Below are 57,671 nucleotides of genomic sequence, written 5' to 3'. Positions count from 1 at the left end.
TCTTGATGGAAAATTTTTACAATTAAAGATTTTACTTTCCCGATTCCCGATTCCCGATTCCCGATTCCCGATTCCCGATTCCCGATTCCCGATTCCCGATTCCCGATTCCCGATTCCCGATTCCCCATCACCTATTACCTATTACCTATTACCTATTACCCATTCCCCTGATGTTAAAAATTGCTTACACCATTAAAATTGGTAGCGTTGTCTGTAACGCTGGGCAACAAACGCAGCTCATTGAGTTGCGATCGCATAGTTCTTTAACTATTCCGGTTAATACCTGCTGTCTTGTTCTCGGATTGCCACAGGGTTTAACTATTAGCCCAGAAGAGTCGGTAGCGGTGGAATTGGGCTATGAGAATAAGCAAACGTTAGTCTTTACCGGTAAGGTTAGTAGGGTAGACTGGAGCATTGACCGTGTCAGGATTGAGGCTGCCAGCACTTTTGGGAGTTTGACCGCAGCTCGGTTAAATCGGGTTTACGAAAAACCAAATGCTGGAGATATTGTCAAAGATATTCTCAAGTTGGGCAAGGTGAAGGTGGGGCAAGTGGAGAATGGTCTGAAATTTTCGGTCTATGGGGTGGGAGAGTTGAGGTCAGCCTATGACGAGCTCGAGACCTTAGCACAACAATGTGGCTTTGATTTCTATGCCAACACCCAAGACAAAGCTGTATTTGCCAAATATAACCCTGCCAGTACCCATCAATTCAAATATGGGGAAGACATTCTGGCCTTGGAATTGGAGCAACCCCATCCTGGGGTTGAGCAGGTAGAAATTTACGGGGAAAGTCCCAGCAGTCAAGGACAAGGAGAACAGGCTTACTCTCAATACGGTTCGGTTAAGCTCTAAGCAGTATTGATTACATAGAATGTTCGTGTTTCACTTTTGGCTCCAATTCCTTTATGTATTGGTTTCTTGGAAGGAAATTTAGCTCTAGTTTTTTTAACTTTGATATAATTTTGGTAGCATTTTCAATTGATAGGTCGTATTGACAATTTATGACCTATCTTTTTTTACCATAATTTGGTCAATTTAAGATATATCAAGGGTTACAGGGCGCTTGTCGCCCCCCCAGGCTGATGTCCCCAACTAAAACCAAGATATCGCCAGATATCTTTGATTGATTGCAATTTTGATAACACGGTTTAACCCTGATTAAATTTCCAGTAATACGGGAGCCTCAAAGCATCCAAAAGTAACTGCTTCTTGGGGTGTTTGCTGGCAAGCCAGAACCGAGCCATCGATTGAGCCTGCGATTTGTAAGGCTTGGGTTACCAGTTCCGAACAAAATATTCTTTGTATGTTCTGGCTATCAGAAGGAACCAAATATCGGTTAACTTTCAGCCAAGCTCCGATGGACTTCCAGCAGCTATACCTGACTTGGCGCTCATGAAGATTCCACAGCCAATTTTGCATTTTATCGATCCCTTCCGAACTTAATGGTTTTGCCAAAGGAACCCACCAAGCTTGTCCGTAGTTTCGATAAGCATTGAGCCAATTCTCCAGGTAGTGAATTTGTACTCCTGGTTTACATTTTTGGTTTCTAAAATCGGGCAAACTTGTGTAACTTGTGGACTCAGCGATCGCCACCTTTGCGTTCCCGTTCGCTTCCAGATCGGAATCCAGGACAATCGCCGTATGACTGTAATCGCTTCCAGTGAAGTATCGAATCAGAGCAGCATCGATCTTCAGTCCAGAAAAAGTAATCAGATCTCCTGGTTTAAATGGATAGAGAGACTCAATCAAATTTTGGGGTGGGCTAGGGCGAGGGCTTGTCAATCTAATTGAATCTAACATCGACTTATTCAACTCAATGACAGTAAATATGAACTCGAGAGTCAACCTCAGTTTCGATCTCGATTCATTTTTTTTTTACAGAGTAATTCTAGCCTATAGTGGAATTTTTGGGAATAATTCTTGTGATTATTTCCCGAATAACCTGCTGTTGGATCGGATGTGACACTCACCCCTCAACCGACCTAAAGATCACAAAATTCCCGAACTGCTGCCCAAATTAACTCCATCACATCCCGCAAACCATGTTCGCTCTCCAATTCAACCAATTGCACCCAAGGGCGGGTACTGGCATAATCACGACTCGCGATCATAGGAATCACCTCATCGTAGCACCCATGTAGAATCAGAGTAGGTACTTGTCGCCCTAGCTCCAAACCCTCATACTGACGGGCATCTTCTACAAACTGGTAGTGCAAGGGAAGCGTTCGCTTTTCTCGGTAATGATAAATATCTAGATATCCTTGGGAGCGCCACTGATTGAGCTGTTCTGCTCCTAATTTCGGCAACCAATGGCCAAGAAACCCAAATGCTGGTGCTAGTAGAACCAGTCTCTTGATTTGTGGATTGTTTTGTGCTACGTGTGCAGCGCTCAAAGCACCCAAACTAGAGCCGATTAACGTGACTGGTGTTCCATCTAAGGGCAGTAATGCTCCCACTTGACTAAGCTGGCGACTTATTGTTAAATGGTTAAAGTCATCTTGATTAAGGTCAGGAATTACTAGAGAGACATTTAGGCCAGCAAAAGCTTGCTGTAGATACACCGCCTTGGCTGACTCAGGGCTAGATGCGAAACCGTGTAGATAGATAAATCTCAAAATCCTTGTCCTTTGTGGTTCTACTTAATCCGATAAAGGATTTTGGTTGCTGCGCTGTCTCATGAATTGAGCAAACTGGATACGTTGTTCAGGAGTCATCACCTCTCGCATCTGCAACATACTCTCAAAGTGTAACTCTCCTAGCTGCCGGTTCAATAGTTGAACCTGTTGGTATTGAGTGCGGATAGTTTCTCTGTCAGCTGTACCCACCATCAACTCACTTAATGTCTGCTTCGCTTGACTCACTTCCTGACGAAGATCTATAATGGATTCTTCATACTCCAGCTTAATGGTTTTTAGCTGCTGCCTTTGCACCTGGTTGAGCTTGAGTTGCCTCATTAACCTATGCTTACTCGATTTTCGGTGTTGTTGACCCTCACGGCTGGGAATCAATTGAGAGGTTATAGGCTTGGTATTAGCTACAGCAGTGCAGCCAGTCAGGGTAACCAAGAGAATTGACAAAACATAACCTGGACGTAACAGCATGGAAGTTACCTATAAATGTCTTTAATTTAAAGTTTGTAAGAAATATTTAAGGTTTAAAATTCAACTTGAAGGTTGAAGTTTGAAGGTTGAAGGTTGAAGGTTGAAGGTTGAAAGTTGAAGGTTGAAGGTTGAAGGTTGAAGGTTGACAACCCACTTTTACCTTGCCATAGCCGTTGGCTAGAGCCAACCTTTTAACAGGTCAAACCTTATCCTCTATAGGTGATCCTGAGGTGATCGTTCCTACTATGGGTTTTTATTGTCCAGTATTGGCTAAGATCATCCAATCAGCTGGTGGAGTATGAATGACATTGCTCACCGATGTCTCTCCCACAACTCCATGCCAATTTTTCTCTAAGAAAGCTTCTAGAGTGGTTAAATTGTGAGTGCGGTAACCACTCCAAGCCATCAGTAAACCAACAGCGATGGCTGATGGAACTAACCAAAGCTGTGGTTTACGACTAGGCGGTTGGGATTTAGCGATCGCATTGATAACTCGTTCCTCCAACTCAAATGCTGCTGGTGGAGGAGTAGGTCGATGTTGGCGCAGAAATGCTTGCCATTGTTCGTCATCAGGTTGAAACTGAGTCATGGCATGTCTCCTTGTTGTTGGATGATATATTTCCGTAGGGAAGTTCGAGCGTGGAAAAGACGAGACTTAACCGTTCCGAGAGCTATGCCCAAAATTTTAGCAACTTCCTTTTGTGGCAAATCCTCTAAATCATGTAGCACCAGCACAGCACGATGGTTCAAGCTCAGCTGCTGGATTCCTTTTTGAATCATGTCCTGATAGTGCAACTGCATCAGATCAGGAGTATGGGAGGATTTGGCATTTTTTAGGGGTAGATCAGCTGTGTCCTCTGGAAGTTGAAGGTTTAAAGCACGTTGCCGTTGCAAATTGCGCCGCTGATCCGATGCCACATTCCAGCAGATGCGGTAAAGCCAGGTGGAGAACTGTGAGGGTTGCCGCAGTTTTGGTAAGCCTTTCCAAACTCGTAGGAACACCTCTTGTACTAAATCATCAAGAGCATAAGCACCACATAGCTGATAGATAGTTGACCTGACGCGCTGCTGATAGCGTCGGTATAGTTGGCGAAAACTCTGCTGGTTCCCCTGTTGGCACTGCAATACCAACTCTGTGTCTGTGCTGGTTGTTTTTGCAGCAGCAGAATCTTCTTTGGAAGCCTGGGCTGATCTGACTGACAACTGTGGGTTCTTCCTCACCGCTTTGTTTTCCTATGTTATTTAGACTCACTGGCCAACAGAATGGTTCAATTTGGTAAAAGTTTAGCCAGAAATGGAGCCAGCGGGGGTAGGGTGACCGTAAGCATTCAGCTATCAGCACCTCAAGTATCAGCTCATGGGCACGCTACACCGAACAGCCAAAGGCCTGTGGCCACGCTACACGGAACAGTTTATGCCCATAGCGCACGCTGTCAGCCATGCAAAGCGCGAGTGGGGGAAACCACGGCAGTCGCTCATGGGGGAAACCCCCAAGACCGCGCTGCCTCCCCGTGAGGCCACTGCATCGCTACTGTTCGCGCAGCCTGCGCGTAGCGCAATCGGTGTTTTTGAATAAAATAAGCTGACGGCTGATGGCTGACGGCTGATGACTGACGGCTGACCGGGTTTGGGTTAGGTCAGAAGATAGAAGAGTCAACAGCTCTAGGGATTCCTGGTCTTACTGACACAACAATCGGTGGCCAAACCGTACCCCCGTTGCTCCTATAGCCGACACCCGGTCAGCCCCTTGAGCGTATTATGGTCACAAGAAGCACGGAAAATTTGCAGATCTTTACTAAGTCTTTAATGTCGAGTTACTTTTGATATGATTAACTTTTATTATTATTATTTCCATATATAGGTTGCATCTGACGGATGGCAGGTTTGGTAGCTAATCTGCACCAATACCAAAAATTATTTGATTGTGCAATCTACCGAGGGGGAGTCCCTTAAGAACTTATGGAGTCTAGAAGTTCTATAGATCTCGATATTAGCCAATACTTACTACTATTGAAACGTCGTTGGCTGCCAGCGGTTGCTATTTTCCTATTTACAGTTATCTCAGCAGCCTGGTCTACCTTGTTTCTCAAGCCTTCCTATGAAGCTGAAGGAAAACTACTGTTTAAGATAGACCGAACCGCTTTCTTGACTGGGTTGGGGGAGGAAATTGACCAGTTACGCCCTCTGGTTGATGCCCAGAACCCTCTGAGTACTGAAGTTGAGGTGATTTACTCCCACCCGCTTCTGCAACAGATCATTGATCAACTAAACCTTACTGATAACGAAGGTCTACCTTTGGAACCGGAAGCCCTCAAAAGAAGGCTCACTATCAAAATTGTGGGTGGTACCGATGTGGTTAGGCTTTCCTACAAGGGTAACAACTCAGACAAAGGGGCGGCGGTGATCAATCAATTAATGAGGCTTTATATAGAGAATCAGATCCTATCCAAAAAGTCGGAAGCAGCAAAAGCCCGTGAGTTTATTACTAACCAACTTCCTCAAAGTGAAGCCAATGTCAGGCAAGCAGAAGCTGCTCTACGCCAATTTAAAGAACGCAATCAGGTTGTATCCCTCACAGAAGAAGCCAGGTCTTTGGTAGCGGTGATGGCTGACTTAGACAGCCAAATTACTACAGTTCAAGCTCAACTTGAAGAAGCCAATGCCCAAGCTGCTGGCTTGAGAAACCAGGTGGGTCTTAATCCCCAGCAGGCAATTGCTATCAGTGCCCTGAGTCAGTCTACTTCAGTACAGGGCGTACTCCAAGAACTGCAAGAGGTTGAGCGGCAATTAGCCGTTGGGAGAAATCGTTACGGTAAAAATCACCCGGTCATGATTCGGCTGACCAAGCAGCAACGCTCCCTCAGAGGTCATTTACAACAGCAGATTGATCAAATACTAGGCTCACAGAGTCTGGCTGGTACTCAGATACAAATTACTGAAGGGCTTTTAGAAGTTGACGAGCTCAAACAAAAACTGATTAGCGATTTTATTGAATCAGAAGTCAAACGTCGAAGTTTAGCAGAAGGATTAGCAACTCTTGCTAAGGCTAGAATTGCCTATGAACAACGGGTAAATGTTCTTCCTCGGTTGGAGCAAACTCAGCAGCAGCTTGAACAACGACTCCAAGCTGCCCGCTTCACCTATGAAACCCTGTTGAAAAATCTCAATGAATTAAAGGTCGCAGAAAACCAAGATACCGCTAATGCTCGCATCATTGAGCCAGCAATAGTCCCTAAAAAGCCCCTAGGTGATAAGAAATTAAAGGTGTTGGCTCTAGGGGTGATGTTGGGGGTCACACTAGCCACGACTGCTGTCTTGCTCTTGGAAATGAGAGACCGCTCTATCAAAACTCTCAAAGAAGTCAAGCAGTTATTAAGATATCCTGTGCTAGGGGTGATTCCAGTTTTCAAGCACAAGAAGCTCTCCCGTCGTCGGGATGACCTATTCTTCGGAGGGGAATTGCCCGTAACAGAGCAGCCTCATTCCATGGTCAGTGAAGTCTACCGGATGATTCAAGCGAATCTGAAATTTCTCAGGTCTGATCACCCACTTAAAGTTATTGTAGTCACTAGCTCCGTTTCCAAGGAAGGCAAATCTACGGTATCAGCAAACTTGGCCGCTGCTATGGCTCAACTGGGGCGTCGGGTCTTGCTGATTGATTCCGATATGCGTCACCCCAGTCAGCATTATATTTGGCAAGTAATGAATGTGGCTGGTTTGAGCCAGGTACTGATTGGTGAAGTGCCTCTAGAGCTTGCTATCTGTAAAGCCATGGAAAATCTTGATATTCTCACCGCTGGGGTAATGCCTCCTAATCCTTTGGCACTCCTGGATTCAAAGCAAATGGCTTCCCTGATTCAGGAATTTTCAACCCAATATGACTTTGTGATTATTGATGCCCCACCCTTACTTCTGACTGCTGATGCCCTTTGCTTAAGTCCAATGACTGATGGCATGTTGTTGGTGGCTCGACCAGGTGTGCTGGATTTTGCTAATGCTAATGTGGCTAAACAAATGTTAGATAGTTCCGGTCAGACGGTTTTGGGTTTGGTGGCTAATGGTGTCATTCAAAAAGATGAATCTATTGGTTACTTTTACCAGTCACAGGAATACTTCCATTATGGCTCAGTCAGAAGATTGGCACAGCGTCAAGCTCAGACTAAAAAAACCTCGAATGTTTCCCGGAGATGATTTAAAACTATGACTTATGACTACTCGCTATTCCCTAGAAGCAAACAGGATAAATTAAGGAGTTAATACCCTGGAATAATCCAGGGTATAAATAGAATAAAACCCTATTGTTTGATTAGTTACCTATTTTTTTATTAGTTAACGCCCTTAGTAAAGAACTACTGAAATTATTAGTGATAATTGAAACATTATATCAAATCCGGTTAATCACTTTCCAACCCAAATAATCCCTGGATGGGAATGGGAAATTACTAATCGGTAATCGTCAACTATAATTACTAATTACCAATTACTAATTACCAAATACCCGCTCCATAAGATGATGATTATTCAACCAGAAATGCTCTTATGGATTAGCTTTACTTATATATAAAATCTAGAATATTACCATGAAAACCCCTGTAATTGCTATTGGACTGGATGCAGCTGACCCACTATTGTTGGAGAAGTGGATGTCCCAAGGACATCTGAAGACCCTCAACAAAATACGGCAACAAGGAATCTATGGTCGCCTGAACAATACCGTTAACTACAACAATAAAACAGTTGAATTTTCATCCACTGAACCCTTGTGGGTGATGTTTTCTACCGGTTGTTTACCAGATAAAACCGGTTTTTGGGATACCATAAAATTTTATCCAGAAACTTATAAAGTAGTCTGCGACAAAATTTATAGTGGATACGATTATAAAGAATATAATCCCTTTTATGCCTTAGGGAATGACTACCGGGTTGCTGCCTTTGATGTACCAGTATCAGCACTGTCAGATCAAATTAATGGCTTACAAATTTTGGGTTGGGGGGGACATTATCCCTTTGTGCCAAGCCATTCCCAACCGCCGGAATTATTGCCCAATATTATTTCCCAATACGGCAAAAACCCAGTGCTCCATAAAGATAATGGTCGCTGGTGGGATCCAGTTTATTTTAAATGGATTCAGGAAGCTCTAAAAACAAGTATCTCCACCCGCTCAGAGATTTGTCGGGATTTACTTCAGCGTGAACCGTGGGACTTGTTCGTGACCGCTTTTGGTGAAACTCACAGTGCTGGTCATGACCTGTGGGACCGCAGCCAACCAGATCACCAGCTCTACCCTTACCAGAGCAAAAAGAATGGTAAGGCTGGAGACCCCATGCTGAAAATCTTTGAAGCGGTGGATGATGCGATCGCAAAAATTATCGCTGCTGCCCCTAAAGATGCCTATATCTTGTGTTTCGCAGTTCATGGCATGGCTGCCAATGTTACCGATTTGATGAGCATGATGTTCCTGCCAGAATTGCTCTATCGGTATAACTTCCCTGGCAAATATGCCATTACTCCCAGCAAAATCGGAGTCACTCCCCCACCACCAGTTACTCGTCCAATCCGCAACTCTTGGCCAGGGGAAGTATGGCGACAGATTTATGAACCCAATCCCATTAAGCAGTTGTTCAACACCTGGACCCATAAAGCCTTTTTACAATCTGGCCAGCACGGTTTACTCTCTCCTTATCCCCTCATGAAGCACAGAGTGCAATTGGGTTGGATGCCAGCTACTCTATATACTCCCCTGTGGCCCAAGATGAAAGCCTTTGCTTTACCCGCCTTTGCTGATGGACATATTCGCATCAACCTCAAAGGACGGGAACGAGATGGTATTGTTGAGCCTTCCGAGTATGATGCTCTGTGCGATAACCTAACAGACTTCCTTTATCGCCTTACCGATGGCAGGACAGGAGAACCATTAGTTAAACAAGTAGTGCGCACCCATAACGTAGCCACAGATGATAACCCCAAACTGCCAGATGCTGACCTAGTAGTCGTATGGCACGAATGTCCTACAGATGTAGTGGATAGTCCTGATGTGGGACGCATTGGTCCAATTACCTATAATCGTCCTGGTGGTCACCGAGCCAGAGGCTTTTTGATGGCAAGCGGACCAGGAATTACCCCAGGTTCTAGTTTGCCAGAGGCTCATCCTGTAGATATAGCCCCAACCATCTTGACCTTGATGGGAGCACCGATTCCCGACTACTTTGATGGCAAATCTCTACTTAGTCCGACTTTATCCATCTCAGCCTGACATATAAATCAACCCTAGGGATAGGGTTTAATTTCCCTATCTGGGTAATTCCTGAGCCTCTTAGATTCAGCAGGTTTAAGGGTGTAGATTCACTCTTACCTGGCCAGATGCTACTAACTTGAAACAATGTCATCCATTGCCTTAGTTCGCAACTATAGGATTGACCGATTTAAATCAGACAATTGCAGATTTAGATCAGGTTTTGTCTACAGGTTATCTGTTCACTAACACAATTTATGCCTAAAGTAAGCTCCTGTAGAACAGGAGCACTGCTTAATATCAAGTTCAAGAGTATGTTCAGGAGTATTAGTACTCTTAGGTCAGGGTTTACCCAAAACCTGTGAAATCCAGCAATATTAGGGTGTTGAAATGCCAGAATTGCGCCGCACCTTGCCTATTCCTTCACCAGCAAGCTTGCTACAGTTATATTGCCACTTTAACTATACCAAAAAGAATGCTCAAAATATGATATAAGTTCTGAAATAGTAATTTTTTGCATATAACATTATAACTACAATATTAAACCTATAATTTTTCACTATAAACCAGGGTTCATGAGAAAACTGTTGGCATTTTTTGAACCAATTTTCACTACTGTTTCCTTGGTGCTCTATTCAGGAGGAGTACTCACTGTAATTTTATCAGGAGGCAGAAGTGAGGGGGATGTCATACAAGAATTTGATTCCTCCCTCAGTAGATTGCTGTTCGTATTAATTTATCTTGTTACCTTTTTCCTCCTAGCACTAAGGTGGAAAAAGGTACTTTATGTCCTCAGTAAAGATAGGTGGCTCAGTCTGTTGGTGGGGATAGCAGTAGTATCTGTTTTATGGTCTTCTGAACCAACAACGACCATCAACCGTGCTGTTGCCCTAATTGGCACAACGTTGTTTGGTGTTTACCTCGCCAGCCGCTACACCATGAAAGAACAGCTAGAAATGCTGGCTTGGGCATTCGGAGTAGCAATATTGCTCAGTTTTATGTTTATTGTGGCTCTGCCGAAATACGGGATTATGGGGGGAGTTCATGCTGGAACTTGGCGAGGAATATACGTCCATAAAAATGTTCTTGGCAAAGTCATGGTGCCCAGTGCAGTTGTATTTTTGCTCCTGGCTATTCGGGGCAAAAAAAATAATTTACTGTTCTGGTGTGGGTTTGGCTTTTCCGTAATTCTTTTACTATTTACAACTTCAAAAACTGCACTGGTTAGTCTTATAATTATGTTACTCTCTCTATATCTATACCGGATGTTACGGTGGCGATATGACCTACTGATTCCGACTATATTTGCCATGACAACATTCGGAGGTAGCGTCTTAATCTGGTTGTTAGATAATGCAGACGCTTTGCTAGGTGCAATCGGTAAGGATGCTACCTTGACCGGTCGTACAGAGCTATGGCCCTTCGTGTTGGACATGATTGAGAAACAGCCGTGGCTCGGTTATGGCTATGGTTCATTCTGGAATGGCTTTAATGGTGAATCTGCCTATGTCTGGCGTGCAGTATTGTGGCCAGCTCCCAACGCCCACAACGGCTTGCTCGACCTATGGCTAGCTTTAGGAATCTTGGGAGTATCAATCTACCTAATTGGATTTAGTTTTAGTTTACTAAGAGCTATTGCTTGGCTTCGTGTAAGTAAAACATCAGAGAATCTCTGGCCATTATTGTTCTTAACCTATACCGTTTTAGCCAATATCACTGAGACATCAGTGATGATACAAAACAATATCTTTTGGGTACTCTACACATCTGTAGCTCTTTCGGTCCTTATTCCATTAGAGCGACAACAAAACCTATTGAAATGAATGAAAATTGTCAGTTATTAGTCAGCATTGTCATCAACAACTACAATTACGGTCAGTTTCTACCTCAAGCAATTGACAGTAGCCTGAGTCAGACTTATCCAAATACCGAAGTCATTGTGGTGGATGATGAGTCCACTGACAACTCTCAGGAGATTATCACTAGCTACGGTGATAAAATTATTCCTATCCTCAAGAAAAATGGTGGGCAAGCATCGGCACTCAATGCCGGTTTTTATGTCAGCCGTGGGGAGATTGTAATTTTTTTAGATGCTGATGATTACTTATTCCCTAATGCGGTGTCCGAAGTGGTAGCCGTTTGGAAACCAGGGGTAGTCCAGGTGCAATATCGTTTAGAGTTGGTCAATGCCCTTAGTGAATTCATTGGTATCCATCCAGCTCCAGACATAAAATTTGATAGTGGCACCGTTTGGCCAATTTTGTTGGAGAAGGGAAAGTACAGCAGTACTGTAACCAGTGGCAATAGTTTTGCACGGTCAGCACTAGCTCAAATTTTTCCTATACCTGAATCTGAATTTACCATAGCTGCTGACGGCTATCTAGTCACCCTGAACCCATTTTATGGGCAAGTGGTATCGATTGAAAAACCCCTTGGGGCATACCGACAACATGGGAATAATTTGTGGGCTTTTTCTAAGGGAACCATTCCCATTGAACGGTTCCGTCGGTCTATCAACCATGATTTCATCAAGTATAACTATTTAGTACGCAAGGCGACTGAGTTAGGCTATCACGTATGCCCGGATTTGAACTTTCGTGACCCCAATCATTTGATTCACCGTATCGCTTCTTTACGACTAGATCCTCACCATCATCCTTTTGCTTCTGATTCCCCTTTAGTTTTAGCTTACAAAGGATATTGCTCAATCTGGAAATATTCTAAATTTAATTGGAAAAAGAAGCTACTCTGGAGTCATTGGTTCCTGTGGGTAGGACTAATGCCCTATAGTCTTGTAAAACCAGTAATTTATTGGCCCCTTAGTTCAGCATCTCGTCCTAAAATTATTCTATGGCTAGTGAAACTAATCCGCCAAGTGATACGCATATTGACGTATAAACAATCGATCTATTAACTCATGTTAAATAGAGCTTAAATCCTTGGTATTATCTGGTTATTAATAATATTATTAGCTAATTATTTCAGCAGCTCGTGCTCAAATTATGCTCTGGCTAGGGAAAAAAATCCGTATTAATCCCTAGATTTGCGTAGTGCTTATCAGCAAAATTACTTAGGATAATCAGCAATATAGTCAATTGTTTTGTCGATTTTTATATAGGTAGAATTAATGGCGAAATAGCAGTGCCATATGACGAGAGAGTTGTTAGTGACTTTACCGAACTTTTTAATCATTGGAGCCCAAAAGGCTGGAACTACCTGGTTAGCCCATAATCTCAGGGAACATCCTGAGGTATTTATACCTGGCGATGAGATTCATTACTTTAATAAGACCTATAATCTCAACCAAGGTATTGAATGGTATAAACAACACTTTGCTGATGTTAATGGGGAAAAAGCAATTGGAGAAAAAACTCCTAATTACTTATGGATCGACCCATTACCTGATGCCCAGGGTAAAGTCTACTATGACCTTCTCGAAGAAATTCCCTATTCCCATCGGCTGATCTATGAGACATTGCCTGAAGCCAAACTTATTATAGTCCTAAGAAATCCAGTTGAACGAGCCATTGCTGCTGTGAATCACTTTATCAAAAATGGAGTTATATTTGTCAATGATGACCTTGATGAGCTATTAGTTGGTGATCAACAATCCCTAGTTGAGCGCTATGGCATCATTGATATGGGACGATATTATCGCCAACTGCAAGCCTACTATGACTACTTTGATCCTAAGCAAATGCTAATTCTAGTCTTTGAAGAAGACATTGCTCAAAACTCTGACGATTCTCTGAAAAAGGTTTGTGAATTCCTTGACATAGATTCTTCCTTTGATTTTAGTAAAAAGTATAAGAAAGTCCATCAAAGCACTAGTTCACCAATTGCTCGTTATCTGGGAACCCGTTTTCCATTGATGCGTGGCTTGATCAATCGTGTTGATCAACGCTTACCCTTACAACACCAAAAGCTTCGGCCCAGTCCATCAGCGATTCAAAAACTCTACACCATCTATGCCAATGACAATCAAAAGCTCTTCAAATTATTGGGGCGGGAGATATCGGCATGGTATAGCAAAGAATTAGTGGGACTAAGCAGCTAGTCAGCCTAAGGGTGAGCATAATGAAAAATTAGCCATATAAGCAGGGATAAATCAGATAATACATAAGTTGCCTTCAGAGGTATTATGATGCTAACTTTTAGAGTAATATCTTTGATTGCAACTTGGTATAAGTCATACCAATTCCCTGATTGTCTTCTTAGTCTGGGTAATCAGAGATAATTTTCGATCAGTTACCAACTTGGCAGATAATCCTGGCAGCGAAAAGGTATGATATAAACTACTTGATATGAATTTTCAATCCCTCAAATCCAGGCTCATTGGCATATTTCATAAATCCCTAGTACGTAACACGTTGTGGATGCTATTGGCTAAATTTCTGAAGATGATTGTCCAAGCGGCCTACTTCGTGATAATTGCTCGTACCCTCGGTGCTAAACAGTATGGTTTGTTTGCTAGTTTGACCGCTTTAGCGGCGATTATATCGCCTTTTGCTACCTGGGGTAGTGGAGATGTTTTAATTAAAAATGTCTCTAGAAACCGAGCCTTATTCAAGGAATACTGGGGCAATGCGCTGTTGATGATTTTTACCTCTAGTTTGGTGCTAATTGTCTTAGTGATGCTTATATATCCAGCTATTTTACCTGAAGAAACCTCGCCCCTGCTAATATTTTTCGTATTTTTGTCTGACTTACTCTTTTTGAAAATTTTAGCCACCGCTGGTCAGGCATTTATCGCAGTCAGTCAGCTTAAGCACACCGCTCAGATTCATTTTTTACTTAGTCTAAAAAATTTAGTGGCAACACTTTGTTTTGTCAGCTTCTTTCAGACATCAGATATTGTAGTTTGGGGAGCTTTATATATGGCTAGTACAGCAATAACAGCTGGGATTGGATTTCTGATGGTACATCGGATGTTAGGCACTCCTAAATTGGCCATATCAAAGCTCAAGCCAGAGATGCTTCAGGGATTCTACTTTTCTGTCAACCTTTGTGCTGAAACGGTTAACAACAATGTAGATAAAACCATGCTAGCGCGTCTTTCTACATTACAAGCTACAGGTATATATGCTGCTGCATACCGTTTAATTGATGTGGCATTTGTCCCTGTACAATCTCTGTTAGCGGCTTCCTATGCCAAGTTTTTTCAGAAGGGAGCCACTGGCATCGGAGGAAGTCTCAATCTGGCCAAGCGTCTATCACCAATTGCTGGTATGTACGGAATAGCTGCTGGTATCGGGTTGTTTATCTCGGCTCCAATGGTACCCTACATCATAGGTGAAGACTATACTGAGGTAGTCCATGCCTTACGTTGGTTAGCACCGATACCGTTTTTCAAAGCCATGCAGTTTTTTGCGGCGGACACCCTGACTGGTGCTGGATTTCAAGGTTTGCGTAGTAGCATACAAGTAACGGCAGCTCTGTTGAACTTTTCGTTAAACCTTTGGTTAATTCCTCTGTATTCATGGAAGGGAGCTGCCTGGTCAAGTTTAACCTCAGATTCCTTGAGGATGCTCAGCTTATGGCTATTAGTGTTTGTCTTATATCGACAAGAGGTGACCAGAAGCAAGCGCCTTCAAGAATCGGAACATTAATCTTTATCCCCTTTCTCTAAGAGGGATGCAACATAACATTCTTGGGTAATTGCTCATAGCTAATTGCTCATAGGTAATTGCTCATCGGTAATCGGTAATCGGATCACCATTACCCATGAGCTTGGCTGATTTTTACAAAAAATTTGCTGTTACTTAGGATGAAATTTCACTTTCTTTAATAAAGCTTTACATAATTTTTACGGATATTCTCTTAGAATCAACTAGAGCTAGCAATAAGTCTCTGGCAAAGCCAATCAGCACGTTGGCTTGCTTTTAATTCCTACCTCGGACTTTTAACTAAAGTCTGGGTAAAATGCTATTTCTCGTGCTTTTGAAAAACCTCCTAAGCAATCAAGGATAGCCAGTGATCAACTAGACCCCTCTACTATGGCAGGTAGGAGTTAGGTAAATACTGAGTCTACAAGACTTTGCCTACTTCTGTTCATCAAGTAGTTCGTCCAGTGACTCTACAAGTATTTATAGTCTATGACTAGCATCACCAAAATTTATCAATTCTTGATGCAGTCGCTCATGGTTTTGGGTCTGTGTGCGGAACTTGTTTCCGCACCTGTCTTGATGCAGTCGCTCATGGGGGAAACCCCCAAGACCGCGCTGCATCGCTGTAAACCCCGTGGAAACCACGGCAGTCGATCATGGGGGAGACCACGGCAGTCGCTCATGGGGGGAACCCCCAAGACCGCGCTGCCTCCCCAAGACCGCGCTGCCTCCCCAAGACCGCGCTGCATCGCTTTCAAGCCCTGACTCCTATATTGCTCCCATTAATACCAAGGGTTATATTGCTGACGGTTTTCCGATTTATCTCTTTTAAAAAGATGAACTAATCAAAGGGTTGGATATAGGTTAAAAACTCCAGCTATATTTAACTCGTTATTTAGATAAAAGTTATCAGTATCAAGTGGTAAAGTTACATAACTATTACTTATATATTGAAATAATATATTTAAACTATGCTTAATTGATGGAACATCTAGGTTATTGAACAATGATCAGTACTGATAATTATCATGACTAATTCTATAGCAGCAAACAACTGAGAGGAAGAGTAGCGGTATTTATGAAAATTACATTAGTATGCCATGATATTCCCTATCCGCCCATCCATGGGGCGCGATTAGACATGTGGCGAAGGATAAAAGCTTTCTCTAGTTTAGGGATTGATATACAAGTTATCTGCTGGTGTAGCCATACTCCAAAACCAGAGGAAGTCCTGGAAATTAGAAAGTATGCCAAGCAAGTTTTTTTTATAAAGTTTCCAAAGACACTCGGCTCTTTTATTCGGCGGATAATTGACTTACTCAAGTATCCTTTGGAAGTGACATCTAGAATTGTTAGAGGTAAAGAACTCAAGCTATTACTCTCTGATGTGGCTGCGTTTAATCCTGATGTCATCTTCCTACATGGTATTCACGGTGGAGAAGTAGCAAGTCAGTTAAGTCAACACTTGAATAGGCTGCTAGTTATTCGCTCTCACAATATCGAGCATTTGTACTATAACCGAAAACTTGCGTCTGCCAAAGGGTTAAACAAGCTCAAACGATATTTATCACTGTCTAACTTAGAAAAGTATGAAACAAATTTACTAAAAAAGAGTACTTTATTTTACGATATATCCCTAGATGACCTAAATTTTTGGATAAGTCAAGGATTGACAAATGGTCGCTACTTACCACCTCTGATTGAGTTTCCTGAAGAGAATAGGGAAGGAATATCCAGAGATAAACGAAGGACTAATCCTGTCTATGATATCGTTTTTTTGGGTAACCTCTTTTCGGACAACAATGTAGCGGGAATAATCTGGTTTATTACCCAAGTTATGCCTATAATACGTTTGGCATTACCAACATTTACTGTTTTAATAGCGGGTTCAAATCCTGTCCAGCACGTTAGGCAGCTATGTGAGGAAACTGCAGAAGTTGATCTGAAAATAAATCCAGTGTCTTCTACAGAAGTATACAAGTCGGGGCGCGTTCTCATTAATCCAGTTTCAGCTGGGAGTGGCGTTAGTATAAAGTCCCTAGAAATGCTAGTTTCTGGTAGACCGATTGTTTCTACACCACAGGGAATAGCAGGTCTACCAGAAGAGGTTCATCACTACTTTGAAATTGCTGTAGATAAGTCATCCTTTGCCGAAGCAATTATCAGATTTTTGTCCGATCCTTTCAGAGATAATGTTAATCCAGGTGTACTTGAGGAATTGTTTGGTTATAAAGCAATAGCAGGGGTTATTTCGGAACTAGATTCTATTGTTTCACTTTCCAAGTCTAACCAGTTAGCTCGATCTAAATCTTGATATACCAGTTATTAATTGGGTGAGGGTCTACGCCCTTGGAGTTAATGGGAGTAGGGATTAGAGGTTGAAAAAAATGACTTGACCTCATAACTAGGAAAAACGCGATCTCGCTCCATCTAAATATTGATAGTTTTTATACTATTTTAGAGTTTAGTGGTGATTAAATTTTAGTTAGCATTTTAGTTATCATGGTTGATCATAATTTAGATGTTTATTTTAATAAAATACCACTAAAAATTGATTAAAACTAAAACTATTAACTATAAATTAACTGAAAATATAAAGAAATATAAATGAGGAAACAACGTTTAATTACTAATACCAGCTACTATCTTAGCTCGTGGTTTTTGAATCACTGGCAAGTTGGCAAACGCCCAATTTTGATATTAGGTCATGGTCGCAGCGGTACAAGTTGGGTCGGGAAAACATTGTCCACCGCAAATCGTGCTATATACTACTACGAGCCATGTAATCTAGATATTACTGGAAAAGGTAACATGGATACATGGTTCCGATATACACGACCTGGTGAGCGAGATGACTTGCTTGAAAATGCTTTTGATAATGTCTTCAAAGATCTACCTTTTGGAGGAGGTTGGTACCGAGGTTTCTGGGCTAGAGCACTGCCTAATTATCAAATCATCGTGAAAGATGTAGCATCTCTGATGTCCATCGAGTGGGTTTTCAAGCGCTACAATCCAAAACTATTGGTAATTGTTCGACATCCTTGCCCCACCGTATTATCAGAAATTAACAAAGAAACTCCTGCTGAGCTTTCCCGAGATACTCTATTACATCAATCTAGCTTATTTCAAGATCATCTCGAACCCTACCGTTCAGTGATAGAGGCAGCAAAAACGCCAATAGAAATATTTTCAGCTATCTGGGCAGCAAGACATCGTGTTGTAGCCGATGCATTGTCTCGAAATCCTGAATGGTTATTGATCTTTTATGAGGAATTATGCTTAGACCCTATTGGGAAGTTCAAAGAGCTATTTGAGCAGTTTGAATTGCCATGGAATAGGCGGGTAGAAAACCATGTACTCCAAAGTTCAACTAACAACATACCCGGTCGTTATTCCAAGGTACGTATAAGCAACCAACAAATAAATAAATGGAAACAAACGATGAACCAATCTGAAGTCGAGGTTGTGCGTAATTATGTTAAACTATCCGATCTACCGTTTTATCAGTCTGATCAATTCTGGTCACTAGAAACCTGAGATCGTTTACGTTTTTTTAAAGCTATTAAGTAGTTTGCGGCAGACACCTTGACTGGTAATGGATTTCAAGGTTTAGGTAGTAGCATGCAAGTAACGGCAGCTCTAAAGTTAACCAAAGCTCAATGGAGTAGGTGCAATATGAAAATTCTTGCCCAACCAGCCTTTAAAGATCGTGACAAAAACCCTTATACCTGGCTAGTTTACAGCTACCTAGCTACTTTGGGGGTTGATGTCCATGAGTTTTCTCCTCAAAAATTGCTGATAAATCATTATTCTATCTGGCATCGGCACTGGCCAGAACGAAACTTAAATGAACCTAACTTCTTCAAAGCGATCGCAAAAACGTTAGCTCTATTATTCTTGATGATTTTGGCTCGCTGGCGGGGGACAAAAATTGTCTGGACAGTACACAACTTAGCCTCTCATGAACAGCTTTATCCGCAACTAGAGGCTTGGTTCTGGAAAGTGTTTACAAGGCAGTTGGATGGTTACATTAACCTTAGCAAAACTGGGATGAAAGCTGCCCAAAAGCGCTTCCCTGAGTTAAAGAATATTCCTGGTTTTGTAGTACCCCATGGTCACTATCGAGGGCAGTATCCTAATCAAGTCAGTTCTCAAGAAGCTCGCCATTATCTAGGAATTCCAAATTCGGCGAAAGTATTGCTTTTATTTGGCAGAATTAGACCTTACAAAAATGCTCCTCAATTGATGCGAGTTTTCCGACAGTTTTTTGACCCAGAAGCCATACTCTACATTGTGGGGAGTCCAGAATTTCCTGAATTAGCAGCAGAAATTGAAAGGGAATCCGCCTTAGATAAACGATTGCGAATCAACCTAGATTTCATACCCCAAGACCATATGCAATGGTACTTCAGTGCTGCTGACTTAGTTATTTTGCCCTACCGCGAGATTTTAAACTCTGGTAGTGCTTTCTTAGCACTCTCTTTTAACCGACCCATATTAGTTCCTAAAATTGGCGCTCTCCCTGAAGTTCAAGAGCAAGTTGGTGAAGAATGGGTCTATACCTATACAGGAGAAATTACTGATTATGACATTGAAAAAGCTTTAGATTGGGCATTAAACACTCCCCGTCCAGAACAAGCTCCCCTAGACGCTTTTGATTGGCAAGAACTAGCCAATAAAACGATTAATGCCTACAAGGAAATTGCCAGATACTCCAGGAATAGAAGGAATAAATTGCAATAGCTGAACCAGAATCATCAATTTATTGATGCCTGCAAAATTCGTGGACTACCTCACTACATAAATGAGTTTTTTGGGGTAAAAAAAATCGGTTTAAAACCGTAAGCATAAGCTGAAAGCACCTCAAGTAGCGTGGCTATTCCCGTAGCGTGGCCTTTGACACCTCAAGTAGCACCTCAAGTAGCGCATATGCTTACGGTAAGCTGATCATTTTTATTGGTCTTATTGAGATAACTAAAGCGATATTTTTTTACCAGAAATACCGGCATTTTTTACCAAATAAGCTTTTTCTGCTATTTTTTCACCCCCTCAGGGATAAATGGCTGAAATAATTAAAGCTAAGCATATTAGGTGATGGTTTCTAGGAGTCAAAACAAGTTAATGATTGGACGACGTGAATTATTACTGGGTTTAGGTAGCTTAGCCAGTGTCGGCCCTCTGACCAGGTGTAAATCTATCAGACAAAGTAACTCAATTCAAGCTATTGATGACCCGAAGCGAGACTTTGCAGTAGCTCAAGGAGCTTCTTTAAAAGAGCGTGCAGCAGCAAAAGGATTAATTTATGGAGCCGAGAGTCGATTCCCAGACCTATCCTCAAACCCAGCCTTAGGTACCCGTTTTGCTCAAGAGTGTGCCATGCTGGTTCCCGGATGGGGACTAAAATGGTTTGTTTCTACTCCTTCTTCCCCTCCCCTGTGCCCTCACCCCCATCAGTTTGACTTTACGGCTGGGGATTGGATGGCAGACTTTGCCAAGACTCATCGATTGCTGTTTCGGGGACATACCCTAATTTGGCACATCTCGTTACCCCCTTGGTTTGAGGAGACAGTAAACCGCCAAAATGCTGAACAGTTCTTGGTTAGACATATAAAGACAGTGGCTGGGCGTTATGCTGGACAAATGCACTCGTGGGATGTGGTGAATGAAGCGATCGCTACCTTCCAAGGACGGGCAGATGGTTTACGCAAAACGCCATGGTTAAAATTTTTAGGTCCGAAATACATTGACCTAGCCTTTCGCATTGCAGCTGTTGCTGACCCCAAGGCAATGTTACTCTACAACGAGTATGGACTGAGTTATGATTCGAGTGATGAGCAAGCCAAGCGTAGGGCTGTCTTGAAGCTACTAGAGGGGTTGAAGTCTCAGGGAACCCCCTGTCATGCCCTGGGAATCCAGGCTCACTTGCGAGGGAATAAACGGATTAACCCCCAAAGCCTGCGGAAATTTCTCCGGGATGTGGCGAGTATGGGTTTTAAAATCTTGATTACTGAACTAGATGTCAGAGATGACAAGTTACCTTTGGATCTGACTGTACGCGATCGCATGGTGGCTCAAGCTTATGAAGATTATCTGTCTGTGGTACTTGATGAGCCAGCCGTGATTGCAGTAGTGACCTGGGGATTTAGCGATCGCTACACATACTTAACTAGCTTCCATCCCCGGTCAGATGGTGCGCCAGTGCGACCTCTACCTCTCGATGCAGATTTCAAGCCCAAGTTAGCCTGGAATGCGATCGCTCGTGCTTTTGATAATGCTCCTAAACGTTGAATCATTAGACCTTTGGGGAAATTAACTTTCAGCTGAGATATCAATTGGGTTATTGATTCATTTTCAAGCCTATGTTTATATATAGGTTTATATATAGCAGTTCTCAATTGGGTGAGGTAGAAAGTCCTGGGTTAATGGGAGTCGGGAGTCGGGAGTCGGGAGTCGGGATGCAGTACGTTCAAAGGGGAAACCCCTTTGAACGCACTACCTGCCTTTGAACGCACTGGCTGCCTTTGACCGCGCACCCGTCGCTTTACGAACGACGTTTTGCTTGGTCAAAGGCTTCACAAAGTTCCTCGAAAGAACAACCCAGTATTTCAATCAGGAGCCTGACGTGCTTTAAGCGTGGTTCTGCTTTGCCATTTTCCCAGTCACTAATCGTCGTAATGCTGACACCAACAGCAATGGCTAATTTCATTTGAGTCAGATTGACATGTTCCCTGAGTTTTACCAGGGTTAGAGGTTGATCTTCTTGGCTTTTCATAATAAATTGTTATTGTTCAAGAAAACTTGAACGGTTTGCTTAAATAGGGCTTGCGGATGAACTCTACATGTAGTGTTATAGTTACCCTCTAAAAGCTACATGTCGTGTGTCGATGGCTAAATTGCGTAAGCCCTAATTAAAATAGGGCAGTTAACTTTGTTTTCTGCCCTTTTCTTGAATGCCCTTCAGCAGCAAGCAGTGTGGCGACCTCACATAGGGTTATTAGCTAGTTCAGTAAAATACCTGACCACTAACCATACCGTAGATAAATTTTCTGTAAAATGTTTGCACCAAACAGCTAATATTCCCGAAGCTATGCCAAGCTAGAGGCAAATCATCGCGCAATCGAAAGTAAGCCGCTTCAACACCAGCAGACTTACCTGATCAGGGGAATCTAACCCGCAACTAATCACGGTGACATTTCCCAAACCTCTCTATCGAGTAGGTGTAGGCTTCTCGCCAACCCCAGCCATCGCTATTTCCTTACAGAAACGCTTCCGTGTTCGGGTATAAGGCAAGCTTTACTTCTGACGGGATGCCCCACCGTCAAATTTCTGATTTTGATTGCTTTATCCACAGGAGGTTTGATGTCTACTGTCGTTAACCGGTGCATTTTCGGCTTTGGTCATCAACTTTAATAGACTTTAATTCACCATTACTTGCTCGTCTATTATAACTGATTAGACAAAAAGTGAGAAGAATTAGACAAAAAATAAGCAGAACTGTCACGCTGCGTTCAATCCCACGCATTTATTAGTACATATGTACTAATAATTCCGGTCATCAATCCTGCCCGCTGATCATGAGGGGCTGTTTGCCCAAGTAAGCCTCTGCACATGGTTTACCCCATCTCACGAGCTTTCCAAGGTGTAAAGATGGGTCGCTGATGGTAGTGGAAAGTAATTTGGCCCCAAATTCAAGTGTCTCAAGGAAAACCTATAAGGAAAACCTATGTTGAATTATAAAGAAAAGCTCAATCCCTGGATCATTGTCCTTCTGCAACCCAAGCTCAGTAATATCACCGTTGGCCGATTCCGACGGCGCGGCAATGCTGAAGAACATCTACGGGTTTTAAAGCAGATGATGCCTGAGGCAAAATTTTCCATAATGTTTGATGTGGAGACTATTAGGGAGGATGTTGTTAACTAGTGGCTAAGGTAAGTCATTAGTAATTACTCATCTGTCATCAGTAACTACCGTTAGTTACATACTCCCACACGCTTATCAAAGATTAAAGTGTGGGCTTCTTACCAACTCCACCCAACGGTATCGGCTTTCGCCGACGCTGCGCGAACGGATACACGGGTTACTTTATTAACGATACGGTCAGAAGTTACCGCTTAAAGAGTGGAGCCTTTATGGTTAGCAGGCTATGGGTAAAGGGTTAAAACTTATTGATTAAGGCGACCCTGTCTTGATGCAAAGCGCGAGTGGGGGAAACCACGCCAGTTGCTCATGGTTTGTTCGCGTTCGCCTTTGGCGTGGCCTACGGCCAAGCGTCGCCAAAGGCGATAGTTACCGTAAGATAGTGGAGCCTTATTAACAAATATTTAACCCTTTTCTGCATAACCTGCTAACTATAAAGGCGACCCTATCTAAGGTTTCGTCTCCGGGGGAGACCCCCAAGACCGCACTGGCTCCCCAAGACCGCGCTGCATCGCTCTTCTAAGGTTTCGTCTCCGGGATGCCCCGACCCACCGGAACAATATAATGAGTTCTATTTTAAGCACTTAGGTGGCGGTTAGCTCTTAATTTGATTTACCCTACTACTTTCATTATAGACGATATAGGCGATATAAACGATTTTGAGTTCCCTGCTTGGTAAAAAAACTCTGTCCGCGATTCATCCCATGTTCGTTGTGAGGCTTCTCGCGGTTGAAGCTAAGGACTAATAGAACTCTGCTGAAAATCATGGCTCTACTGTTGGTCAGGTCTGAGCTAAACGTTAATTTTCCCAGAGTTCTAATTACTAATGACTAATGACTTTTTGAGTAGGATTAGTTAACCGTTTAAGTCAAACCCCTAAAAGAAATTCGGCTGATGGCGAATTAGGTTGAGGAATTCCTCACGAGTTTTTTGATCCTCTTGAAAAATCCCGACCATCGCACTGGTAGCGGTCCAAGACCCTGGTTTTTGCACACCGCGCATCACCATGCACATATGGGTAGCTTCCATCACCACAGCCACACCCTTTGGATCCAAGACAGCTTGAATGGCTTCGGCAATCTGGCGAGTCAGCCGTTCCTGAACTTGCAGTCGCCGTGCATACATCTCGACCACACGGGCTATTTTACTGAGTCCTACCACTTTTTGGTTAGGGATATAGGCGACGTGAGCCTTACCCATAAATGGCAACATGTGGTGTTCACAGAGGCTAAAGAAATTGATATCCCGCACGAGTACCATTTCATTATGACCTTCGTCAAAAATTGCCCCGTTGACTATTGCCTCTAAAGACTGATTGTAACCACTAGTCAAGAATCGCATTGCCTCGGCTACCCGCTTAGGGGTTTTGAGCAGTCCCTCTCGTTGCGGGTCTTCACCAACACCCAATAGGATAGTGGTGACAGCGTTGATCATCTCCTGGTTCAGTTCTTCCAAAGGAGCTTGTAAATTGGGCTGGTGACCATTCTGGGTATTGCGCTCAGGACGGGTCTCTAGCTGATGTTTCTCATTACCATTGATACTTTTAGCAGTTGAAACAGATTCAACACGGTTGAAACCATTGGAAGAAGCAATAGTCATGATTAATCTGATTAGATTGTAAACAAAAATGAACTTGATATTGCCAGACCATAGGGACAGGTTAAATTGACACAGCAATAACCTTTCAGTGAACCAAAAGTGTGCTATTATTTGTACCTATACCCTAAAGAATCCCGGCACTGGGCATCAGAGTCAAGGACTCGATGACAGCCTGTTGTGGTAGCTCGACGGTGTGCAAAATTGACTGGGCAACAATTTCTGGGGTCAACATCCCTGACCGATTTAATTGCACCTGAACTGTATCTGTATCCCATAAAGGGGTATTGACTGCACCTGGACAAATGCTTACTACCCGGATACCATGGCGGCTTTCCTCCGCTGCTAGAGTCTTGGAGAGGGCAATCATACCTGCCTTACTAACGCTGTAAGCCCCCCATTTAGGCAAGGCTTGCTTAGCAGCAATTGATGCCACGTTAACGATCGTGCCTCGGTGTTGGGCACGCATAGCAGGCAGAACCCCCTGGATGCACTGAAACACACTGGTCAGATTCAGGTCAATTAAGCGCTGCCAATCTGATAGCGGTGTCTCACTGAGATATCTAGCGTAAGCCATTCCCGCATTATTGACGAGAATAGTGATAGGAGCAAAATCTGCTGTGATTTTTTCTATCCAAGATCTAACCTGCTCCAGATCAGCTAAATCATATGGATAAGCCTTAGCTTGCACCCCAGCTGCCCTAGCAGCAGCAGCAACCATCTCTAAGTTGTTCCGGGAACGGCTGACTAAGGCTACACTGATTCCTGCCTTAGCAAAGGCTAAAGCTGTTTCCTTGCCAATACCACTGCTCGCTCCAGTAATTATGGCGCGTCGCTCAACAGTCGATATCATCAAATTTTACAAGATTTTGTTACAAATGCTTGTCTACCGTCTCGATAAAACTCAGGATTGATCCGAAGCAAATGCCCACATAACGCAGGTATTTGGTTTAAATCTGCTAGCTTTAAATCTGCTAGGTCAGCTACCAGGTCACCAGAGGTGGACGCCGTTGAATTAAGCTTAGGTTTAGTGAGTTGGTTAGGCACCGAGATTATAGACACTCCCTTAGGGCAGTTAATCTCCAAAGGCACAGCTAGGTTTTCGGTGTATCCGAAATTGTTTAGCAAACTGACTAACTACCTTAGACTATTGTGAACAATTGTTAATTGTATCATCATCCGCAGACTATTCAGCTACCATTCGGCTGTCAATAATAAACTTTGAGGATAGAAAAATCGGGATACGGTAATTCGTAATTGGGCTACCAACCTAAACATCAGACAAAATGCGGAGCATGATTAGCTCAATACCCCAGAGGATGAACCCCTTGCTATATATAGCAATATCATCTGTCACGCCTTAAGTTAGTAGCCGTAGCCGTAATTGGCAGGCGAACCTAACTATACTTGAGATTAGTCCACTTGAGATCAGTCCTTAGTTCAGCAACAGTTCAGCAGCAACGCCTTGGCGACTTGACAGATATACCTCTGACCCATTTACCTGTTAACTCCTTCAAGACTAACTTTCTAGAAAAATCCCCATATTTCGGAACTTCTGATAGCGCAAATCCCGGCGCTGTTGAGGGGTTAATTGAGTTAGTTCTGCCAGGTTTTCCAATAGAGCCTCTTTGAGGATAGAGGCGGTTGCCAAGGGATCCCCATGAGCTCCTCCTATGGGTTCCGATAAAACTTTGTCAATAATCCCTAATTCTTTGAGGTCCCAAGCGGTAATCTTTAACGCTGCTGCTGCCTGCTGTCCTTGGCTAGCATCTTTCCAAAGGATGGCGGCACAAGCTTCTGGGCTAGCTACGGTGTAGACAGCGTTTTCAAACATCAAAACCCGATCACCAACACCAATTCCCAAAGCACCGCCGGAACCTCCTTCACCAATGACTGTACACATAATGGGGACATCCAGACGAAACATTTCTCGGAGGTTATAAGCGATCGCTTCTCCTTGTCCGAGTTCTTCCGCCTTTACACCAGCCCAAGCACCAGGGGTATCAATAAAGGTCAAAATTGGCATATCAAAGCGATTAGCGTGTTCCATCAGCCGCATCGCTTTACGGTAGCCCCCAGGGGAAGCCATCCCGAAGTTGCGAGCTACATTATCTTTAGTATCACGACCTTTTTGATGTCCTAATATTACCACAGCACGACCCGCCAAAGAGCCAATCCCCCCTACTAGGGCTGGGTCATCATAACCACCGCGATCGCCATGCAACTCAAACCACTCATCAGTGATTGCCTGAATATAATCGAGGGTACTTGGACGCCTAGGGTGACGAGCTAGCTGTAGCCGTTGCCCTGGTGATAAACTATTAAAAATTTCCTGACGCAGTTGGATTGCTCTTGTCTCCAGTTGGCGGATTTGGTCAGAAACATCAACATTGTTTTCCTCTGCGAGTTCCCGAATTTGCTTAATTCGTTTTTCCAGTTCAACCAGTGGCTTTTCAAAGTCGAGACTAAAGGTTCTGTTTTTTGCTGGTGACATAGTTACTGGTCATTCGTCAATGGTCAGTGGGTTTCTGTGTAAGATTACAGGCCATAACTCCAGATTAGCAAACCCATCAAAAATAGATTGGAATCCCACGCTTCTCTTATATCATCTGGTAGCATTAAAATTTTTGACAACTTAACATTTTCCTCAATCATTTGCCTGAATTGACCCTATGCCCATCTTCCCATCTCCCTATCACTGTTTACAATTGACGATGTAAACTGTAACGATATGATTACTAGGCATTATTACTAGGCGTAGGGCTAATCTAGCGCGGACTTGGCTTAATCCCCAAATCTAGACATAGTGTCATTGCTATTGACCTGAAACTTTGCCAGATTGGTGAATTACTGGGGAAAATAGAGATCTCAACAAAAGGATGGGGAAGATTGGGAAGTAATACCATTGAAGATCCACATCATAAGTAGCTTCAGGGGAATAAATACCCCAGCTGGTTTTTCTTCCCCGGTCGCCCATAGGCGGGATTCGCACACTACCTGGGATTTTTGATGAGTAAAATTCGTTACACAGCTATCTATCTCAATGAATTGGATGACTATATTCCTTATTACCAATCAACTTAAAAATTTAGCGCGAGGGTTTCAGGAAGATGAGATTGTGGCTTTAGTGGAAAACTATCTGCACTGGGAACAAGAGCAATGAGTGTCAGCACGACGAATATCCCTGATCTTGACTTAACCAACTTCACTATTTTGGTGATTGATGATAATCCTACCAATTTAGGAGTAGCTGTTGATTATTTGGAAGATGCTGGTTTGACGATTTTGGTAGCCCGCAATGGTGAGAGTGGCTTGAAGCGAGCTAAATACGCCCATCCAGATATTATTTTGCTGGATGTGTTGATGCCAGGGATGGATGGCTTTGAAACCTGCCGCCGTTTGAAAGGGGATGACGAAACCAAAGATATTCCTGTAATTTTTATGACGGCTTTATCCGGTATAGAGGATAAGGTGAAAGGATTTGAGCTTGGGGGAGTCGATTATCTTACTAAACCGATTCAGTCACAGGAAGTGTTAGCAAGAGTCAAGGTACATTTACAACTGCGTTCCTTGACCAAAACCCTTGAAGACCAAACCAAGACCTTGGAGCAGCAGAATCGACGTCTGAAAACAGAAATCAAACAGCGCATGGAAGTGGAAGCAGAACTCAACGAAACCCTGCAACAGCTGCAAGCTACTCAAGACGAGTTGATCCAATCTGAAAAAATGGCTGCTCTCGGACAATTAGTGGCTGGAGTTGCTCATGAAATTAACACTCCCTTAGGTGCTATTAACTCCTCAGTTAGGAATCTTGCCAACTTTTTAGCTCACCACCTCAAGCAGTTACCTTCCTTTTTTCAAAAACTTTCAAAGGAACGCCAGTCGGATTTCTTTACCTTACTAGAACGCTCCAGCCAACAAACGACTCCTTTATCTACTCGGAACGTCAAATCAGAAAAGCCTTGACCGGCCAGATGACATCCCACTCGATTCAAAAAGCAGCAAAACTCGCCAATATTTTAGTGGGAATTGGGGTTTGGGACGACCTAGACACCTTGTTGCCTCTACTGAAAGACCCAGAGGGAGAAAAAATTTTACAAACTGCCTATCAATTTGCTAATCTCCAAACCAGTACCCGTAACATTGTTACCGCTGCTGAACGAGCTGCTAAAGTGGTGTTTGCCCTGAAAACTTATGCCCATGATGATTCTAGTGGTAACAAGATAGAGGCAAATATTATTGAAGGGATTTATACTATTTTAACTCTCTATTATAACCAACTCAAATACGGTGTAGAAGTAATCATAAATTATGAGGATTCCTTGCCTGCTATTCTTTGCTATCCCGACCAACTTAATCAAGTTTGGACGAACTTGATTCACAATAGCATTCAAGCTATGGATAGTAAGGGAACCTTAACCATTGATGTCAGACAGCAGGATGATCAGATAAAAGTCAGTTTCACTGATAGTGCTAAAGGAATTCCCCCGGAAATTATACCAAAAATATTTAAGCCTTTTTTTACGACTAAACCCCCTGGAGAAGGGAGTGGTTTGGGGCTAGATATTGTCAAAAAGATTGTGGATAAACATCAGGGTCAGATTGAGGTGGAGTCGGTGCCTGGAAAGACGACATTTACAGTAGTGTTACCAATCGAGATAGTTTCAGAGTAATATCCTAAATCCTATAGCCCTGCGCTTTATAGCAAGGGAAGTATAGTTTATGACATAGTATTTTCGTTTAAAGGGAACAGCGGATCTGGGAACAGCGGATCTGGGAACAGAAATATGTCTTAACCTTTACTTCGACTGCTATAACTATTAAACAACTGCTGCTCAAATAACATATCCTCCTGATTTGTCAAGTATTTTAACGAACATTACTGAATCTTTTAATTCCTAGAGAGACTAATTGGTTGGAGCCCAAGATAGTAACTGGAAGTTTAACTAAAACTTAAATAATTATTAATGTAAAGTACCCTTTGTTTACTAAGTTTCGCAAAAATTGTCAAGTCCTTGTCTTGATGCGTCGCTTATTTAAAAATACTGAATCCTTTACTCCGTCTAGGATTTAGAACTATGACCATAAAAAATAGTGAAGATTTGTCACTTATTTGGTTAAGGTTATGTCTTCTTTCTATAAGTCTGTGTATACTAATAATTGTTGGTTGGCTGAAGTTAACAAACCTGAAGCTAACGGACATTTAAATTTACTGCTTTTTAGATGAGCTTTAGAGGTCTAGTGATAACAAGGCTTAGCCTCTGAATATTTCTCTATGAAATCTAAATTTAAATGTCCTAGGAGTAGACCACACCAAAAAAGGTTAGATAAGGATAACCTAAAAATGAAGATGATGCAAAAATTATTGCAAAAGCTAAAAACAGCAACAGTCATAGTACTGATCAGTGTTTTTGTTCTGTTAAGTTCTGGATGGACTAGCACCGCAGTTGCTCAAAACCCTATGGATGAGCTCGTAACGGGCTATGTATCTAAAGTAAATGTCGTCGATCTCAAGCGAGCCATCTTCTTTTACGAGGAGCTTTTGGGCATGGAACGGGATACTTCCCGCGATACACCCAGTTGGACGCAGTTCTTTTACCCCAACGTGCCTGGCACCCTAATTGGCCTCTACGAAGACCAACCTACAGGAACGGGAGAAGCCGTACTAACACTAGTTGTGAAAGATATATTTTTGGCTAGGGATTTCCTCATCTCTGAAGGGATTGATGTGTCACCGATTAAAGATGTTGGTGCAGGAGTTATATTAGCATTCTTTAAGGATTTTGATGGCAACACGTTAAGCCTTCGCGAGAACTTGTTGTTCTAGTTGGTATTGACTTTTCAGTGACTGTTTATAAGGTAAATCTAATCACCGCTTAAGTCACAGAATATTGGTGGGTTACGGCAGATAGCTCTGTTCAAAGGTGAGCTTTTACAGATCTTGCAGCCTAACCCACCCTACGCAAGGATTGAAGCAAAGTTTAACAAACATAAACAGTCTTTAAAGGGGGTTTTTAACCAGCATTTGGAATTATTGGAATTATTGGGATTACAAGACTAGGACTACTTCAAGCGATTACTTCAAACAACGGCTATCTTAACCCAACTATTTTCAAATAAAGCGTTTCGCTCAAATTTCGGATGAATCCGAACAATATAAATAGACTTCTGATCACTAACAGATGTTCTATGTTCCGCTTCGGTAATTTTGTACCAATCTAGAGCAAAGCATTCACGGCTGTACAAGCTGTAGTAAATATCATGGGTTGTTAACAGGGATGGTGCTAGTTTAAATTGAATAGATTCTCCTTTTTTCAAGGCACCATAGTAAAACTTGGTTTCTGGATTCGGTACAGGTAAGAATACTTTTTTAACAAATGCCTGGGGTAACCATTGCTTAAAGCGCAACAGGTTGAAAACATAATAATTTAACCAGACATGAAGCCAATTTTTTCGTTTAATCAGGTCACGGTAAAAGCTGTTAATATCAGTAGGGGCGTTAATTTGCTTGGCATCTACGACTTTAACACCATCTGCTTTAACAGTAGGTTGCTCTATTGTGTCTGACCAGTGATAATACCGCAAACCTAATAAGTATTTACCTGGTTTTAAGCTCACGGATTCCCATTGGTTGTCTCCGGATACGGTGAGGGAGCTGATATTAGTGATGGTTTCAAAATCTGGTAGACTGTAAACTACTAATGTCCAGGATTGGGCTGATTGTTTAGCTGCACTGGCATCAAAGCTAATTACCTCTTTGACCTGAATCGGTCCAACTAGAGAAATAATAGCGTGAAGATTCCAACGAGCTCGACTCATTGCCCAAATTAATTTGATGGGCTTTTTTAAAAACTCGGCTGATACGAGTTGCCACTGGAGATTTTTAGTATTTTTTTTGGAGGTAAAGTATCCCCCTATGGTTTGCATCACAAATCTTAGGATGCGGGAAAAGATGAAGGAGAGTATGGATAAGGGGATTTCCCAGAAAAGCTCTATATTATTCATTTGTTTGTATAGGCTAAGGAGCAGGGAGCAGGGAGCAGGGAGCAGGGAACAGGGAACAGGGAACAGGGATTAGGGATTAGGGAATATTGGGAAAGAGCTGCGAAGATTTTTTGGTGTTATTATGAATCAGGATTTGGTTTCATGATCTATTTAGTTTTGCTAGTTGGTTTGGCGATATTTGGTAATGGGTATTTTTAAGTTTCCCTATTACCTGTTACCTGTTACCTTTTCCCTTTTACTTGTTACCTTGTCACTTTTTAATTTTTCAGGTTTAATCGGTTGTTGGCGATAATTGCAACTATAGCATCTGGTGCATCAACATGGAGGTTATGTCCTCCTGATAGTGTGACTGTTTGAGCGTGAGGTATTGCAGCTTGTTGCAAAGCTATGTCTTCGGCTCGGTTAAAGTTACTATTATTGCCATAAACTAAAGTAGTAGGAGCTTTAATTTGATTCAGTAACTGTGTGTATTTATCTCGATTAAAAGCTGTTCCACTTAAACCAATTCCCGTACGAATTTGCAGTCTTGGATCCCAGCGCCAACGTACACCACCCTCACCAGGTTCCGTAAGTCGCTGAGCATGTTTTAAAGCCAATTCTTCAGATAGGTTGGGGGTTAAGCGGCGCAGACGATTAGCAGCAGATTGGATATTCCCAAAGACCTGGTGTTGGGGTGGGGAAGCGAGATAATCTAGGTGGGTTGCTATCTGTTGAGCTGTTTGATCATCCTTCTGTTCTCCTGGTAGCACTGGCTCCAGCAATACTAAAGACTTGACCTTTTCGGGTCTAACACTGGCAAAGGTGGCAGCAACTACAGCCCCCATGGAATGACCGACTAGAATAAATGGCTGGTCTGTCAGTGGATTTGGGTTAGGCTCTGCCGCGCCAAAAGCGATCGCATCTAAATCCCCTAAGTAGTCAATTAATTGATAAGACCCTCCCATACCTACATGCTGGGAAAGTCCATGGCCTCGCTGGTCAGGTGCAACGACTCGATATCCCATACTTGCTAAGGGACGGGCAATTTCTTCCCAAGCCGCTCCATGTTCTAAAACACCATGGATACATAGGATTAAATCTCCATCGACTGGACCCCAACTACACAGACACAGCTGTAAACCCCGCACGTCTAGATAAGACTCCTGCATCGGTTCAAGTTGTTCGGGTAGCGTGGCCTTTTGGCCAAGGTTAGCTGGTTGGGCTGAAGGTTCAAGCAGTAACGGCAATTGATAATCCAACCGTGTCGCTACCTCTTCCGCAAAATTCCCCAAAGGCCGGGGCAACTGGATTTGCCGCCAAACCTCTCCCAAAGCCGAATCAATTTGGTTATGGTTGCGGAAATTGGGGTCATCCACCGGTAGGGATTGGGGATGAACTCCATCCGTCATCCGCTGGCCTTGATAGGGTTCTAAAACCGCCTCATCAAAAGGAATATCCAGAAACTCACACAACCTTGCCATGACCAAAGCAGGTTGCTTTACTAGTTCCTCGTAATACACTAAATGATGATTAGATGGTGCAATTTCCTCGCAGAAGTCTAGGATATTACGGTTACAGGTTGTCCAAACTTCCTCTGCTAGCCAATAAGGGTCTACCTGATCAATACCAAAGATTTTATCCATCCGATTTTTCACGAAGGAATCAATTACGGCATAGGGATGACGTACTAGATGAATATACTTGGCTTCTTCAAATAAATTTTCCGCGTGCCTTAGGGTTTCAATACTGCCAGCATAGGTAGGAGACTTATCCACAAGCATACGTTTACCCGTTAGTTCCTGTAACCTGCCATAAACCTTCTGAATTGACCAGTCTTGCTGGGTTATCTCCTCCACCAGTGTTGTACTGGCTTGGGCATCTAGGTTCATGATTTCCATGAAAGCTCGCGCTAACCCTTCTCCTAAGTGAGTTGAACCTAGGGATTGATTGCGCTCAGCCATGGTGTCAAAGGGCAATAGGTGTAATTCTGGTGGACAGAATAAATCCCGATGACCAGCTAGCATCACCCGCAGTAAGGTGGAGCCTGACCGAGGGCTACACAGCAAAAACACCATGCTCCGATTGCGCTGGATGGGTTTGGTAAAATTGCGTTCGCTATTGTTCCATGCCCAAGGATTAGCCCAATTCTTAATATCTGAGAGACTAGTAGTGGTCAATGAAGTTTGGGTTGGCTGGGGCTGATGAAGCCGTTCCATCTCCAAAGCCAAGTACTCAGCTAGAGCTGTAATCGTTGGTCGCTCATAAAACTCCCTAGGATAAAGCGTTATCTTCAGGTCTTTCTTACAGGCATTGAGTACTTCTACAATCATTAAGGAATCAGCACCCAAATCCATCAGGTTGCTCGACCCTAAGATTTCCCGACTTATCCCTAAAGCCTTAGCAATCTGTTGCTTAAGGTAATCTTTTAATAACTCTTCCCGTTGGGTTGTTGTACTGGCGAGCAGTTGATCAAAAATCCCAGAATTGTCGTTTTCCCCATCCCCCTGAGGGGGTAGTGTTTCTGTTGTGATTACCTCTGATAGGAATAACGGTAACTCTACCGGTAGTCGTTCCTTTAACCTTGACCACTCCACCGGTAATACCCCCACCTGAGCCCCATCTTGTGCCAGAAGTTGTTCGAGTATCTGTAATCCCTGTGGTGCTTGAATCGGCTCGATTCCCAGCATTGCCATCCGTTTACCGACGCCAGCGGCTAAACCCATCTCAGCCCAAGGCCCCCAATTAATACTTAAAGCGCTTGCACCTTGCTGTTGTCGATAATGGCTGAGGCTATCTAAAAATCGGTTAGCTGCGGAATAGTTTCCTTGACCAGGGGTACCTAGGATAGAGGTGGCGGAGGAAAATAGTACAAATAACTCTAGGGCTATATCCTGAGTCAACCTGTGTAAATTCCAGGCTCCCTCAACTTTCGGTTTCATCACCTTGGCAAATTTTGCCCAATCTTGGTGCAGCAGCACCCCATCCTCTAGGACCCCTGCACCATGGATAATTCCTTTGAGGGGGGGTAGGGAAACCTGAATTCTGTTGAGACAGTCCCTAACTTGTGCTTCCTGGGATACATCCACTTGCTCAAGGACTACCATCACACCTTGTTCTTCTAATTTCCCAATTATTTCTGACGCCCTAGGATTTGGTTGGCTTCGTCCTACCAGTACTAAATACCTTGCCCCCTTATCTACCATCCATTCAGCTACCTTTAACCCCAGTGACCCCAAACCACCAGTAATTAAATAGGTGCCATCTTGTTTTAGCTGCAATGGTAAGCTAGCACTTTGGGACTGTTGCTGTTGATGAATCAGCCTAGGCACATAGGCTTGTCCATCCCTCAAAGCAATTTGGTTTTCTCCCTGTGGCTGTAATATCTGGTTGAGCAGCATTAATGATTGCTCTTGGTAGTGCTGCTCATTGCTCAGTGCTGAGTCTTGACTTGGTTCTAGGTCTATTATCCCTCCCCAGATTTCTGGATGTTCTTGGGCAATAACTGCACCTAAACCCCATAGGGGAGACTGGGCAATCCGTAAGGATTTTTTCGTCTTACCTAGCGGTTGTGTGCCCTCGGTAACTAACCACAGACGAGGGGGTTGAGCTAATTCTGCTTTGACTAACGCTTGCAGCAAATGCAAGACACTACCACAACCGTTTTCTAAGGTGGCGTCTAGGGGAAATGTTTGAAACTCGTCCAGTGCGGGAGTATCTAAACTCCACATATGAACCACAATCACAGATGTTGCGTTTAGAGATTCGACTTCTTGATCTAAAAGACGCTGAAAGTGTTGCGGTTGTGCTGGGTTAATTTGGTAATGGTTTACTTGTAATTGTTCATAGCTTGAGCCAGGGGAAATTAGCAAAACGCGATGTTCCTTTGGAACCGCTTTGTCAACACATTTTTCTTCCAGCTGTTGAACTAATGTTTCTCCAAATGTTTCTCCAAAGCCCTCTTTATCGGCAAAAATCAACCAAGTTGTACTAGATTCATCTGATATATCTACTGATATATCAGATGAATCTACATCCTTAGGTCGCCATGCTATTTCATACAACCAATCCCCATAGGAGGGAGTAGAGAGTTGACCATAGGAAATCGGGGATAATGGTTTTACTGAAGTGGTATCTAGCCAATACCGTTGCCGTTCAAAAGGATAAGTGGGTAGGGAAACTAGGCGACGGGGGTTATGGTGATGGAATCTTCCCCAGTCTACTGATGCGCCATGTTTATATAGGCTTGCCAAACTTTCCAGCATTTGCCGACTATCTGGTTTTCCTGGGCGCAAACTTGGTATAGCTGTGAGCTTTCCTTTCGGTAAGCACGCTTTGCCCATTCCCAATAAGCTAGGCTTCGGTCCTACTTCCACACACAGATGATAACCCTGTTGATAAAGGGTTTCCATGCTCTGGTAAAATTTAACGGACCCACGGACATGGTCACACCAATACTCGGTCGTAGCGATCGCGGCAGTGGCTAATTTTCCAGTTAAATTCGAAATTATCTCTATTTGTGGGGGATGTAAGGATATTTCCGATAATACCTGAGCAAAATCTCCCACCATTGGTTGCATTAGGTGAGAATGGAAGGCATGGGAGACTGGCAACTTTAGTGATTTGACCTTTTGAGAGCGTAGTCGGGCTATCACGGTTTGAACCGCCTGACTTTCCCCAGAAATCACAATATTTTCCGGACCGTTAATGGCAGCGATTGAGACTTTGTCGGATAGGGATTGAATTGCCTCAGTGACCTGCTGCTCATTGGTCAAAATGACTGCCATTTCACCCCCTGCTGGCAACTGTTGCATCAAACGCGCTCTTTCGGCAATCAGCTTGAGCCCATCTTCTAAGCTAAACACTCCTGCTACAGTTGCTGCCACATATTCCCCAACACTATGACCCATCACCACGGTTGGTTCGATTCCCCAAGACCGCCATAACTGAGCCAGGGAGTATTCTAGAGCAAATAATGCTGGTTGGGTGTAGGCGGTTTGATTTAATGTGGAGTTGTCACTGTTGTCGCTCAATATTTCTGGATACAGGACATCCAGTAACGGCTGTTCTAAATAGGATTGCAGAATTTCGGCGCATTGGTCGAGATAGCCGGCAAATATTGGTTGGGTTTCGTAGAGTTGCCGTCCCATACCACTATACTGAGAGCCTTGACCAGTGAAGAGGAAAACTATTTCGGGGGGAGTAGGGCTATTTTGTGCTATTTTCTCCGAAATGGTTTCCCTTTCTGTCAACTTGGTCAGTTGTTGCTGCAACTGGTCAGTGGATTGGACTAGGAGGGCTAGACGATAGTTAAAATGCGATCGCCCTTTATTGCTGGTCAAACAAATATCTGCCAGTGTGCTTGATGGCTCAGATGCTATGAAGTCTATGTATCGCTTTCCTAGGGTTTGCAGGGCGGTTGCTGTTTTGGCAGACAAGGTAAATAGATGATAGTTTTGGTCTTGATCGTTTTGGTCTCTATCATTACTTGTCGCTTTTGTCAACTCTGGCGCTCCTTGTAGCACCACATGAGCATTGGTTCCTCCAAAACCGAAAGAACTTACACCAGCAAATGGGGGAATAACATCCCATGGCCAAGGCTCCCGTTGCTGCTGTACTCGCAGGGGCAGTTCATCAAAGGGAATGTGGGGATTTGGCTCCTGGAAATGGAGGCTGGGTAAACGTTCTTGGTGCTTGAGGGATAGGGCAACTTTGATTAAACTAGCAATACCAGCAGCTGCTTCTAGATGACCGATATTAGATTTGACCGAACCAATAGCAACAGGCTTGTTGGTAGGATGGGTTGATAACGCACCGTAGTTATCAGAGTTATTATCAGAGTTATTGTCAGAGCGATGTTCCTTTGGAACCGCTTTGCGAGCGCGTTTTAGGACATTTCCCAAGGCCATCGCTTCAATCGGGTCTCCCAGTAGGGTTCCGGTCCCATGGGTTTCTACATACTGCACATCTGACGGTGAAATGCCCGCTTGCTGGTAGGCCGAGACTAGAACAGCTTCCTGAGCATCTCGATTGGGAGCAGTTAGCCCATTAGTGCGCCCATCTTGGTTCACCGCACTACCTCGAATCACAGCATAAATTGGATCTTTATCGATCAGGGCTTTGGATAGGGGCTTTACTACTATCACCCCAGCCCCCTCGCCCCTGACAAAGCCATTGGCACGGGCATCAAATGCCTTACAGCGACCATCCGGAGATAAAGCCGTTAACTTACTTAACCCAACCGTCACCACTGGGGTTAGCATCAAATTGACTCCCCCTGCTATGGCTACGGTTGACTCACCATTCCAGATACTCTGACAAGCCAAATGAACAGCAACTAGGGATGAGGAGCAAGCGGTATCAACCGTTAGACTTGGCCCTTTTAAATTCAGTAGGTAGGAAATGCGATTAGCTGCCATAGTGGAAGCTACACCAGTATTGGTATAGGTATCTACCACCTCTGGACTTTGGAGGAGCAGCTGACCATAATCATGAGTAGAAATGCCAACAAAGACCCCCGTTTGGCTACCACTGATTCGGCTAGGCACTTGGCCTGCATCCTCTAGTGCTTCCCAAATTACTTCCAACAGTAGTCGCTGCTGGGGGTCGATATAGGTAGCTTCCCGAGGAGCAATGCCAAAGAATTCTGGATCAAATTGATCAACATGGGCCAGAAAACCACCATAACGGCAATACATTTTGCCTGGTGCTGTGGGATCAGCATCGTAAAATTTCTGGATATCCCAACGGTCTGGTGGCACTGCAGTAATAGCATCAACACCATTTTTGAGCAGTTGCCAGAAGGAGTTTGGGGAAGAGGCACCTGGAAAGCGGCAGCCAATCCCGATAATAGCAATAGGTTCTTTTAACCCTTTCCTTTTTTGCAGCTGCAACTCAAGAAGGGCGCGTTTTTCGGGGGAGAGATTGGCAATCCGCTTAGCAATATCATCCACTGGCAACATAGATCGAAACATAGATCTAGGAACTATTTGATGGGTTTTCCCAGAATTTCTTGGATTTGTGCTTCTGAGAGCATTTCCAACTCAGCTAAGAGTTGGTCTACCTCTTGATCACCACTGGAGGAAATCGATTGAACCGTCACCGGTGAACGATAAAAGGGTGTCGAGGTGAACCGATCCAGATTCTGGAACTGTGCCTCCCATAATTGTTGCATCTCAGTACCTGCACTCAAAACTCTCGGTTCGATTTTTCTTGGGCTGTCCTCCTGGTTTGAGTTGCTTTTTTGACTTTCTTGAGCCAGATATTGGGCAAGGGACTCGATATTGGGATAATCATACGCCAGTGTCGGAGACAGAGGCACCCCTAACCATTCTTCGAGATCATCAGCTAATTCGACTGCTGTTACTGAATCTAGACCATAATCAGCAAAAGACTTGCTGATGTTAATAGACCCGGCAGGCAGTTTTGTTTCTCGCGCTAGCCAATTTACTATCCACTTTTGAAGTGTATGCCGGGTTTGCCCTTTGCCGATAGTATTAGTAGTGGGTTCTTTTTCTGGTTTGGTTGGGGCAATGGTTGGGTGTTGCCCCAACCTCGATTGCCCTACAACTGTCAAGGTATTGTTTAGAAATCCAGCTCGACAAGCATGGCGCTGTACTTTGCCACTGGATGTCTTGGGAATACTATTGGTCTTGAGCAATAACACAGCATAAACTTGAAGCTGGTACTCTTGGGAGACTGCACTGCGGATTGCTTCAACCACTTCATCTACATCTAGTTTCCGAAGGTAATTCCTGGAGACTTCTTGGACAATCACCAATTGCTCAGCCTGTTCGACTTCCACAGAAAAAGCTGCGCCATAGGCAGGGCGAAGAGCTGGATGACTCTTTTCCGCCGTCAATTCTATATCTTGGGGATAATGGTTGCGACCCCGAATAATAATTAAATCCTTCAGACGACCTGTTACAAACAACTCACCATCCTGGATAAATCCTAAATCACCAGTACGCAGCCATGGCCCTGAACCAGTATCAGCTAGATAAGCATTAAAGGTTTTTTCCGTCACCTCTGGTTGATTCCAATAGCCTTGAGCAACACTTGGACCTTTTACCCAAATCTCTCCGACAGCACCTGCTTCAACCTGGGTAAGGGATTGGGGGCATGCGATCGCAATTTTTTCATTTAACCAAGTCCGCCCACACCCGACCAGGATTCGAGTCGCCACATTACCATTAGACTGACCATTAGACTGACCATTAGACTGATTGAGACGATTTTCTGGCAGGGGAACCACTCGATTTTGTTCAAGAGCTTGCCCTTCAAATTCCCTTACCACTGGAGGTTGGTCTTTCAAGCCTCCAGTTACTAATAATGTGGTTTCTGCCATGCCATAACAGGGGTAAAATGCTTCCCGACGGAAACCAAAAGGGGCAAATTTTTGAGCAAATCGCTCTAATGTTGAGGCTCTAACTGGCTCAGCACCGGTAAAGGCCATTTGCCAGCTGCTCAGGTCTAGGGCTTCTAATTGCTTAGCCGTAATTTTCTGCACACACAGCTCATAGGCAAAATTCGGAGCACCACTGGTAGTCACCTGGTATTTGGAAATTGCCTTTAGCCAGCGGTAAGGCTTGCGGAGGAAATCTACTGGAGCCATCAGGATGATGGGAAGACCAACATAAAGGGGTTGTAGGATGCCACCAATCAGTCCCATATCATGGTAAGCGGGTAACCAAGACAATCCTCTGCTTTGGGGTGTATCTTGGAAACACTGATTGATCAAAGCTGAGTTATATAACAAATTCCCGTGGCTAACCATTACTCCTTTGGGTTTACCCGTTGAGCCAGAGGTGTACTGTAGAAAAGCCAAAGTATTCTGTGTAGAGTCCGGGTGCTGCCAATCTGATTCGTGGTGCGTAGGCAGATTGTCAGTTGCCAGCCACTTCAGTTGATTGTTGGCGGGATTTTCAGCTAGCTGAGTCTCTATTTTCTCTAATAGAGGGGTAGTAGTGAGGGCAAATTTGGCCTGAGCATCTGCCACAATTGCCTCTAGCCTGGACAAATTTTGATTGGAGCGGGGGGGATAAGCGGGAACGGCTAACACTCCCGCATACAAACAGCCGAAGAAAGCTGTGATAAACTCTAAACCGGGTGGATAGAGTAGCAAAGCTCGCTCCCCTTTTGCGTTTTGGTGTAGAAGCTCCGATGCGATCGCTTGGGCGTGGTTGTCTAACTGTTGATGGGTTAGGTAGCGGTCTGGGGTTTCCCCGTTCAGTAAAAATGTATAGATTATCTGATCCGGCTGGTGTGTTGCTCGGTAACGTAGCAGGTCTACTAAGGTAGAAAATTTTGGTATATTCTCGCTCATGTCATCTAAACTGTCTTTCATGCCTGCACGCCTTATTTTCACAGCCAAATCGTCGCCCATCCCCTGATCGATAGATTTATCAGCCTTTTTCTAGACTACAACAATCGTTTATTATCCATTAAGATGGGCATTATTGGCCAATAGGTGATTAATTCCCAATTCCCCCTTAGTCATTAGTCGTAAGCTATCAGCATTCAGCTATCAGCATTCAGCCAAAGACCTGTGGCCACTCTACTTGAGGTGATTTTGAATACAAGAGGTAAGCTAAGGCCAAAGGCCACGCTACGGGAACGTTTAATCTGACTTAAGTCACAGGCATTAAGCCTGTGCCACAAAGCTGATTGCTGAATGCTTACGTTTCAGTCATTACTTTCAGCCGAATCAGCTGCTCTCCACTCTCGTCCAAAGGAACTTCAATCACGTCACCCGCTAGACGATCCATACAGGTCAGCAGCAATCGCAAGTGGGGAGTACTTGACCCGGTATCCACATACAATCGGTCTGACAGACTACCTAAACGCTTCCAGGTGGTATAGAGTTTGCCAACAACTTGTTCTAGTGCCAAGGCTTGTTTCACTAAATCAGCAGCAGTGTTTAAACAATCAAGCCGTAGCGCTTCATCTAAAGCTAGTTCCATATCCAAGGATGTGTGATTGATAGCTTGGACTTGGGCAGATGCATCTAAATACTTGGCTAAGCAACGGGCATCTGAGGTCACATGTTTAACTGTGTCAACATCTGGGTTAGTAGCAATTGCTTCTTGTAATGGAATCAGGTGAATTTCTGGCAGCTTTTCCATCTCTTTGACCAATGGGGCCAGGTAACTGGATGGGAGACCCCCTTCAGCGGATTTTTCTTTAACTTCCTCTGGTAGTAATTCTGAGGACATGGCAGTCCATTGATCAGACATCTGTTTGACCTCCCGGCGAGTGATGCGATCGCCTTGTTGAGCTAGTTCTGTCACCATTTGCTGAACTTCCGGAGCCGACTTAGCTGTTTCCACAAATGCCCGTTTACTGAAGTTATTAATAGCATCATGACTAAGCTGACCCTCGATTAACAGAGTATCGGCACTGTTAGCCAGTTCAATTAGGGAGTAAGCCTGACTTTTGCCGATTTCCCGACTTTTGAGCCAATTTAAAAATCCAGCTCCCCGTCCTTCACCGCCTTTTTTCTCCCGGTCTCTTACTACTCGTAAAATCCGTCCCCGCCAGATATCGGTCTGTAGGTCAAAGCGATCGCATACTCGCCAAGCGTGATCCACTAGCTGTTCAAAGTCGGTTTCCTGAATTTCTTCATCCTCTGGGTCCGGGAGTTGGAAATCCAGATCCATGGGTTCGTTGAGCAGGGCAGCGAGTTCGGCGGTAGAGTCAGGCACTTGCACCATAGGGAAAGATTATCCAGTCACGGTAAACACGATTATTGCACGGTTTCCAAATTATAAAACTGCACGCTACCCCTAGATTAGTGTGACTTTATTATCTGGCATCATGCACCAGATGTATAGGTTATTAGTCGTTAGTCATTAGTTTGGTTGCTTTTGAGACTCAGATGTGACCGTAAACCTATGAATGGCATTTAATGCGATCGCACAACTAGTCTGGAATCTTCTAGGCTACTTAATCACGAAAAAATTGACGCCATAACTGGATTTCTCAAGCCTGGGAAAAAGTTGATTATAATCCTTACTAATTATTAGTTTTTTGGGTAACTTTTTATTTTTTAAGTAATTAAAAATATTACATTATTTTAGTTTTAAAATAGCTTAAAATATTCAGATTTATTATACACTGATAATTAAATATTTTAAATGGCATATATTTTATCCATTAATCGTTTAATAAAAACCAAGATTTAACCTCTATAGCAACATATATATAATAAAAAATAAGGCTAGTAAAGCTTTCCGTAGTAAGCCTTAGGTAAATCTAATTTTTTTCTTATTTCCTAATCCCTAATCCCTAATTCCTACTCCCTACTCCCTACTCCCTACTCCCTACTCCCTACTTCCTACTCCCTAAAACCAAGTACAAAATACCCTCAGCTACATGTACTTTTATTAAGCCTGAGATAATCGGTAACAAAGGTGGTAAATTATAGCCAACATAGCAAAATAATCACAGGTGCATCAAGATGACTCAAAAGAAAACTACCGACAATAAATTAATCCCAGGAAGCTTGGCATTAGGATTTGCTTTACTGATTGGTGCTGCCTGGTGGGTAACTAGCTCTAACTCTCGCTCCTTGCAATTGAACCGTATTAGTAATCCACCTATAGAAGATGTCAACTCTTCTACTACATCTTCTACTACAACAGAGAATGCAAGCCAGAATGCTGATGCTCAAACAAACCTTAACCTTGAGGGATTAGGGGATACCGACCGTGGTTATTCAATCCTCAGTAGTGCTAACTTCCGAGACGCTCTGGTTAAGCGGGGGATTGGTTTCAATTATGCTCAAGAGTCAGACCAGGAAGCTCGTGCAGCAGCTCTCGGTCAGGAACAAGCTGATCTAATTGGCACTAGCTTAGAGCAATTCCTGACTCACAAGCCTAACGGCAAAATCGTTGCTCTGTTGAACCGAACAGATAAAACAGATGGTACTCAACCCAACTTAGATGTAGTAGTGGCCTCTGAGCGTATCCTGAAATCCAATCCCAAAGAGATACAAGATTTTGTAGAAACATACTACGACCAGGTAGAGAAAGGTAATCTCAGGGATGGGGAAACTGCCGGTAAGGGGATGCAGTTTTTTACAGCAACTGAGGCGAAAGATTGGATGAAATCAGGAACTTTGGCAACAAGAATAGGGGAAACTGCGGGAGTGTTGGCAGCTTCCGGTAAGGCAAAAGATGTTCCTGTTAATACCACAGAACTGTTTACCGCTAACTATCTGCCCCCAACAGCTGAGCAAAGTATAGCTACAACCCCTCCCACTGATCAGAATCCGCCGGAAGTTGCGGCTCAACCTCAGGTAGCTGATTCTACTGAAGCCGATACAGCTCAGGAATCACAACCGGAAAAAACCGTTCTTGAAGCAGAACAAAAACCTGACTCTACCGCCACTCAAGTAGCTGAGGCAGATAATAATACTCAGGCTTCAGTTCCAGGAAAAGCTGAGGAAAAGCCAGAAGTTGCGGCTCAATCTGAGGATTCCTCTAACACTGAAGTCGATCAAGCTCAGGGATCACAACCGGAAAAAACCGTTGCTCAACCGGAAAAAACCGTTGCTCAACCAGAACAAAAACCTGACTCTAGCGCCACTCAAGTGGCTGAGGCAGATGATAAAGCCAAGGAATCGCAACCAGAACAAAAATCTGACTCTACAGACACTCAAGTGGCTGAGGCAGAGGGACAAAACCCCCAGCCCCTAACTAACTTAGAAGTTTTAGGTGAAGTCAAGTTTGCCAAGGCTTCGTTTCAATTAAGTCCCCAGGAGCAGCAAAAGCTCAATGATTTGGCAGAGGCAATTCAGAAATTTCGCCCCAGTAGTGTAGTTGTCAAGGTGCAAGGTCATACCTCCCGTACTGGCAATCCTGAATCTAACCAGAAACTCTCTCAAGCCAGGGCTCAAGAGGTAGTGAACTATCTAAAAAGCAAGTATCCCTCCCATCAATTCGTTGTGGAAGGATTAGGTTTCTCTGAACCCCAACCTGGTACTGACCCGACTTCTCCGGTTAACCAACGTACTGTGATTAGTTTGGCACCGATTGAATCGGTGCCAAACTAATCACAGATCAAGGCGTTGCCCAATTGTGGAATAGCCCAGGGTGATTGGTAATCGGTAATTTGTAAGTAAGCATATGCGCTACTTGAGATGCTACTTGAGGTGCCGTCAGCTGTCAGCAGTCAGCTTTATCAAGTCCTGACAGCAGACATAACAGAAATTAAACTAATGCTTACCTGTTTTATTCAAAATCACCTCAAGTAGGGTGTGCTATGGGCATAAGCACTTCAAGTAGCGTGGCCAAATGCCAAAGTTTATAGCTGATAGCTGATAGCTGATAGCTGATAGCTTACATCGGTAACTGGCTCAACTATACTTGATATGATTCCGATATTGAGCAAGGCCCAAGCGACCCGGTCAATTACCTTACATTGCCCTTTAACTATTGGTGAATCAACTTTCTCAACCACAACCGACAGATAGTGATCAATCTCGATGGCATGGCAGCCTTGAATTACGGTTTGCCTATTGCCAGGGACAAACTCAACCTATTCACACCTACGCCAAAGCTCCCTTGAAGGTACAGCGACCCTTTTATCCAGAAGGGCTAGAGGTTTGTCACAGTGTGGTACTTCATACCGCTGGAGGAATGGTAGCAGGGGACAAGTTGTCTCAAGATATCCAGCTGGAATCTGGGACTCATGCTTTAATCACCACTGCTGCTGCTAGTAAAGCTTATGGTAGGGGCAGTTCTAGCGCTAGGCTGATAAACTATAGCACTAATAATGAAAAGCTTAGCGGTAGTCTAAACAAACCAGAACCTAGAAAAAATATATCTAGCGCTAATCAAGTAAACTATAGCGCTAGTTTAAAAAAGCCAGAAACTAGACAAATCATCCGGCTCCAAGTAGAGACTGGTGCTTGTTTGGAATGGTTGCCCCAGGAAACGATTGTATTCAATGGTGCAGTTTATCGGCAGGATTTGCGGGTAGAATTAGCGCCGGGAGCCAGTTGGTTAGGCTGGGAAATTACTCGATTTGGACGCAGTGCAAGAGGAGAAAGGTTTGTGGAGGGAAATTGGCGATCGCATACGGAAGTTTGGCAGCAAGGACATCCAACCTGGATTGACCGACAATGGTTACCAGCTAGCGAAGCCACCTTCTCTAGTCCTTATGGTTTAGCGGGACAACCAGTGGTAGGAACATTAGCTTTGGTAGGGGAACCGGTATCATCTGAGATTCTCGAACAAGCCAGGGAACTTTGGAGTGCTAGGGAGTATGTGGGGGAAGCTGGCGTAACTCAGCTGATGTCAGGATTATTATGCCGCTATCGTGGTGCTTCGACTGAGGAGGTGAGACACTGGTTTACAGAGGTTTGGCAACTGTTGCGTGTTAATCTATTCGGGCGTCCTATTATTAAGCCACGAGTTTGGCCGTTGTAATATCAAAATTGCTACTAACCAAAGGATCAAACAATGCAACTGACACCCCAAGAAAAGGATAAATTACTAATTTTTACTGCCGCCTTATTGGCAGAACGGCGCAAGGAAAAGGGGTTGAAGCTAAATTACCCAGAAGCCGTTGCCTATATTTCTGCGGAAATTTTGGAAGGTGCTAGGGAAGGACGTCCAGTAGCTGATTTAATGAGTTACGGCACTACCCTGCTGACCCGGGATGATGTGATGGAAGGAGTACCCGAAATGGTGAATGAAGTCCAGGTAGAAGCAACCTTTCCCGATGGGACTAAACTGGTTACTGTACATGACCCAATTCGTTAGTCTCACAAAACGCTTGATCAATAACTCTTTAACTGATCTTAAATCATCAGAATCACAGGATTTACAGAAGTTGACAGAGTTGTTCCTTGAGATGGAAAAGTTGCTTTCTTAGGTCATTGATTTGCTCATTGCTCAGTTGTGCAGTTCCTTGATGAGCTACTATGTTATTCAGGCTATTGATACAGTCATCAGTCGTATTAAGACAGTTCTGAACAACCTGGATTCGTTCATTAAAGATTTCTTGGAACTGAGGCTCAACTGATTGAATAATAGTTGTGTTGTTGGGTTGAGATTCATTCAGTTGGAACTTGAAAATATTCCATAACTTAACTAGTGAAGGGAGTCCCATAAGCACCAAACAATGGTAAAAAAAAACTTTAAAAAAATAAAACACCAGACAGGAAAACTGAAAAAGTAGGGAGAGTAGTCATGACTATATTCATAACTAATTTAATAATGCTATAATTTGCGAAAATAGTTGCCAAAATAAATTTCTGAATAACTGGCTGCTGATCAAGCAAAATTTTTCCATAAGTAGGATAAAATTTCTGGCCATTAGTATAGCTTTAAAAGCCATGTAAGATGTCAGAGTTGACCAAAAAGGAATCATTAACTGTAGAAATAGAACCATCAACGAGTTAATAAGTAAGAATTAAATAACACCTATATCGATTATTCAGAACAGACTAGAGAAGTCAGGATTAATTGATTAAAGAGTGTGTGAAGAGAAGATAAGCTAGAAAAAAAACTATGGTAATAGTCATAGGTAATAGGTAGTAAGTAATAAGTAATAAGTAATAGCTAATAAGTAATAGGGACAAAAAAAAGCAGTTGACACCTTCTGTGCTAAGATCGCGCAGCTTCATACCCTGGTCAGAATCCTAGAGCCATTAAATCTAGACCCTTGATGCCTAGAGCCAATAACATAAAAAAAAACTAAACTCTACTCCCCATCTACTTCAGTGTGTCAATTAAGGCTACCAACAAAAATCGAATGTACGAGATAATCAACTAATTCACGAGATAATAAAAAGCTAGTCAGGGTTTAAGGAGTTAGTTAGTGATTCCAGGCGAAATCATTCCCCAAACAGGGGAAATAGAACTCAATGCTGGTCGTGCCACCATCAGAGTACGGGTAGCGAATACAGGCGATCGCCCTATTCAAGTAGGGTCTCATTTTCACTTCTTTGAAGTCAACGAAGCTCTCCAATTTGACCGGGAAGCTACTACAGGCATGCGCTTAAATATTCCAGCTGGCACCGCTATCCGCTTTGAACCGGGAGACGAACGAGAGGTGGAATTAGTCACTCTTGTCGGTAGCCGTCAGGTGTACGGCTTCAATGGCAAAATTAATGGTCAACTTGATAGCTCAAGTTGATATATAGTTACTATTTTTTTTAAGCAAGCGCTACCGAGAGGTAATCCCAGAGTTTTGCCAAGGGGATAAAATTACCCATTACCCATTACCTATTACCCATTACCCATTACCCATTACCCATTACCCATTACCCATTACCCTCAATCAAGGAGTTATTGATGAGTTATCGTATGGATCGTCGTGCCTACGCCGAAACTTATGGTCCTACTGTAGGCGATCGCATCCGCTTGGCTGATACAGAACTAGTGATCGAAGTGGAACAGGACTACACCACCTATGGTGATGAAGTTAAATTCGGTGGTGGCAAAGTGATTAGAGATGGGATGGGACAATCCCCCATCTCCCGCGCCGAGGGTGCTGTGGATTTGGTGATCACTAATGCCCTGATCCTGGATTGGTGGGGTATTGTTAAAGCCGATATTGGTATTAAAGACGGGAAAATAGTCAACATTGGCAAAGCCGGAAATCCCTACATCCAGGACAATGTCACTATTATTATTGGTCCTAGCACCGAAGCAGTTGCTGGGGAAGGAATGATTCTCACCGCAGGGGGGATTGATGCTCACATTCACTTTATTTGTCCCCAACAGATTGAAACTGCGATCGCATCTGGTATCACTACTATGATCGGCGGTGGTACAGGTCCAGCCACTGGCACTAACGCCACAACCTGTACTCCTGGTGCTTGGAATATTCACCGGATGCTGCAAGCTGCCGATGCATTTCCTGTGAATCTAGGGTTTTTAGGGAAAGGCAATAGTGCCAAACCCGAAGGATTACAGGAACAAGTGATAGCAGGTGCCATGGGATTGAAGCTGCACGAAGACTGGGGCACTACTCCAGCCACTATTGATACCTGTTTAACTGTGGCGGATCAGTTTGATGTACAGGTGGCAATTCATACCGATACCCTCAATGAAGCCGGGTTTGTGGAAAATACCATTGCTGCCTTCAAAAACCGAGTCATTCACACCTACCACACCGAAGGAGCAGGGGGAGGTCATGCTCCAGATATTATTAAAGTGTGTAGTGAAGCTAATGTATTGCCCTCTTCTACCAATCCTACCCGTCCCTATACCCTTAATACCCTAGAAGAACATCTCGATATGCTCATGGTGTGCCATCACCTAGACCGGGGCATTCCTGAAGATGTGGCCTTCGCTGAGTCCCGGATTCGTCGGGAAACTATTGCTGCTGAGGATATCCTTCATGATTTAGGGGCATTCAGTATGATTGCCTCTGATTCTCAAGCCATGGGACGGGTGGGTGAAGTGATTATCCGTACCTGGCAGACAGCCCACAAAATGAAAGTGCAACGGGGAGTGTTATCCACTACTCCTGGGGAAACTGGGGAAAATGACAATTTCCGAGCCAAGCGTTACGTTGCCAAGTATACGATTAACCCTGCGATCGCTCACGGAATTGCTAATTATGTTGGTTCCATCGCAGAAGGGAAGCTAGCCGATTTGTGTCTGTGGCGTCCAGCCATGTTTGGAGTCAAGCCAGAGATAGTGATTAAAGGTGGTGCGATCGCATGGTCCCAAATGGGTGATGCCAATGCTAGTATTCCCACACCCCAGCCGATTCATATGCGTCCGATGTTTGGGAGTTTTGGTGGTGCGATCGCAGCCACATCCGTTACCTTTGTCTCCCAAGCTGCCTTAGACCAAGACATCCCAGCTCAAATTGGCTTACAAAAATCCGCTGTTGCCGTTTCCAACACCCGCAACTTGAGTAAGACCGACATGAAACTCAACGACGCCTTGCCACAGATTGAGGTCAATCCAGAAACCTATGAAGTCAGAGCTGATGGGGAATTATTAACATGCGAGCCCGCAACAGTTTTACCTATGGCACAGCGTTACTTCTTATTTTGATGAGTTGCTAGTCAATCACTAGAGCATTTTTTATATTAATGAGGTACACAATATTTTTTTATGTTGCCTGTTGCCTTTTGCCTGTTTATTTTTGCCTGTTGCCTAAAATTAAAAATGTACCTCACCAATTTAATGTCAGTTGGGCAGTGGATCAGACCGATTGACCAACCTTGCCAATCCCGTTGCTAGGCACTGCCCACCCTACGATTAATGACTAGATCCAATCTCCCTACTCCAATCTCCCTACTCCAATCTCCCTACTCCAATCTCCCTAATGTTAAGTTTTCTGCTGAACTGACCATAGAGGTATCGAGCTAGAGGTATAACTTAGTTCAGTTTGACAAAAAATTTAACGATGAATCTAAGTATTGCAGCAGTACTCTTATACGGAATCTTAGCCCTGATCGGGGGAATCATGGGCTATGCTAAAGCCAAAAGCAAAATATCTCTCATTTCTGGTACAATCAGCGGTTTATTGCTAATATTTGCTGGAATAATGCAGCTTCAAGGACAACCCTGGGCACAAACTTTAGGGATAGCCGTAGCAGCTGCACTGGTGATTGTCTTTGCCATCCGGCTCGCTAAAACTCGCAAGTTCATGCCAGCTGGACTAATGATCATTGCTGGTGTGGTCTCTCTAGGGGTGATGCTTTATCCAGCTATGGCTTAAAACCAGGCTTTTATATAGTCCCCCCTGAATGCATTTGATCAACCAGAAAAGCACACCATGGATTTTTACACACAGATACCGGATAGGCTAACCGATCGACTAATCTGAGTCTATTTGGTATCTGTGTACATCGGTCTCGTGCTGAGAAGAGCAAAATGCCAACAGTATTAGCCCCTAAACTTCCTTTGAGCTTATTTTTCTTCCTGTCTTCGCAGTTGACTTATGTATAAATCCTATCTATAAATCCTATCTATAAATGCTAAGATTGGGCTAGAAACCCCTATAGCCTAGGCGGTGCTTTATCTGTAACCTTACCAATAGTACTAATTATTAGTCAAGTGTCTCTCACCACAGATATCTATTATAACTCAACCAGTCCAGCCATCGCCAGGACTGCTAACGTTACCGGTAAGTTGGTTTTTGAAGAATTAGCCGAAGTCAGTCCGATGGATCAATCTGTTTCTCTAGTGTTTATCAATCCCCAAGAGCCTAGTTATGAACCTAGTTATTCTTATTTCCAAGAAGTCCAGTTTAACAATCCCATAAATCTGGAAAATGTGGTCAGACCGACAGTCAATTTTCTTGAAAACCCTCAATCTACCCTACCTGTCGAGAATCTCGTTATTGGTTTTGTCCTAATTTCCATCTTCTCTTTCATATTTATGAAGAGTTCTTGAAAGCTGAAAACCCCCGTGCTTGGGGCGGGGGACGAAAGCTACACCAAGTCTAGTACCTTGCGTTTCTGAGTTAGTAATTTTTAAGGTATAAATCCAGGTTAATTAGCTATAAATAAGAGCTTGAGCAGCCAAACAATTCGGTATTATTTCCAGGAATTATCGATTATTTTGCTGAATTATTATTACTTGTTAAGTGTTAAGTATTACTTTAAAATTGACCTTTGACAAGTAACAAGTAACAAGTGTCAAGTTTAAAACCGAGGAGAGATGTGAATGTCTTATAGTGATTTTAAATCTCTAGACACACTAGCTTCTCTAGGGATTGATATGCTAGAACCTGTGCCATCCCTGATTCAAGCAGACCCAATTTCCCCCAGTGACTTTCTTCAGGAAGCTCTCAAACGCTTTGTGCCACTAGCAACTGCTATCAATACTGAAAAAGCTCGCTCTGAATATCTAATCGCTCCTATTTTAAGTGAAATTACAGTCATAAACCCTCCTATTAGTCTGTTTTCTGGCAAAAACTTTAATGTAGACCCAGCACAGGGACTTACTGGATTTTTTGATTTCATCCTTACTGATAACCCAGATAAGTTAACCATCAAAGCTCCAGTGGTGGTAGTGGTAGAGGCAAAAAACGAAAATATTAATGAGGGACTGCCTCAATGCTTGGCTACGATGTATGCAGCTCGATTGGTTAACCAAAAAGAGCCAGAGATGGCTGAGCGAACAGTATATGGAACTGTTACGACGGGACAAGTGTGGCGATTCCTGGCTCTGACACCAGAAGGCAAGGCTATGGTGGATCTTAATGACCGCTATCTAACACCTGTGGATGAATTACTGGGAGTGCTGGTGGCTATGACAACTAGATAGTTGACTAGCTCATAGTTGATCTTGATTTAATTTAGACCATTGACGCAACGGTTTTTTTTATTGACCCTCAACCCTCCACAAATAAGTGCGATCGCATAACGACTCAATGCTTAGTATCCCATTTCCCTCTTCCCTACTCCCTACTCCCTACTCCCTACTCCCTATTCCCTTCTCCCTAATAATCCTGAAGCAACAGTTTTTGCTTGTGCTGCTGCTATGGAGTTTCCCTCCATCATCGCCACCACAATTGAGCCTTGCACAAGCAGTAAAAACTGTCGAGCCAATAATTCAGGATCAGTAATGCCTGCAGCCTGAGCCAGATCCAGAATATAGGCATAAACAGCTTGTTGGTGCTCCAAAGCGGCCTGATAACCTGGGTGATTGGGCTTGGCCAACTCTACAGTAGCGTTAATGAAAGCACAGCCACGAAAATCTGGAGCCTCAAACCATAATTGAAGCACATCAAAGATTGCTAATAGACGCTCTTTGGGATCTGAACTATCTTGGGCAACAGTTTCTATAAACCAGGCACGCCAAGACTCGCCCCGTTGTCGTAGGAATGCTTCAATCAGAGCATCCTTCGATTTGAAGTGGTTTTGACACTCCCCGCCGAAGGAAGAACGGGGATTCCTAGATCTGCGAACCGCCTTAAACCGTGGTGTTCCTATCCATGACGCCGCCAAAAACAGGACAATACTTAAACCGAGAATCCGTTAAAACGAAATTCCTAGTCAATTCACCACAGACCCAGAGGGCAGTTCTCCCTAGGCGTTTAACTACTTAATTGGAAGTGCCTTATTAAGTCTGTTTCTCTTCCTTTCATTTGGTTTCGGTGTGCCCCACCGTACCGTTTTATTTCAAGAGTGATTCTTCTGGGTTCACACACCAACTGTTAATTGATGATTGGGTTTTTAAAGAGGATTCTCCCTGCCCTCTAGACATTACTACTTTGAGGTCTATAAGTTACGGGTCTCTCTCCCGGCTCAGCCTACGGTTTTTCAGCCTGTATCTATTTTGATTCTACAACAAATATTCGTGTATGTCCAGAAAATATTTTATTGTTTTTTTTGTGGGTTTCCAATAAAAAGCCGTCCGTTAAAGTTACCGTAAGATAGTGGAGCCTTTATAGTTTGCCGGTTATGATAAAAAGGGTTAAAAATTTGTAATTAAGGCTCCACTATCTAAGGTTTCTATCCAGCGAAGGACGGGGCTTTAGACCCAGATTTTTTGGTAAAAGAGCTCAGAGGCTTTCTCTAAAATGCGATCGCGAACTGGTTTACGAGATGAAGTCAATTTGGTCATGGTTACTGAATCAGATTTGAATAGACAAGTCTGTATATTTCAGACTAACACTTTCCACTCCTCAGTGTCCTTACCCTTGACGATTGGGCACTGCTTAACAAAACTTAAAAAAAAATAGCAGAAAATCCTTGACTTTATACAGACCTGTCTATTTATAGAATAATATACAGACCGGTCTACATAAAAAACGGTCTAGATAAATAAGGGGATTCTTGATGCAGTCGCTCATGGGGGAAACCACGGCAGTCGCTCATGGGGGAGACCCCCAAGACCGCGCTGCCTCCCCAAGACCGCGCTGCATCGCTTTCTGATGGCACGACAATTTACCAATATTGCTTTTACCCCTGGAGTCAAAAACGCTCAAACCGGCTACGGATCTCGGGAAATTTATGACCAATTCGCCAAACGAGGCATTAGCGCAGATACTCTGACTGCTAAAGAAACAGAATTTATCGCTGCACGGGATAGTTTCTATATGGGTACCGTCAACAGTAACGGTTGGCCTTACATCCAGTTTCGTGGAGGGCCCAAAGGATTCCTCAAAGTTCTGGACGATCAAACCTTGGGTTTTGTGGATTTTCAAGGAAATCTGCAATATATCAGTGTCGGTAACTTGTCTGAAAGCGATCGCGTTTTTCTATTTTTGATGGATTACGCTCACCGTCGCCGATTAAAGATTTGGGGAAGGGCTCAAGTTATTGATAACAACCCACAACTTCTCAATCAATATTCCCTAAAACCCAGGACTCTGTACCTCACCCAATTAAAACCGCTATAAGTAGTCGGACAGGTGATCCTATTAGCAATCTCAAGTAATAATTAGAGATTCCAACAATAAACATAATTTCAGGAGGTTACCATGCAGATTCATGCAGATATAAGTCAGCGAGTCGTTGTCTATAGCGAAGAGCTACCTTGGGTTGATTCTCCTATGGCTGGTGTACAGCGTCGGATGTTGGAAAGGGATGGAGACGAAGTAGCCAGAGCAACCTCTCTAGTTCGCTATGAAACTGGTAGTTTCTTTTCTGCTCATACTCATGGTGGTGGTGAAGAATTTATGGTTTTAGATGGTATATTTTCTGATGAAAAAGGAGATTATCCTTCTGGTACTTATGTCCGCAATCCCGTAGGTTCAAGCCATACTCCTAAGAGTGAATCAGGTTGTACAATTCTGGTTAAACTATGGCAAATGTCTCCTGAGGATCAAGAGCGAGTAGTAATCGATACAACTAACAACTCTTGGGTTCCAGGTTTAGTTAAAGGATTACAGGTAATGCCCTTACATACTCATAATACAGAGAATGTTGCTCTGGTGAAATGGGAACCTGGAACTGTTTTTAAACACCATAGTCATTTTGGTGGAGAAGAAATTTATGTAATTGACGGGGTATTTGAAGATGAACATGGAACTTATCCTAAAGGAACTTGGATACGTAATCCTCATGGTAGTACTCATACTCCCTTTAGTAAAGAAGGTTGTTTAATTTACGTCAAGACAGGACATCTCAATTAACCTCAAATTCTATGCTGATAGTTTAAGTATTCAGCTATCAGCTATCAGCTATCAGCTATCAGCTATCAGCTATCAGCTATCAGCTATCAGCTATCAGCTATCAGTTATTAGCTATCAGCTATCAGCTCATGTGCTACGCGCACGCTACGGGAACAGCTTTTGAATCAAATAGGTAAGCATTGGCTTAATTTCTGTTACGTCAGCTGACGGCTAACCACTGACTACTGACCGCTGACTACTGACCGCTGACGGCTTACGATACCTTTTATTACAAATCACTACAGAGGTAATATCATGAAACTCAAAAAACAAAATCTTCAAGAATCCACTGACAAAATTTACGACACGATTATTGTGGGAGGTGGCGCAGGAGGTCTCTCTGCTGGAATCTATCTTCAGCGTTACTTACTCAATACTTTGATTATCGATAAAGGCAAAGCGCGCTCTTTTTGGATGCAGGAACTCCACAACTACCTGGGTTTACCTCCCGATACCCCTGGTCGTTCTGTTCTTAGACAAGGTAAAGAGCATTATTTGTCTATTGGTGGCGATTCACTAGATGCTTTTGTCGAAGAAGTAATTGATGAGGGTGAGACCTTTGCTGTGCGAGTAAAAGTCGGTCGAAACAACAGTGAAAACTATACCTTTCGGGCTAAATACCTGATTGCTGCTAGTGGCATTATTGACTATTTGCCAGCCTTAGAAAATATGCGAAATGTCTATGATTACGCAGGTTATAACCTCCATGTCTGTCTCATTTGTGATGGTTATGAAATGGCTGATAAAAAGGTGGGGGTATTTGCTAGCACTGCAGGTAATGCGGAAGTAGTTTTTCCTCTGGGTTGGTTTACTTCTGAAATTACTTTATTTACCCAATGATTGTTCGAGGTAAATGATGAATTGCGACAAAAAATACAACAACAGGGTTATGAAATCATAGAAACCCCAGTTGAGCAATTTTTAGGGGAAGACCATCAGATGACTGGAGTGGAATTAACTGATGGTCGAGTAGTTGAGTTGGAAGCTGGCTTGATTTCCATGGGCTCCAAATACCATGCCGAATATCTAGACACATTTGATCTGGAGAAGAAGGGAGGCAATCTGGTTACAGATAAGATGGCCCGCACTTCCCATCCTCGTATCTTTGCCATTGGTGATTTAAAGGTGGGACTGAATCAGGTCGTCATTGCTGCTGCCGATGGAGCATTAGCAGCTACTCAAATTTGGCGTGACATCCGTGTCCTGTCAGGCTCCCAAAACCCCTAATACCGATAGGGTTTATTATAGAGACGGGAGGTGTTTTCCATCTTTTTGTGTTCTAGATTCAAGCTATGGTCTGTTTATTGAGCGGGAACCCTAACATCTCCCGTTGTTGCAAATAGAGTTGAGCCACTCGCCTGGCTAGATTGCGAATTCTACCGATATAACGAGTTCGCTCAGTCACTGAAATCACACCCCTAGCGTCCAGTAAGTTGAAAGTGTGAGAACACTTCAGAACGTAGTCTAGTGTAGGCATAACAAGTCCTCGTGTGCTGAGTTGTTCTGCCTCTTGCTCATAAAGACCAAATAGCGTGAACAGTAAATCTGGGTTAGAGGATTCAAAATTATAAGTACATTGTTCAACTTCTCCCTGAAGGTGAACATCTCCATAGCTAATTTGGTCATTCCACTGGATTTTAGTAAAAGCCTCTACTTCCTGGAGATACATAGCTAATCGTTCCAAACCATAGGTGATCTCAATGGGTACAGGACGACAATCAATGCCACCACACTGTTGGAAGTAGGTAAATTGAGTAATTTCCATGCCATCTAACCAGACTTCCCAGCCAACTCCCCAAGCCCCCAGGGTAGGAGATTCCCAATTGTCTTCAACAAACCGAATGTCATGGTCTTCAGGACAAATCCCTAAAGCTTTGAGGGAATCTAGGTAAATGTCTTGAATATTATTCAGTGACGGCTTGATCAGTACTTGGTATTGGTAGTAGTGCTGGTAGCGATTCGGGTTTTCGCCGTAGCGTCCATCGGTGGGTCTTCGGCATGGTTCAAGATAAGCAACTGACCAGGGTTCTGGACCAATAGCTCTCAAGAATGTATGAGGACTCATGGTCCCTGCTCCTTTCTCTGTATCGTAGGACTGGGCAATCAAGCAACCATGTTTTGCCCAGAATTGATTCAATGTTGCAATCACTGATTGAAAATTCACTGACACCTCCAGTGTTTGGTAACGGTAACTTATGGCCAAGACATTTCTTGATGCAAAGGGCGAGTGGGGAGGGGCTGTGTGGGTCACGCCGTGATTCTCCTTTCTCCTTTGGAGACGCTGCACGAACAGAGACAATAAGTAAACGCACCTGTCTTGATGCAGTCGCTCATGGGGGGAACCCCCGCGTGAAGGCTTAGGTGCGCTTTCCGTAGGCGAATTAAATTCGCCACGGGTCGCACCTCTGCATCGCTCTCCAGCCCCGTGGAAACCAGGCCAGTTGCTAATGGGTTAAACCCTGTAATAAAGCCATTTTCTCCCCAAGACCACCCTGCATCCCTATAATTTATTCTGGCGCAAATGCCTTGTCAGAGCTAGTTTAGTAAGTTGTTCAACAATGGATTTCATGGTGCCAGTGCAAAGGGCTCTTCACTAATCTTGCCTCTGAATGGGAACAGCCACTACTTACCGATTAATCCTGGACAATTACCGTAAATCCAGGTAAATTTTCCGTTTCACTCAGGAGCATCGGAGCAGTTATCCCAATCCGCACTTACAGGCAGGATCGACAGATAAGCCCGTCACCAGGTATGTATCTAAGATATACAAGAATTCCCGAAATAATTCTCCCGACTCCCAGGGCGTGCGCTTACACTCGTCGAATTAAATTCGTCACGGGTAGCACCGCTCCCGACTCCCGACTCCCGACCCAACTCTAACGAACCTACCTCCGTAAGCTTCACCCTCTTCCCGTGATCAGACCTCCGAAATGGAGTCAAAAAACTTTTTTTTAAATTCCATAACCCTTGCCATATCTAGGCTTCAAGGATTTATCCCCAAAAAAGTTTCGGGTTTAGGTTGACAAACGCTTTTTTACCCTTTACATTAGTAAATGGCGATGAGGAAAGCCAAGCGCACCGCACCGCCCCGAACCAAGAAAAATCTATAGTTTGAGAGCCAATATACGGTCGCT

54 protein-coding genes (1 of these 54 running past the window's edge) are annotated in these 57,671 nt (G+C 43.5%); 33 read left to right on the top strand and 21 right to left on the bottom strand.

Annotated elements, in window-relative coordinates:
- Positions 1 to 128: the beginning of a hypothetical protein gene (locus F6K46_RS05790; RefSeq protein ID WP_293054626.1), read on the bottom strand. It extends 148 nt beyond the left edge of the window; only the first 128 of its 276 coding nucleotides appear in the window; its start codon is at positions 126 to 128; the stop codon falls past the left edge of the window.
- Positions 129 to 170: 42 nt separating this feature from the next.
- Between F6K46_RS05790 and F6K46_RS05785 the strand changes: the two genes are divergently transcribed.
- Complete coding sequence (locus F6K46_RS05785) at positions 171 to 854, top strand: hypothetical protein (RefSeq protein WP_293054624.1); 684 nt, start codon at positions 171 to 173, stop codon at positions 852 to 854.
- 306 nt (positions 855 to 1,160) lie between these two features.
- Here F6K46_RS05785 and F6K46_RS05780 read toward each other — a convergent pair whose 3' ends face one another.
- The 6 genes from F6K46_RS05780 to F6K46_RS05755 all read right to left on the bottom strand — a co-directional run bounded on the left by F6K46_RS05780 (position 1,161) and on the right by F6K46_RS05755 (position 4,324).
- Entirely contained in the window at positions 1,161 to 1,802 is a 642-nt protein-coding gene (locus tag F6K46_RS05780) for a hypothetical protein (protein WP_293054622.1), read from the bottom strand.
- A 182-nt stretch (positions 1,803 to 1,984) separates the two neighbouring features.
- Positions 1,985 to 2,617, bottom strand: coding sequence for a YqiA/YcfP family alpha/beta fold hydrolase (locus tag F6K46_RS05775; protein WP_293054620.1), 633 nt, complete (start codon positions 2,615 to 2,617; stop codon positions 1,985 to 1,987).
- Between the two features lie 24 nt (positions 2,618 to 2,641).
- Positions 2,642 to 3,103, bottom strand: coding sequence for a Spy/CpxP family protein refolding chaperone (locus tag F6K46_RS05770; protein WP_293054618.1), 462 nt, complete (start codon positions 3,101 to 3,103; stop codon positions 2,642 to 2,644).
- A gap of 46 nt (positions 3,104 to 3,149) precedes the next feature.
- A complete protein-coding gene (locus tag F6K46_RS05765; protein WP_293054616.1) occupies positions 3,150 to 3,290 on the bottom strand; it encodes a hypothetical protein in 141 nt (46 codons plus the stop codon).
- Positions 3,291 to 3,356: 66 nt separating this feature from the next.
- Positions 3,357 to 3,692, bottom strand: a complete 336-nt coding sequence (locus tag F6K46_RS05760; RefSeq protein ID WP_293054614.1) for a hypothetical protein — start codon at positions 3,690 to 3,692, stop codon at positions 3,357 to 3,359.
- A complete protein-coding gene (locus F6K46_RS05755; protein WP_229415233.1) occupies positions 3,689 to 4,324 on the bottom strand; it encodes a sigma-70 family RNA polymerase sigma factor in 636 nt (211 codons plus the stop codon). Before F6K46_RS05755 ends, F6K46_RS05760 begins: the two co-directional genes overlap by 4 nt.
- A gap of 93 nt (positions 4,325 to 4,417) precedes the next feature.
- Here F6K46_RS05755 and F6K46_RS05750 point away from each other — a divergent pair, with 93 nt between their 5' ends.
- Positions 4,418 to 4,618 (top strand): hypothetical protein, encoded by a 201-nt coding sequence (locus tag F6K46_RS05750; RefSeq protein WP_158069479.1) that lies wholly within the window; start codon positions 4,418 to 4,420, stop codon positions 4,616 to 4,618.
- Positions 4,619 to 4,631: 13 nt separating this feature from the next.
- Here F6K46_RS05750 and F6K46_RS05745 read toward each other — a convergent pair whose 3' ends face one another.
- Complete coding sequence (locus F6K46_RS05745; protein WP_293054611.1) at positions 4,632 to 4,760, bottom strand: hypothetical protein; 129 nt, start codon at positions 4,758 to 4,760, stop codon at positions 4,632 to 4,634.
- 302 nt (positions 4,761 to 5,062) lie between these two features.
- Between F6K46_RS05745 and F6K46_RS05740 the strand changes: the two genes are divergently transcribed.
- The 6 genes from F6K46_RS05740 to F6K46_RS05715 all read left to right on the top strand — a co-directional run bounded on the left by F6K46_RS05740 (position 5,063) and on the right by F6K46_RS05715 (position 14,945).
- A complete protein-coding gene (locus tag F6K46_RS05740) occupies positions 5,063 to 7,294 on the top strand; it encodes a polysaccharide biosynthesis tyrosine autokinase (RefSeq protein ID WP_293054609.1) in 2,232 nt (743 codons plus the stop codon).
- A 389-nt stretch (positions 7,295 to 7,683) separates the two neighbouring features.
- Positions 7,684 to 9,357, top strand: coding sequence for an alkaline phosphatase family protein (locus F6K46_RS05735; RefSeq protein ID WP_293054607.1), 1,674 nt, complete (start codon positions 7,684 to 7,686; stop codon positions 9,355 to 9,357).
- A gap of 554 nt (positions 9,358 to 9,911) precedes the next feature.
- Complete coding sequence (locus tag F6K46_RS05730; protein WP_293054605.1) at positions 9,912 to 11,159, top strand: O-antigen ligase; 1,248 nt, start codon at positions 9,912 to 9,914, stop codon at positions 11,157 to 11,159.
- Positions 11,156 to 12,250 carry a glycosyltransferase gene (locus F6K46_RS05725; protein ID WP_293054603.1) on the top strand — a complete coding sequence of 365 codons (1,095 nt, stop codon included), beginning with the start codon at positions 11,156 to 11,158 and terminating at the stop codon, positions 12,248 to 12,250. Before F6K46_RS05730 ends, F6K46_RS05725 begins: the two co-directional genes overlap by 4 nt.
- 234 nt (positions 12,251 to 12,484) lie before the next feature.
- Entirely contained in the window at positions 12,485 to 13,393 is a 909-nt protein-coding gene (locus tag F6K46_RS05720) for a sulfotransferase domain-containing protein (RefSeq protein ID WP_293054601.1), read from the top strand.
- A 247-nt stretch (positions 13,394 to 13,640) separates the two neighbouring features.
- Positions 13,641 to 14,945: an oligosaccharide flippase family protein gene (locus F6K46_RS05715; RefSeq protein WP_293054599.1), complete on the top strand. Its 1,305-nt coding sequence runs from the start codon at positions 13,641 to 13,643 to the stop codon at positions 14,943 to 14,945.
- Between the two features lie 477 nt (positions 14,946 to 15,422).
- Here F6K46_RS05715 and F6K46_RS05710 read toward each other — a convergent pair whose 3' ends face one another.
- Entirely contained in the window at positions 15,423 to 15,563 is a 141-nt protein-coding gene (locus F6K46_RS05710) for a hypothetical protein (protein WP_158069478.1), read from the bottom strand.
- A 13-nt stretch (positions 15,564 to 15,576) separates the two neighbouring features.
- Between F6K46_RS05710 and F6K46_RS05705 the strand changes: the two genes are divergently transcribed.
- The 5 genes from F6K46_RS05705 to F6K46_RS05685 all read left to right on the top strand — a co-directional run bounded on the left by F6K46_RS05705 (position 15,577) and on the right by F6K46_RS05685 (position 21,230).
- The gene (locus F6K46_RS05705; RefSeq protein ID WP_293054597.1) at positions 15,577 to 15,774 is read left to right on the top strand and encodes a hypothetical protein; all 198 of its coding nucleotides are present in this window, start codon (positions 15,577 to 15,579) and stop codon (positions 15,772 to 15,774) included.
- 246 nt (positions 15,775 to 16,020) lie between these two features.
- Positions 16,021 to 17,256 carry a glycosyltransferase gene (locus F6K46_RS05700; protein WP_293054594.1) on the top strand — a complete coding sequence of 412 codons (1,236 nt, stop codon included), beginning with the start codon at positions 16,021 to 16,023 and terminating at the stop codon, positions 17,254 to 17,256.
- A gap of 293 nt (positions 17,257 to 17,549) precedes the next feature.
- Complete coding sequence (locus F6K46_RS05695; protein ID WP_075897700.1) at positions 17,550 to 18,479, top strand: sulfotransferase; 930 nt, start codon at positions 17,550 to 17,552, stop codon at positions 18,477 to 18,479.
- Positions 18,480 to 18,617: 138 nt separating this feature from the next.
- Positions 18,618 to 19,685 (top strand): glycosyltransferase family 4 protein, encoded by a 1,068-nt coding sequence (locus F6K46_RS05690; RefSeq protein WP_075905855.1) that lies wholly within the window; start codon positions 18,618 to 18,620, stop codon positions 19,683 to 19,685.
- Between the two features lie 378 nt (positions 19,686 to 20,063).
- Positions 20,064 to 21,230, top strand: coding sequence for an endo-1,4-beta-xylanase (locus F6K46_RS05685; protein WP_229415232.1), 1,167 nt, complete (start codon positions 20,064 to 20,066; stop codon positions 21,228 to 21,230).
- Positions 21,231 to 21,483: 253 nt separating this feature from the next.
- Here the strand turns inward: F6K46_RS05685 and F6K46_RS05680 are convergent, their stop codons facing one another.
- Positions 21,484 to 21,714, bottom strand: a complete 231-nt coding sequence (locus tag F6K46_RS05680; protein WP_070391839.1) for a helix-turn-helix transcriptional regulator — start codon at positions 21,712 to 21,714, stop codon at positions 21,484 to 21,486.
- Positions 21,715 to 21,870: 156 nt separating this feature from the next.
- Here F6K46_RS05680 and F6K46_RS05675 point away from each other — a divergent pair, with 156 nt between their 5' ends.
- The 3 genes from F6K46_RS05675 (at position 21,871) to F6K46_RS05665 (ending at position 23,257) form a co-directional block, all read left to right on the top strand.
- Complete coding sequence (locus F6K46_RS05675; RefSeq protein ID WP_158069477.1) at positions 21,871 to 22,041, top strand: hypothetical protein; 171 nt, start codon at positions 21,871 to 21,873, stop codon at positions 22,039 to 22,041.
- 624 nt (positions 22,042 to 22,665) lie between these two features.
- Complete coding sequence (locus F6K46_RS05670; RefSeq protein WP_081431101.1) at positions 22,666 to 22,863, top strand: hypothetical protein; 198 nt, start codon at positions 22,666 to 22,668, stop codon at positions 22,861 to 22,863.
- Positions 22,864 to 23,131: 268 nt separating this feature from the next.
- Positions 23,132 to 23,257 (top strand): hypothetical protein, encoded by a 126-nt coding sequence (locus F6K46_RS05665; RefSeq protein ID WP_293054585.1) that lies wholly within the window; start codon positions 23,132 to 23,134, stop codon positions 23,255 to 23,257.
- A gap of 479 nt (positions 23,258 to 23,736) precedes the next feature.
- Here F6K46_RS05665 and folE read toward each other — a convergent pair whose 3' ends face one another.
- The 4 genes from folE to accA all read right to left on the bottom strand — a co-directional run bounded on the left by folE (position 23,737) and on the right by accA (position 26,950).
- The gene (gene folE, locus F6K46_RS05660) at positions 23,737 to 24,459 is read right to left on the bottom strand and encodes a GTP cyclohydrolase I FolE (protein ID WP_075906212.1); all 723 of its coding nucleotides are present in this window, start codon (positions 24,457 to 24,459) and stop codon (positions 23,737 to 23,739) included.
- 124 nt (positions 24,460 to 24,583) lie between these two features.
- Entirely contained in the window at positions 24,584 to 25,309 is a 726-nt protein-coding gene (locus F6K46_RS05655) for an SDR family oxidoreductase (protein WP_198954090.1), read from the bottom strand.
- Positions 25,309 to 25,584, bottom strand: a complete 276-nt coding sequence (locus tag F6K46_RS05650) for a hypothetical protein (RefSeq protein WP_143727664.1) — start codon at positions 25,582 to 25,584, stop codon at positions 25,309 to 25,311. Before F6K46_RS05650 ends, F6K46_RS05655 begins: the two co-directional genes overlap by 1 nt.
- 391 nt (positions 25,585 to 25,975) lie before the next feature.
- Entirely contained in the window at positions 25,976 to 26,950 is a 975-nt protein-coding gene (gene accA, locus F6K46_RS05645) for an acetyl-CoA carboxylase carboxyl transferase subunit alpha (RefSeq protein WP_070391836.1), read from the bottom strand.
- Between the two features lie 665 nt (positions 26,951 to 27,615).
- On the opposite strand from accA, the gene F6K46_RS05640 reads away from it, so the two are divergent.
- From F6K46_RS05640 to F6K46_RS05630, 3 genes are all read left to right on the top strand, one after another.
- Positions 27,616 to 28,422 (top strand): response regulator, encoded by an 807-nt coding sequence (locus tag F6K46_RS05640; RefSeq protein ID WP_081431239.1) that lies wholly within the window; start codon positions 27,616 to 27,618, stop codon positions 28,420 to 28,422.
- Positions 28,419 to 29,129, top strand: coding sequence for an ATP-binding protein (locus F6K46_RS05635; protein WP_143727665.1), 711 nt, complete (start codon positions 28,419 to 28,421; stop codon positions 29,127 to 29,129). Before F6K46_RS05640 ends, F6K46_RS05635 begins: the two co-directional genes overlap by 4 nt.
- A gap of 671 nt (positions 29,130 to 29,800) precedes the next feature.
- Complete coding sequence (locus tag F6K46_RS05630) at positions 29,801 to 30,283, top strand: VOC family protein (protein WP_075900701.1); 483 nt, start codon at positions 29,801 to 29,803, stop codon at positions 30,281 to 30,283.
- A 254-nt stretch (positions 30,284 to 30,537) separates the two neighbouring features.
- Here F6K46_RS05630 and F6K46_RS05625 read toward each other — a convergent pair whose 3' ends face one another.
- The 4 genes from F6K46_RS05625 to F6K46_RS05610 form a co-directional block, all read right to left on the bottom strand.
- A complete protein-coding gene (locus F6K46_RS05625; RefSeq protein ID WP_293054564.1) occupies positions 30,538 to 31,461 on the bottom strand; it encodes a DUF6208 family protein in 924 nt (307 codons plus the stop codon).
- 257 nt (positions 31,462 to 31,718) lie between these two features.
- A complete protein-coding gene (locus tag F6K46_RS05620) occupies positions 31,719 to 38,411 on the bottom strand; it encodes a type I polyketide synthase (protein WP_293054561.1) in 6,693 nt (2,230 codons plus the stop codon).
- 11 nt (positions 38,412 to 38,422) lie between these two features.
- Complete coding sequence (locus tag F6K46_RS05615) at positions 38,423 to 40,783, bottom strand: AMP-binding protein (protein ID WP_293054558.1); 2,361 nt, start codon at positions 40,781 to 40,783, stop codon at positions 38,423 to 38,425.
- Between the two features lie 331 nt (positions 40,784 to 41,114).
- Positions 41,115 to 42,149, bottom strand: coding sequence for a hypothetical protein (locus F6K46_RS05610; RefSeq protein WP_070391830.1), 1,035 nt, complete (start codon positions 42,147 to 42,149; stop codon positions 41,115 to 41,117).
- A gap of 746 nt (positions 42,150 to 42,895) precedes the next feature.
- Between F6K46_RS05610 and F6K46_RS05605 the strand changes: the two genes are divergently transcribed.
- The 3 genes from F6K46_RS05605 to ureA all read left to right on the top strand — a co-directional run bounded on the left by F6K46_RS05605 (position 42,896) and on the right by ureA (position 46,205).
- Positions 42,896 to 44,491: an OmpA family protein gene (locus F6K46_RS05605; RefSeq protein WP_293054553.1), complete on the top strand. Its 1,596-nt coding sequence runs from the start codon at positions 42,896 to 42,898 to the stop codon at positions 44,489 to 44,491.
- 385 nt (positions 44,492 to 44,876) lie between these two features.
- A complete protein-coding gene (locus F6K46_RS05600; protein ID WP_293054550.1) occupies positions 44,877 to 45,869 on the top strand; it encodes an urease accessory protein UreD in 993 nt (330 codons plus the stop codon).
- A gap of 33 nt (positions 45,870 to 45,902) precedes the next feature.
- Positions 45,903 to 46,205: an urease subunit gamma gene (ureA, locus tag F6K46_RS05595; protein ID WP_008179425.1), complete on the top strand. Its 303-nt coding sequence runs from the start codon at positions 45,903 to 45,905 to the stop codon at positions 46,203 to 46,205.
- 61 nt (positions 46,206 to 46,266) lie between these two features.
- Here the strand turns inward: ureA and F6K46_RS05590 are convergent, their stop codons facing one another.
- A complete protein-coding gene (locus F6K46_RS05590) occupies positions 46,267 to 46,554 on the bottom strand; it encodes a hypothetical protein (RefSeq protein WP_293054547.1) in 288 nt (95 codons plus the stop codon).
- Positions 46,555 to 47,265: 711 nt separating this feature from the next.
- On the opposite strand from F6K46_RS05590, the gene F6K46_RS05585 reads away from it, so the two are divergent.
- The 6 genes from F6K46_RS05585 to F6K46_RS05560 all read left to right on the top strand — a co-directional run bounded on the left by F6K46_RS05585 (position 47,266) and on the right by F6K46_RS05560 (position 51,683).
- Positions 47,266 to 47,583 (top strand): urease subunit beta, encoded by a 318-nt coding sequence (locus F6K46_RS05585; protein WP_075900721.1) that lies wholly within the window; start codon positions 47,266 to 47,268, stop codon positions 47,581 to 47,583.
- 158 nt (positions 47,584 to 47,741) lie between these two features.
- Entirely contained in the window at positions 47,742 to 49,460 is a 1,719-nt protein-coding gene (gene ureC, locus F6K46_RS05580) for an urease subunit alpha (protein WP_293054543.1), read from the top strand.
- Positions 49,461 to 49,498: 38 nt separating this feature from the next.
- Positions 49,499 to 49,624 (top strand): hypothetical protein, encoded by a 126-nt coding sequence (locus F6K46_RS05575; protein ID WP_293054541.1) that lies wholly within the window; start codon positions 49,499 to 49,501, stop codon positions 49,622 to 49,624.
- 191 nt (positions 49,625 to 49,815) lie between these two features.
- Entirely contained in the window at positions 49,816 to 50,130 is a 315-nt protein-coding gene (locus F6K46_RS05570; RefSeq protein WP_293054539.1) for a TMEM14 family protein, read from the top strand.
- Between the two features lie 338 nt (positions 50,131 to 50,468).
- Positions 50,469 to 50,807 (top strand): hypothetical protein, encoded by a 339-nt coding sequence (locus F6K46_RS05565; RefSeq protein WP_075900733.1) that lies wholly within the window; start codon positions 50,469 to 50,471, stop codon positions 50,805 to 50,807.
- A gap of 273 nt (positions 50,808 to 51,080) precedes the next feature.
- Positions 51,081 to 51,683 carry a hypothetical protein gene (locus F6K46_RS05560; RefSeq protein WP_293054534.1) on the top strand — a complete coding sequence of 201 codons (603 nt, stop codon included), beginning with the start codon at positions 51,081 to 51,083 and terminating at the stop codon, positions 51,681 to 51,683.
- A 161-nt stretch (positions 51,684 to 51,844) separates the two neighbouring features.
- On the opposite strand, the gene F6K46_RS05555 is transcribed toward F6K46_RS05560, so the two are convergent.
- Complete coding sequence (locus tag F6K46_RS05555; protein WP_293054531.1) at positions 51,845 to 52,366, bottom strand: TetR/AcrR family transcriptional regulator; 522 nt, start codon at positions 52,364 to 52,366, stop codon at positions 51,845 to 51,847.
- A gap of 929 nt (positions 52,367 to 53,295) precedes the next feature.
- Between F6K46_RS05555 and F6K46_RS05550 the strand changes: the two genes are divergently transcribed.
- From F6K46_RS05550 to F6K46_RS05535, 4 genes are all read left to right on the top strand, one after another.
- Positions 53,296 to 53,763 carry a pyridoxamine 5'-phosphate oxidase family protein gene (locus F6K46_RS05550; RefSeq protein ID WP_293054528.1) on the top strand — a complete coding sequence of 156 codons (468 nt, stop codon included), beginning with the start codon at positions 53,296 to 53,298 and terminating at the stop codon, positions 53,761 to 53,763.
- 81 nt (positions 53,764 to 53,844) lie between these two features.
- On the top strand, positions 53,845 to 54,498 hold the full coding sequence (locus F6K46_RS05545; protein ID WP_293054524.1) for a cupin domain-containing protein: 654 nt from the start codon (positions 53,845 to 53,847) through the stop codon (positions 54,496 to 54,498).
- A 294-nt stretch (positions 54,499 to 54,792) separates the two neighbouring features.
- Positions 54,793 to 55,377 (top strand): NAD(P)/FAD-dependent oxidoreductase, encoded by a 585-nt coding sequence (locus tag F6K46_RS05540; RefSeq protein WP_293054520.1) that lies wholly within the window; start codon positions 54,793 to 54,795, stop codon positions 55,375 to 55,377.
- 21 nt (positions 55,378 to 55,398) lie between these two features.
- Complete coding sequence (locus F6K46_RS05535; protein WP_293054517.1) at positions 55,399 to 55,764, top strand: FAD-dependent oxidoreductase; 366 nt, start codon at positions 55,399 to 55,401, stop codon at positions 55,762 to 55,764.
- A 58-nt stretch (positions 55,765 to 55,822) separates the two neighbouring features.
- On the opposite strand, the gene glyQ is transcribed toward F6K46_RS05535, so the two are convergent.
- Positions 55,823 to 56,701, bottom strand: a complete 879-nt coding sequence (gene glyQ, locus F6K46_RS05530) for a glycine--tRNA ligase subunit alpha (protein ID WP_293054663.1) — start codon at positions 56,699 to 56,701, stop codon at positions 55,823 to 55,825.
- A gap of 587 nt (positions 56,702 to 57,288) precedes the next feature.
- Here glyQ and F6K46_RS05525 point away from each other — a divergent pair.
- Positions 57,289 to 57,417: a hypothetical protein gene (locus F6K46_RS05525; protein WP_293054514.1), complete on the top strand. Its 129-nt coding sequence runs from the start codon at positions 57,289 to 57,291 to the stop codon at positions 57,415 to 57,417.
- Positions 57,418 to 57,671 lie beyond the last annotated feature (254 nt).

The sequence above is a fragment of the Moorena sp. SIO3E8 genome (genome assembly GCF_010692445.1).
Lineage (GTDB): Bacteria > Cyanobacteriota > Cyanobacteriia > Cyanobacteriales > Coleofasciculaceae > Moorena > Moorena bouillonii.
This window is presented reverse-complemented; position numbering and strand designations above follow the sequence as displayed.

Coding starts and splice junctions, on each gene's coding strand:
- F6K46_RS05740 (WP_293054609.1), top strand. CDS start 5,063: ATGGAGTCTAGAAGTTCTATAGATCTCGATATTAGCCAATACTTACTA.
- F6K46_RS05700 (WP_293054594.1), top strand. CDS start 16,021: ATGAAAATTACATTAGTATGCCATGATATTCCCTATCCGCCCATCCAT.
- ureC (WP_293054543.1), top strand. CDS start 47,742: ATGAGTTATCGTATGGATCGTCGTGCCTACGCCGAAACTTATGGTCCT.
- F6K46_RS05640 (WP_081431239.1), top strand. CDS start 27,616: ATGAGTGTCAGCACGACGAATATCCCTGATCTTGACTTAACCAACTTC.
- F6K46_RS05665 (WP_293054585.1), top strand. CDS start 23,132: ATGCAAAGCGCGAGTGGGGGAAACCACGCCAGTTGCTCATGGTTTGTT.
- F6K46_RS05610 (WP_070391830.1), bottom strand. CDS start 42,149: ATGGTGCAAGTGCCTGACTCTACCGCCGAACTCGCTGCCCTGCTCAAC.
- F6K46_RS05725 (WP_293054603.1), top strand. CDS start 11,156: ATGAATGAAAATTGTCAGTTATTAGTCAGCATTGTCATCAACAACTAC.
- F6K46_RS05715 (WP_293054599.1), top strand. CDS start 13,641: ATGAATTTTCAATCCCTCAAATCCAGGCTCATTGGCATATTTCATAAA.
- F6K46_RS05735 (WP_293054607.1), top strand. CDS start 7,684: ATGAAAACCCCTGTAATTGCTATTGGACTGGATGCAGCTGACCCACTA.
- F6K46_RS05625 (WP_293054564.1), bottom strand. CDS start 31,461: ATGAATAATATAGAGCTTTTCTGGGAAATCCCCTTATCCATACTCTCC.
- F6K46_RS05690 (WP_075905855.1), top strand. CDS start 18,618: ATGAAAATTCTTGCCCAACCAGCCTTTAAAGATCGTGACAAAAACCCT.
- F6K46_RS05570 (WP_293054539.1), top strand. CDS start 49,816: ATGAATCTAAGTATTGCAGCAGTACTCTTATACGGAATCTTAGCCCTG.
- F6K46_RS05525 (WP_293054514.1), top strand. CDS start 57,289: ATGTATCTAAGATATACAAGAATTCCCGAAATAATTCTCCCGACTCCC.
- accA (WP_070391836.1), bottom strand. CDS start 26,950: ATGTCACCAGCAAAAAACAGAACCTTTAGTCTCGACTTTGAAAAGCCA.
- F6K46_RS05560 (WP_293054534.1), top strand. CDS start 51,081: ATGTCTTATAGTGATTTTAAATCTCTAGACACACTAGCTTCTCTAGGG.
- F6K46_RS05780 (WP_293054622.1), bottom strand. CDS start 1,802: ATGTTAGATTCAATTAGATTGACAAGCCCTCGCCCTAGCCCACCCCAA.
- ureA (WP_008179425.1), top strand. CDS start 45,903: ATGCAACTGACACCCCAAGAAAAGGATAAATTACTAATTTTTACTGCC.
- folE (WP_075906212.1), bottom strand. CDS start 24,459: ATGACTATTGCTTCTTCCAATGGTTTCAACCGTGTTGAATCTGTTTCA.
- F6K46_RS05730 (WP_293054605.1), top strand. CDS start 9,912: ATGAGAAAACTGTTGGCATTTTTTGAACCAATTTTCACTACTGTTTCC.
- F6K46_RS05630 (WP_075900701.1), top strand. CDS start 29,801: ATGAAGATGATGCAAAAATTATTGCAAAAGCTAAAAACAGCAACAGTC.
- F6K46_RS05540 (WP_293054520.1), top strand. CDS start 54,793: ATGAAACTCAAAAAACAAAATCTTCAAGAATCCACTGACAAAATTTAC.
- F6K46_RS05710 (WP_158069478.1), bottom strand. CDS start 15,563: ATGCAGCGCGGTCTTGGGGGTTTCCCCCATGAGCGACTGCATCAAGAC.
- F6K46_RS05590 (WP_293054547.1), bottom strand. CDS start 46,554: ATGGGACTCCCTTCACTAGTTAAGTTATGGAATATTTTCAAGTTCCAA.
- F6K46_RS05695 (WP_075897700.1), top strand. CDS start 17,550: ATGAGGAAACAACGTTTAATTACTAATACCAGCTACTATCTTAGCTCG.
- F6K46_RS05680 (WP_070391839.1), bottom strand. CDS start 21,714: ATGAAAAGCCAAGAAGATCAACCTCTAACCCTGGTAAAACTCAGGGAA.
- F6K46_RS05620 (WP_293054561.1), bottom strand. CDS start 38,411: ATGTTTCGATCTATGTTGCCAGTGGATGATATTGCTAAGCGGATTGCC.
- F6K46_RS05685 (WP_229415232.1), top strand. CDS start 20,064: ATGATTGGACGACGTGAATTATTACTGGGTTTAGGTAGCTTAGCCAGT.
- F6K46_RS05550 (WP_293054528.1), top strand. CDS start 53,296: ATGGCACGACAATTTACCAATATTGCTTTTACCCCTGGAGTCAAAAAC.
- F6K46_RS05545 (WP_293054524.1), top strand. CDS start 53,845: ATGCAGATTCATGCAGATATAAGTCAGCGAGTCGTTGTCTATAGCGAA.
- F6K46_RS05785 (WP_293054624.1), top strand. CDS start 171: ATGTTAAAAATTGCTTACACCATTAAAATTGGTAGCGTTGTCTGTAAC.
- F6K46_RS05770 (WP_293054618.1), bottom strand. CDS start 3,103: ATGCTGTTACGTCCAGGTTATGTTTTGTCAATTCTCTTGGTTACCCTG.
- F6K46_RS05605 (WP_293054553.1), top strand. CDS start 42,896: ATGACTCAAAAGAAAACTACCGACAATAAATTAATCCCAGGAAGCTTG.
- F6K46_RS05670 (WP_081431101.1), top strand. CDS start 22,666: ATGTTGAATTATAAAGAAAAGCTCAATCCCTGGATCATTGTCCTTCTG.
- F6K46_RS05615 (WP_293054558.1), bottom strand. CDS start 40,783: ATGAAAGACAGTTTAGATGACATGAGCGAGAATATACCAAAATTTTCT.
- F6K46_RS05720 (WP_293054601.1), top strand. CDS start 12,485: ATGACGAGAGAGTTGTTAGTGACTTTACCGAACTTTTTAATCATTGGA.
- F6K46_RS05575 (WP_293054541.1), top strand. CDS start 49,499: ATGAGGTACACAATATTTTTTTATGTTGCCTGTTGCCTTTTGCCTGTT.
- F6K46_RS05760 (WP_293054614.1), bottom strand. CDS start 3,692: ATGACTCAGTTTCAACCTGATGACGAACAATGGCAAGCATTTCTGCGC.
- F6K46_RS05655 (WP_198954090.1), bottom strand. CDS start 25,309: ATGATATCGACTGTTGAGCGACGCGCCATAATTACTGGAGCGAGCAGT.